This is a genomic window from Novosphingobium sp. PASSN1 (assembly GCF_002278815.1).
The window spans coordinates 228,151-273,705 of sequence record NZ_NKIS01000008.1 but is presented as its reverse complement, the minus strand read 5'-3'; the positions used below and the strand labels follow the sequence as shown (position 1 = coordinate 273,705).

38 protein-coding genes and 1 tRNA gene (1 of these 39 only partly in view) are annotated in these 45,555 nt (G+C 60.8%); 16 read left to right on the top strand and 23 right to left on the bottom strand.

All coding sequences use genetic code 11. The features are described 5' to 3' along the window. The first annotated feature begins 593 nt into the window (after positions 1-593). From CFE35_RS15125 to CFE35_RS15100, 6 genes are all read left to right on the top strand, one after another. Positions 594-1,868: an integrase arm-type DNA-binding domain-containing protein gene (locus CFE35_RS15125; protein WP_366557155.1), complete on the top strand. Its 1,275-nt coding sequence runs from the start codon at positions 594-596 to the stop codon at positions 1,866-1,868. Positions 1,869-2,437: 569 nt separating this feature from the next. Then, positions 2,438-2,683 carry an AlpA family phage regulatory protein gene (locus tag CFE35_RS15120; RefSeq protein ID WP_292931708.1) on the top strand — a complete coding sequence of 82 codons (246 nt, stop codon included), beginning with the start codon at positions 2,438-2,440 and terminating at the stop codon, positions 2,681-2,683. 192 nt (positions 2,684-2,875) lie between these two features. Further along, complete coding sequence (locus CFE35_RS15115) at positions 2,876-4,978, top strand: AAA family ATPase (protein ID WP_292931706.1); 2,103 nt, start codon at positions 2,876-2,878, stop codon at positions 4,976-4,978. Between the two features lie 777 nt (positions 4,979-5,755). Next, positions 5,756-5,926: a hypothetical protein gene (locus CFE35_RS15110; protein WP_292931704.1), complete on the top strand. Its 171-nt coding sequence runs from the start codon at positions 5,756-5,758 to the stop codon at positions 5,924-5,926. Between the two features lie 226 nt (positions 5,927-6,152). Next, on the top strand, positions 6,153-7,451 hold the full coding sequence (locus tag CFE35_RS15105; protein ID WP_292931702.1) for a trypsin-like peptidase domain-containing protein: 1,299 nt from the start codon (positions 6,153-6,155) through the stop codon (positions 7,449-7,451). Between the two features lie 207 nt (positions 7,452-7,658). Further along, the gene (locus CFE35_RS15100; protein ID WP_292931700.1) at positions 7,659-7,949 is read left to right on the top strand and encodes a hypothetical protein; all 291 of its coding nucleotides are present in this window, start codon (positions 7,659-7,661) and stop codon (positions 7,947-7,949) included. A 411-nt stretch (positions 7,950-8,360) separates the two neighbouring features. Here CFE35_RS15100 and CFE35_RS15095 read toward each other — a convergent pair whose 3' ends face one another. The 9 genes from CFE35_RS15095 to CFE35_RS15055 form a co-directional block, all read right to left on the bottom strand. Then, on the bottom strand, positions 8,361-11,693 hold the full coding sequence (locus CFE35_RS15095) for a DEAD/DEAH box helicase family protein (RefSeq protein WP_292931698.1): 3,333 nt from the start codon (positions 11,691-11,693) through the stop codon (positions 8,361-8,363). Next, a complete protein-coding gene (locus tag CFE35_RS15090; protein WP_292931696.1) occupies positions 11,693-14,986 on the bottom strand; it encodes a site-specific DNA-methyltransferase in 3,294 nt (1,097 codons plus the stop codon). Before CFE35_RS15090 ends, CFE35_RS15095 begins: the two co-directional genes overlap by 1 nt. A 31-nt stretch (positions 14,987-15,017) precedes the next feature. Then, complete coding sequence (locus tag CFE35_RS15085) at positions 15,018-17,894, bottom strand: SNF2-related protein (protein ID WP_292931694.1); 2,877 nt, start codon at positions 17,892-17,894, stop codon at positions 15,018-15,020. 117 nt (positions 17,895-18,011) lie between these two features. After that, positions 18,012-18,587 carry a recombinase family protein gene (locus tag CFE35_RS15080; RefSeq protein WP_292931692.1) on the bottom strand — a complete coding sequence of 192 codons (576 nt, stop codon included), beginning with the start codon at positions 18,585-18,587 and terminating at the stop codon, positions 18,012-18,014. A gap of 166 nt (positions 18,588-18,753) precedes the next feature. Further along, positions 18,754-19,500, bottom strand: a complete 747-nt coding sequence (locus tag CFE35_RS15075; protein ID WP_292931690.1) for a hypothetical protein — start codon at positions 19,498-19,500, stop codon at positions 18,754-18,756. Next, positions 19,487-20,335: a hypothetical protein gene (locus tag CFE35_RS15070; RefSeq protein ID WP_292931688.1), complete on the bottom strand. Its 849-nt coding sequence runs from the start codon at positions 20,333-20,335 to the stop codon at positions 19,487-19,489. The genes CFE35_RS15075 and CFE35_RS15070 overlap by 14 nt, the downstream gene beginning before the upstream one ends. A 44-nt stretch (positions 20,336-20,379) precedes the next feature. Continuing rightward, positions 20,380-21,942, bottom strand: a complete 1,563-nt coding sequence (locus CFE35_RS15065) for a DUF927 domain-containing protein (RefSeq protein ID WP_292931686.1) — start codon at positions 21,940-21,942, stop codon at positions 20,380-20,382. A gap of 287 nt (positions 21,943-22,229) precedes the next feature. Further along, positions 22,230-23,129 carry a hypothetical protein gene (locus tag CFE35_RS15060; RefSeq protein WP_292931684.1) on the bottom strand — a complete coding sequence of 300 codons (900 nt, stop codon included), beginning with the start codon at positions 23,127-23,129 and terminating at the stop codon, positions 22,230-22,232. Then, positions 23,107-23,370, bottom strand: a complete 264-nt coding sequence (locus tag CFE35_RS15055) for a helix-turn-helix domain-containing protein (RefSeq protein WP_292931682.1) — start codon at positions 23,368-23,370, stop codon at positions 23,107-23,109. The genes CFE35_RS15060 and CFE35_RS15055 overlap by 23 nt, the downstream gene beginning before the upstream one ends. Positions 23,371-23,547: 177 nt before the next feature. On the opposite strand from CFE35_RS15055, the gene CFE35_RS15050 reads away from it, so the two are divergent. Then, positions 23,548-24,228, top strand: coding sequence for a hypothetical protein (locus tag CFE35_RS15050; protein WP_292931680.1), 681 nt, complete (start codon positions 23,548-23,550; stop codon positions 24,226-24,228). 39 nt (positions 24,229-24,267) lie between these two features. On the opposite strand, the gene CFE35_RS15045 is transcribed toward CFE35_RS15050, so the two are convergent. From CFE35_RS15045 to CFE35_RS15035, 3 genes are all read right to left on the bottom strand, one after another. Next, positions 24,268-26,493: a hypothetical protein gene (locus tag CFE35_RS15045; RefSeq protein ID WP_292931678.1), complete on the bottom strand. Its 2,226-nt coding sequence runs from the start codon at positions 26,491-26,493 to the stop codon at positions 24,268-24,270. Positions 26,494-26,673: 180 nt separating this feature from the next. Continuing rightward, complete coding sequence (locus tag CFE35_RS15040) at positions 26,674-27,027, bottom strand: DUF3768 domain-containing protein (RefSeq protein ID WP_292931676.1); 354 nt, start codon at positions 27,025-27,027, stop codon at positions 26,674-26,676. 100 nt (positions 27,028-27,127) lie between these two features. Then, positions 27,128-27,766, bottom strand: coding sequence for a hypothetical protein (locus CFE35_RS15035; RefSeq protein ID WP_292931674.1), 639 nt, complete (start codon positions 27,764-27,766; stop codon positions 27,128-27,130). Positions 27,767-28,334: 568 nt separating this feature from the next. Between CFE35_RS15035 and CFE35_RS15030 the strand changes: the two genes are divergently transcribed. Next, on the top strand, positions 28,335-28,793 hold the full coding sequence (locus CFE35_RS15030) for a hypothetical protein (protein ID WP_292931672.1): 459 nt from the start codon (positions 28,335-28,337) through the stop codon (positions 28,791-28,793). Further along, positions 28,790-30,115 carry a hypothetical protein gene (locus CFE35_RS15025; protein WP_292931670.1) on the top strand — a complete coding sequence of 442 codons (1,326 nt, stop codon included), beginning with the start codon at positions 28,790-28,792 and terminating at the stop codon, positions 30,113-30,115. Before CFE35_RS15030 ends, CFE35_RS15025 begins: the two co-directional genes overlap by 4 nt. A gap of 201 nt (positions 30,116-30,316) precedes the next feature. On the opposite strand, the gene CFE35_RS15020 is transcribed toward CFE35_RS15025, so the two are convergent. Both CFE35_RS15020 and CFE35_RS15015 read right to left on the bottom strand, forming a co-directional pair. After that, positions 30,317-31,498, bottom strand: a complete 1,182-nt coding sequence (locus tag CFE35_RS15020) for a site-specific integrase (RefSeq protein ID WP_292931668.1) — start codon at positions 31,496-31,498, stop codon at positions 30,317-30,319. A gap of 184 nt (positions 31,499-31,682) precedes the next feature. Next, positions 31,683-31,775 (bottom strand) — tRNA-Ser (locus CFE35_RS15015). A gap of 226 nt (positions 31,776-32,001) precedes the next feature. Between CFE35_RS15015 and CFE35_RS15010 the strand changes: the two genes are divergently transcribed. Then, entirely contained in the window at positions 32,002-32,778 is a 777-nt protein-coding gene (locus CFE35_RS15010; RefSeq protein WP_292931666.1) for an EipA family protein, read from the top strand. A gap of 59 nt (positions 32,779-32,837) precedes the next feature. Beyond that, on the top strand, positions 32,838-34,010 hold the full coding sequence (locus CFE35_RS15005; protein ID WP_292931719.1) for an aromatic amino acid transaminase: 1,173 nt from the start codon (positions 32,838-32,840) through the stop codon (positions 34,008-34,010). A gap of 13 nt (positions 34,011-34,023) precedes the next feature. On the opposite strand, the gene CFE35_RS15000 is transcribed toward CFE35_RS15005, so the two are convergent. From CFE35_RS15000 to CFE35_RS14970, 7 genes are all read right to left on the bottom strand, one after another. Beyond that, the gene (locus tag CFE35_RS15000) at positions 34,024-34,812 is read right to left on the bottom strand and encodes a hypothetical protein (protein ID WP_292931717.1); all 789 of its coding nucleotides are present in this window, start codon (positions 34,810-34,812) and stop codon (positions 34,024-34,026) included. Between the two features lie 12 nt (positions 34,813-34,824). After that, positions 34,825-35,448 (bottom strand): riboflavin synthase, encoded by a 624-nt coding sequence (locus CFE35_RS14995; RefSeq protein ID WP_292931664.1) that lies wholly within the window; start codon positions 35,446-35,448, stop codon positions 34,825-34,827. 16 nt (positions 35,449-35,464) lie between these two features. Next, a complete protein-coding gene (gene ribD, locus CFE35_RS14990) occupies positions 35,465-36,427 on the bottom strand; it encodes a bifunctional diaminohydroxyphosphoribosylaminopyrimidine deaminase/5-amino-6-(5-phosphoribosylamino)uracil reductase RibD (protein WP_292931662.1) in 963 nt (320 codons plus the stop codon). A gap of 8 nt (positions 36,428-36,435) precedes the next feature. Beyond that, on the bottom strand, positions 36,436-36,897 hold the full coding sequence (locus tag CFE35_RS14985) for a hypothetical protein (RefSeq protein WP_292931661.1): 462 nt from the start codon (positions 36,895-36,897) through the stop codon (positions 36,436-36,438). A gap of 61 nt (positions 36,898-36,958) precedes the next feature. Continuing rightward, entirely contained in the window at positions 36,959-37,711 is a 753-nt protein-coding gene (locus tag CFE35_RS14980) for a SprT family zinc-dependent metalloprotease (protein ID WP_292931659.1), read from the bottom strand. Then, a complete protein-coding gene (locus tag CFE35_RS14975) occupies positions 37,708-38,175 on the bottom strand; it encodes a YcgN family cysteine cluster protein (protein WP_292931658.1) in 468 nt (155 codons plus the stop codon). The genes CFE35_RS14980 and CFE35_RS14975 overlap by 4 nt, the downstream gene beginning before the upstream one ends. Positions 38,176-38,182: 7 nt before the next feature. Further along, complete coding sequence (locus CFE35_RS14970) at positions 38,183-38,803, bottom strand: SCO family protein (protein ID WP_292931656.1); 621 nt, start codon at positions 38,801-38,803, stop codon at positions 38,183-38,185. Between the two features lie 87 nt (positions 38,804-38,890). Here CFE35_RS14970 and CFE35_RS14965 point away from each other — a divergent pair, with 87 nt between their 5' ends. The 5 genes from CFE35_RS14965 to ssb all read left to right on the top strand — a co-directional run bounded on the left by CFE35_RS14965 (position 38,891) and on the right by ssb (position 43,191). Then, complete coding sequence (locus tag CFE35_RS14965; protein ID WP_292931654.1) at positions 38,891-39,535, top strand: ankyrin repeat domain-containing protein; 645 nt, start codon at positions 38,891-38,893, stop codon at positions 39,533-39,535. Positions 39,536-39,546: 11 nt separating this feature from the next. Further along, positions 39,547-40,227: a COQ9 family protein gene (locus tag CFE35_RS14960; protein ID WP_292931652.1), complete on the top strand. Its 681-nt coding sequence runs from the start codon at positions 39,547-39,549 to the stop codon at positions 40,225-40,227. 204 nt (positions 40,228-40,431) lie between these two features. Further along, positions 40,432-40,686: a FeoA family protein gene (locus CFE35_RS14955; RefSeq protein WP_292931650.1), complete on the top strand. Its 255-nt coding sequence runs from the start codon at positions 40,432-40,434 to the stop codon at positions 40,684-40,686. Next, positions 40,683-42,539: a ferrous iron transporter B gene (locus CFE35_RS14950; RefSeq protein WP_292931648.1), complete on the top strand. Its 1,857-nt coding sequence runs from the start codon at positions 40,683-40,685 to the stop codon at positions 42,537-42,539. Before CFE35_RS14955 ends, CFE35_RS14950 begins: the two co-directional genes overlap by 4 nt. Before the next feature lie 97 nt (positions 42,540-42,636). Then, entirely contained in the window at positions 42,637-43,191 is a 555-nt protein-coding gene (gene ssb, locus CFE35_RS14945; protein WP_292931646.1) for a single-stranded DNA-binding protein, read from the top strand. 28 nt (positions 43,192-43,219) lie between these two features. On the opposite strand, the gene CFE35_RS14940 is transcribed toward ssb, so the two are convergent. Then, positions 43,220-43,966 carry a 7-carboxy-7-deazaguanine synthase QueE gene (locus tag CFE35_RS14940; protein ID WP_292931644.1) on the bottom strand — a complete coding sequence of 249 codons (747 nt, stop codon included), beginning with the start codon at positions 43,964-43,966 and terminating at the stop codon, positions 43,220-43,222. Further along, positions 43,963-45,555 carry the 3' portion of a valine--tRNA ligase gene (locus CFE35_RS14935; RefSeq protein ID WP_292931642.1) on the bottom strand. The gene runs 1,128 nt beyond the window's last position, so 1,593 of the gene's 2,721 nt are visible here — the last part of the coding sequence; its start codon lies off the right edge, out of view — the gene reads right to left on this strand; it ends in the stop codon at positions 43,963-43,965. The genes CFE35_RS14940 and CFE35_RS14935 overlap by 4 nt, the downstream gene beginning before the upstream one ends.

The following is a 45,555-nucleotide window of genomic DNA, read 5'->3' as shown; positions in this document are numbered from 1 at the left end:
ACGGCGCCGCTCGGGCCCCGAAAATACCGTCACCTGACCCACCGACCGCTCCAAAGCACACTCTTAAGAGCACGCTTAAGAGCGCTCGCTACCTACCCGCGCAAGGCGGCCCCCGCCGGATGGATACGTGCTTCATCACCGTCGGCTATTTTTCGATCAGAACTGCGTCAATGGCGTAGACGATCCCATTCAGCCCGATTGCTGTGCAGACCGAACCTCGCCAGAAAAGGTTCGGTCAAAGAAAATGGCAGATTTCTGGGATTTTTGGCTTCCAGATACAGCTCCGAGTTTGTGATCCTCTCGGTAGGCGGTCGATCTTTCCAACTCTTGAGCGGTGAGCGGGCAAAGGGCGGTGAAGAGCTATTCTGCCTGAAAATGGCAGAAATCCGAGGTTTTTATGGACGTCACCTTGTCGACGCAGAGCATGGGAGACAGTTCGTTTCGCAACTCGGTGCGTTGGCGGAGCGGGAGTCCTACTCAGTGAGCTCTAAAGAGCTCCAGTGAGGCATTATTTATTAATGTGCCACAATAAGTTAGATCGTAATTGACTCTTGTAAGCTCCAGTAAGCTCTAGTACCATCTAGCCCTGAAAGGTGGGTAAGAAGGTGGGTAGAAGCGCTGCGGCTGCGTTGACAGCAAGGCAGGTCGAGACCTCGACCAAGGTCGGGTATACAGCTGACGGGAAACAGCCGGGCTTGAACTTGCAGGTCACGCCCGGTGCCAGCGGCTACGCCCGGTCATGGGTATTTCGCTACACCAGCCCGACGTCTGGTAAGCGCCGTGAGATTGGTCTGGGACCGGTATCAGTTCGGGGCCTCGCGGCTGCTCGCGACTTGGCTGGGCAGCTCCGCGCGCAAATCCTCAGCGGGCTAGACCCGAAGGAAGAGCGGGATCAGGTCAAGGCAACGCGCGCCAGTGCAGTGCGGGATCGACTGACGTTTGAGCAGGCTGCCGCGCAGTGCATTGCCACCAAGCAGCACGAGTGGAAGAACGAGAAACACCGGCACCAGTGGGCCGCTACCCTCAAGACATACGCCTACCCGTCCCTAGGGGCGCTACCTGTCGACCAAATCACTATGGAGCAGGTGCTGGCGGTCCTCGAACCGATCTGGACCACCAAGACGGAAACGGCCACTCGTCTGCGGCAGCGCATTGAAACCGTCATGGACTGGGCGAAGGCGCGCAAGCTGTTCACCGGCGACAATCCGGCCTCATTGAAGGGAGGGCTAGGGCAGTTGCTCCCGAAGGCGAGCAAGATTGCCAAGGTCCAGCACCAGCCTGCTCTGCCCTACCAAGAGGTTCACGCGTTCGCGCAGGCTCTGCGACGCAAGCGCGGCATTAGCCCCAAGGCCTTCGAGTTTCTGATCCTTACGGCGGCGCGCTCCGGCGAGGTGCTAGGGGCAAAGTGGGACGAGATCGATCTTGCGGCCAAGGTCTGGACGATCCCAGCCGAACGCATGAAAGCAGGGCGAGAGCATCGGGTCCCCTTGAGCGCCAGGGCGATCACTATCATCATGGAAATGCAGGCTGGGCGGCAGTGCGACTACGTGTTCCCCGATCCTAGCGGTAAGAAGGGCATGTCCAACGGCGCGCTGCTAGCGGTCATCAAAGGGATGGCCGGTTACACGGCTTATGTCCCGCACGGGTTCCGCTCCACATTCCGGGACTGGGCGGCGGAGACGACGAATTTCGCGAACGAGACGCTCGAACTGGCGCTGGCGCATACGATCCGAGACAAGGCAGAGGCGGCATATCGCCGCCAAGACCAGTTGGAGAAGCGCGTCGCCTTGATGGAACAATGGGCAGGCTACATCAATCGCCCTCAGGTGGGCATCGCGGCCGTCCAACTCGGGCTAGCAATCGCTTGACGCAGGGTAAGAAGCGAGGCCGGCCAAGTAAGGGAGCGGTTTTCATGGACGGATCACCGCTAAAGGGTCGTGGTCTCAGCCCTGTCGGTGTAGCAGTAGGGATTGGCCAGCGAGAGTTCTTTGCCAATCTGCGGAAGGAGTATCGGGCTGGGCCTTGTGTAAACGTCGGCCTTATTGCGAACGTGATTAAGTACGCGGACGGTGATCCGCTCGATGATGGAGCTCGAACTCTGGCTGAGCGCGCGATGGCTGAGGCAAAAGCGAAAGCCAATGTGCAATCATCCAGCGGAGGCAAGGAGCGGTCCGCTTGCAACCATGAGGTGAAAAAGGCTGTCATTCGCGACCATCATGATCTGTTCGATAAGGTCAGGAGTGGTGGGCTTTCCGTCAGTCGGGCTGCGCAGTTGCTTAGATCTCGCCTCGTCAGAAGCAGAAGGGATGGCTGGAAGCCCTCTGTTCGCACTTTGAATGATTGGTTCGCGGAATACCGAACCAGATAACTTTGCAGGTGCCATCGATAGAAAATTCGCAGCCTGCTTCTGCACACCTTGCCAAGAAGGAGTGTTAAGATGCAGCAAGAGATTAATGACATTGCACGGGGGATGTCCGTTAGCATTTCTCGTATCGTGAGGGCTGCCGAGGTTCGCGAGAGGCTCGGTGTCGGTGCCTCGACGCTGTCAGCGATGTTGGCAGCAGGCAAGTTTCCTAAACCGTTTCCGATTTTCCCTGGTGGGCGGGCTGTTGGCTGGCGTGAGTGCGAAATCGAAACGTGGCTCCAGCAGCGTCGCAGCGAGGCGGAGGCCGGTCATGAATAAGGTGGGAGCGCAGACTGGTGTGCAGTCGCCTACGCATCACTGTGCCACCTGCACCTTCGCTGAGATCGGCGGTGCAGAGGGGGAATGCCGCAAGCTCCCGCCGCGCCTTATCAGCGATTACTCTCGCCAAGGCAGGTGGCCGACGGTGCATTCAACCGACTGGTGCGGCGAGCACTCTCCGAGGGCCAAGGCGTGAGCGCCTACCCCACAGCCAACGAGGTGGTGCCCCGTGAGCCCATAGCCAACTCGGAGTTCTTTCTGGACCATGTGCGGCGGGGTGCGGGGGTTCTCTGCACGTCGGATGAGGCTGGCAAGTGGCGTCAGTATCCGTTCGCCGAGCCCAGCGAGGCTCTTACATTGGTTGAGCGGTTCAAGGACGAGCGTGACATCTACGTCACCATGGGCACTCTCCGCGAGGGTGCGACGAAGCGTATCGCAGAAAACATCGTTAGCCTCTGCGGCTTCTTCGTCGACCTCGATTGCCATGGGAAGGATGGCGAGTACGCGAACATCAACGTGGCCTCCGATGCCCTGCGGAGCTTCTGTAAGTCCGCCGCTCTCCCTAAACCCGACTATATCGTATCGTCGGGGCATGGACTGCATGCTCATTGGACGTTTCATGACGCGATCCCGCGTGACATCTGGCAGGAGATAGCGAACGAGCTCAAGACGCTGATGCTGGCTCACGGTCTCAAGGCCGATCATCAAGTGACGGCTGATCCGGCTAGGGTGCTGCGTGTGCCGTGCACATACAATTTCCGGGACAGAGCAGAGCCGACTGAGGTCGAGTTGCTGCCCATTCCCAGTCTCGCAGAGCCCACCACGCTCAGTGAATTCCGTTGTTCGCTTCGTCAGGCACTTGGCAAATCGGCTATTGCCTGCCGGGGTTCATCGAACCGTCCGCAGTCGCCTTTGATGGCACTCATCAAGAATGAGCAGAGAGCGCTGGCAGACACGCCGGGAAATATTGAAGTGGTGCGGCGCATGCTCGACTGCCTGAGCCCTGACAGCGACTATCCTGTATGGCGGGATGCTCTCTGGGGAGTCGCTGCGACAGGCTTTGCTTCAGCGCGCTCCATAGCACTTGATTGGAGCCAGCGCGGGGACAAATGGGAACTGCAAAGGTTTGAAACGGTGTGGAACAGCTTCACCCCCGACCGCAATGGCTCGATCGGCTTTGGCACCCTCGCAAAACTGGCTCGCGATGCCGGATATGTCGGGAGTTTCCCGACAACGACCAGTGCAGCCGCGCTCCCTGCCCAGTCTCGGGCACCTTCGCAGTTTCGCCTGCTCGACCGTTCGGCCATCATGGCTCAGCCGCCGCTTCGCTGGCGCGTGAAATGGTTGTTCCCGGAGACCGGTATCGGTGCGGTCTACGGCCCTAGCGGTTCCGGTAAGTCCTTTCTTGGTTTCGATCTTGGCATGTCCATCGCGGCTGGTTCCAAGTGGTTCGGCTACCGCACGACTGCTTGTGCCGTGACATACGTCATTCTTGAAGCGGAGTCTGGGCTCCGGAACCGAGTGCAGGCATGGGAGGCTCACAACGGCACGGTGGTGCCCTCTGGCTTCAAGGCCATCGCGCAGCCGTTCCAACTGGCTGAAGCGGAGCAAGTGGAAGAACTGGGGGCGATCCTCCCCCAGGGCGGTGTTGTTATCATCGACACGCTCAACCGCGCCGCGCCGGGGCTGGATGAGAACTCCAGCCAAGACATGGGGCGCATCCTCGCAGGCATGAAGCGCTTGCAGGAGATTACTGGCGGCTTGGTGCTTGTCGTGCACCACACGGGCAAGGATGCCTCAAAAGGCCTGCGGGGGCATAGCTCGCTGTTTGCAGCCCTCGACGGAGCGATTGAGGTCGAGCGCAGCGCGAACGGACGCCGCTGGTCCGCTGCGAAGGTCAAGGACGGCGAGGACGGGACGGCCATCACGTTCGCGCTGCATGTCGTTGACCTTGGCAACGACGCGGATGGCGACCCCATCACCAGTTGCGCTGCTGGTCCTGATACGGGGGCTATCTTTCGCCCGAACCCGCCGGGCGGGAAGCATCAGAAGGAAGCTCTAGCGGCAATCCGGCATGCACTTAGTACCTCCGTCGCCTTTGGTCAGGGCGGAGCGGACCCGCAAACTGCCTGCCTGCGGATCGATGACGCTGTGACGCAGGCTAGCACCGCTATGGTGGGCGTAGAAAAGAAGAGGCGGTCGAGCCGCGCTCGCGAAGCAGTGCAGGGTCTGATCAGTGGGGGGCACCTCCAGCGTGGGCTCGATGCATCGCAGGATGAGTGGGTGTGGCTGTAAAGACCAAAAAAGGGTGGACCGAAGACCGTCCCCTTAAGGGGGACCGGTCTTTTCGGTCTCGGTCCGCTGGACCGATCGGACCGTTTTTGAAGATTCGGTCTTTTCGGTCTGCGACTTCAAAGAGGTCAGCGCGCAATTCTGCCAGTGCCCTTCCAGCCCGCGCCTCGGCTGCTGCAATGTAAGCAAGCTGCTCATGCCCCTGCCCAACATCACCTCGGGTAAGACCCGGCGCTGCAAGGCCAAGTGCAAGGCGCGCGGTGAAGCCCAGTGCTTGAACCCAGCCGCGTACGGGATGGGTGCCTGCCGATATCATGGTGCAAGAAAACCTGAGACGGTCAGGCGAGGCGCGGACCACCCGCAGCATAGGCACGGAGGCGAGACGCTGGAGGCCAAGGCCGAGCGCAGCATAAAGCTTGCGGAGCTCCGCGACCTTGAGGCACTATCATTCGCATTGGGGCTAGCCATCGGACCGAGATGGCGGGGTAGGAAGCCTAAGCGGGCGGATTAAATTTAGGGCGGCAGCGCGAATGTTAGTCTGCGAGGGGGGCTTCTGTGTGACGATCCAAGCGCCCTAAAATCATAAACGCGAGTTCGATCAATAGGGAGTTTAAAATGTTGAGCGGGCCATTGTTAGCAGTATTTATGACCATAATACCATTCGCAGTAGCGGGTTTTGCCTTCCAAAAAGTCGCTGGACCTGCCGAGGGGCGGACTCGGAGAAGACGTTATACTGCTTGGGGCTTGGCGCTATGCTTGGCTTGGGGTGGGGCATCATTAATGAAGGATTATGTCTCACTCTTTTATGCGCTTGACCGGATCAGCGCCAACAAGGCTTTAGGCCTTTTTCTGGGCTTGACACTCGCTATCGCCATTATGTCCGCAATTGGCGCCGGAATCGGATATCTGCTCGCGCTTGTTACGGATAAAGTGAAGGGGCCTTCTGACTAAGCTTTGGCCTTCCGTTGCCGGATGGTGATCAAAATCATGTTCATGCAGGAAGCGGGGGTATCTCAGCAAAGCGGGGGTGGCACCCCGGTAGAATCTGGCTTTTCGGGATTTTCGATGGGGGTACTGACATCCACGCAGCGCTGATGGCAGCATCAATCCACAGGTGATCAAGTGCTGGTGGTAGGAGCTCAGTTTACCGACGCCTTGAGCAGGCTATGCACCAACTATGAGACACGTCATTCGCGCACTGGCGCTGGGCCTTGCGCTTCCCGCATTTTCTCCCGCAGTGGCGCAGAAAGCCCCATCACCCGAGCAGGTTCTCGCCGATGCCGCGCGCTACACCGTCAAAATTCAGGTTCAGAACGAGATCGCGTTCAATCAGGACCAAGGAGGTGCTGGCGCAGGGACTGGCTTTCTCATCGATCGCAAGCGCGGATGGATCCTGACTAACGCCCACGTTGCAACCCGCTCACCCAGTGTGGTCAAGGTATCCTTCAAGGGTGGGCAGCAGATTGAGGCCAAGCGAATTCACGTGGACCCTCTCGTCGACCTCGCAGTCCTATCCATACCAGCCCAATCCATTCCTACCGCCGCGACTGAAGCAGGCCTCGACTGCGATAATCTGCCTCCATCTGGGGCATCTGTGCTGGCTTATGGCCACCCCTGGGGGCTATCGTTCACGGCATCGCGCGGCATTGTCTCGGGTATGTCGTGGTTTTTTCCTAGCCATATGGTCCAAACCGATGCCGTCGTGAATAGTGGCAACTCGGGTGGTCCGTTGATCAGCCTCTCTAGTGGCAAGGTTATCGGGGTTAACACCTCAACCTATAAGCAGGACGACAAACAAGAAAACGCTACGGCAGTCGGATTGGCGGAACCCATGCCCGCGATCTGTCGCATACTTGGCTTGCTGAAAGCTGGTGCTGATGCGCGGCTGCGGATGCCCCCGTTCGCCATCGCCACTTCCGGCGATGACCTTCGTCCACTCGTGGCGGAGCTTTTCTCGGGTGGAAGCGGTTTTCAGATAGGTGACATTGTCACCCGCGTGAATGGCGGACCGGCTATCACCACCTATCCTGATCTGCTTAGCCAATTGCGCGGCCTGAATGATGCCGCGACCTTCTCGGTCGACCGAGCAGGCAAGTCCGTTGATGTTCTAGCGCCGCTACGCGTGGTCGCTGATCCATTGAAGGTGCGGAACCTCAATCTGTCAGGCCTAGTTATCTCAGAACCGTGGCGGCTGGATAACATCGAGGTCAACCCGAGCCATCACCTCGTCGTCGACTGGTACGAATCGGGCGAAGAAGCCGCATCGACCGATGCGCTGATCTCTGACTTCATAGTAAGCGTCGACGGGCGCGAATTCAGTTCTGTAGATACGCTCTATGGCTATCTTGATGGCCTGCCTTCCGACGCGAACGTAAGCTTGATTCTCAAGCGAGCTTCCTCGGCCTCCGAATTTCACCGTGAGTTTCGGCATATTACGCTGAGCCGACGCAAGCTGGAATGGGTTGCAGCTCAATAGGCAACCCGAAGGAGGTTGGCGTGGGGCTGAGATGCTGGAGGCCAAGGCAGAGCGCAGAAAAAGGCTTGCGGAACTGCGCGAGCTTGAGGCACCACCATTCGCATGGGGACTAGCTACCGGACAAAGGTGGTGAGGCAAGAAGTCTACTTCGGTAAGCAAAAAGGGCCTATTCGGATGGATGCTTTCTAATTTATGGGGGAGGATTTTATGAAACGATTCGTGGTGGCTTCAGTAATAATGGCATTAATGGGCTGTGATAATGCACCCCAAGAAACAGGCTCGACCTGCACTTCTGAAATGAATTTAATACATAAAAGATATGTGTGCGATGCGTATGAAGGTTTGGCGGAAAATCCGGAGATTTCTATAAATTTGGATTTATTGACGCAAACTGCAAATAAATACGCCAATTCAGAATATAGATTTACAGGCGGTTCATGTGCGCGATACGTCCCGATGACCACTGGCGAGGCGGAAAATTTTTTAAAACAATGTTGATGAATCAATCTAACTTGGCGTCACAAGCGCTCGCTTAGTGAGCAAGATTGTATGCAGAAGAGAACTGCGGGTCCCATCTGACCAAAGCGGGGGGTGCCACCCCGGTAGGGTCTGGCTGGTTAGGAATTTCGATGGGGGTGGGGGTGCTGATTCGGAAGTGGATCAAGCTACATCCATAAGGTGGGTTCAAAGGTGGGTAAGGCCCGAAGTTATCCACTAACCCATTGATTCTATTGGATCGGTGGCGGAGACGGAGGGATGTAATCACAGTTGAATATAAATGGAAAAATTGAGGGATGAGAAAATTGCCATAGTTTTAGCCATAGTTCTGCGTGCGGCTGTCTGCGAATTGATACGAACCTGAGTGAACTCAGAGCCGCCTCGTATCGCTCCGCAGATGCATCCCTGCTGTCACGATAGCCTCGCAAACATTTCAGTCAGATAAGCCGCCCCAGACCGTTCCATGAACAAGACGTTCCGAGCTTCAAGGTCGGCGCGGTTCACTCGCTGCGAATTGATCAGGTCGCCAAAATCGGTCTCGGAGAGGATGAACGCATTCAGGCTCAACGCGCCGTCGCCGATTTCAGCCTCAAGTTTCTTCACCTCCTGAAAAAGCCCGAACTTCGGATCGTCGAGGTCGAGGTTCCGAATGCCTTTTGGATCAAGGAAACTAAGGCTCTGATGGCCTGTTTCCTCATCGACCAGCCACAACAGGAAGTCGGGGTAAAAGTTGCCCGCTAGAGCAAAGCCTAGCCCCTTGGCCTTGGTGTCGGCGTTGCGAAGCAGATAAAGACTGCGCTTTCCGATTGCCTCGCGGCCCACGTCCGATTGGTAGAACGCCATGAGGTCCTGCACGAACCTCACCTCGCTCTCCGCACCAAGCCCTAGCGGGCGCATTTTTAGGGGCAGACTGCCGTCCTTCACCGGACAGAGCAGGGGGTAAAACAGGTGACGATCGAAGCTGATCGCAACCATGTTGGCTGCGTGCCACTTGCTCGCCTCACCGATGCTCCCGGCAGTAACGAGAGCCTGCAGCGCATTTAGACGGGTCAAGTAGCTCTCGCCTGCGTCGCTGTTCTCGATCTCGAACTGATAGACCTTCAGCATGGAGCCATGCTCTTCCGTCACTTCGTCCAGATCGAAATGCTTGCCCTCATAGGCTGCCTTCAGGCCCAGATAGAACCGGTCCGTGTAGTCGCACAGGAGCTGGAGCAGCACGTCCTGTAGCTTCAGGATTGTCGAAAATCCCGACAGCGCCAGTTCGCTCGCGGGCATAAACAGCGTGTACCAGTCGTCGCGGGTCTCGCAGAACTGGCGCAGCCGTGCCTTGTCCAGGCGCAAATTGCTCCAGCTCTTCTGCAGCTTGTATTGCTGCACCGACAGGTAAAGGCGATCCCAGTCGAACATCGCCATAATGGCGCGGTCGATCTTTCCCGCATGACGGACATTGGCGTCGTCTGCCTTGCCCTTCCCATCGGATGCCATGGCTTCAACGCGTGGATACAAATCGAGCGTCACGTGGGGCGGTTTGATCTTGCCTTCAAAGTCGCCCGGCACCTCGTAAAGCCAAGGGAAGTAGGTTCGCTTGAATCCCTTGGCCTGATTATCCTTGTACCCGTCTTGCACCTTGAGGGTCTTCAGCCGACGACCTGTGGGGAGATTGCTCCGCGTCTTGAATTCAAGCTCCAGGATCTCATCGCTCGGCGTGATGCCTTCTTCGATAAGATACTCGCGGAAGGTGGCCATGTAGTCGGCACGCACCCCGAAAATGTTGAGGGTTTCGAGCTTTTCCAGAAAGCTGCCCTTTGGCCGGTCCGTCGCCAACGACCGTTTCAAGGACATATCCCGGCCCTTCAAGCGCACCCCGCGGCCGAACAGCTGGATAATCTGGGAGCCCTCGCCCCGGCCCATGTTGAGCAGGCCCATCGTGGACACGCGCCAACTCGACCAGCCCTCGGTGAACTTGCGCGAGCCCACCAGCATGGACATGCGGCTATCAGGCAGGTTGATCTGGTGGAACAGGCTTCCGGCGAAGTCATGGCTCTCGGTGTCGAAGCCCTTGGTTTCGAGATCGTCGGCGGTCTTGTAGAAGCCGCTGTCGTCGCCGATGTTGATCAGCCCGAACGGCTCAGACGTACCAACACGCAGCGCCAACTCACCCTTGCTGCTCTTGAGGTTGATGAGCTTCAGCCGCTGGCGTGATTCTGCGTTGAATACCCGTCGCAGGATGTCAGTATAGACGGCATCGGCATCCTGTCCGAGAAGCGGCGTGAATCGCCCGGCGAAAATGCTGCGCCCTTTCGTGTCGAGAAGCTGGGCGCGATCCGCGATCAGTTCAGCGATCCAGCCTTTGGCCCGATCGTTGTTGTTCAGGAACCCAGCCAAAAAGCTGAGGACCGCCATGAGGTCGCTCTCTTCACCCGCGACCGTATGGCCGACAAACACCCACAGAGGCCGTTCGATGTTGAAATCGGCCATCACCTGCCGCTTCGTTTCCCACAGGAACAGCTGCTGGTAGAACGCCAGAAGGCAGGCCGTGAAATAGAGCGCGCGGGTCTCCTCATCACGGTCATCCGCGAGGTTGAGGATCAGGTGTTCTTTGCCGTAGCCATCGGCGTAGAAGAACTTGTAGCTGTAATCGAACAGGATGGCCTTGGCGTAGGTTTCCTTCACGGCATCGCTGCGAGCGCGCTTCTGCTCGGCAAGACTGAGGGTAAGCTGGCTCTTCTCGCCCGCCGTCAGAGTGCGCCACTGGCGATCCGGGAATACGCGCTTGGCCTTCTTTTTCAGCAACTCCTCTTCCGCCTTATCGACGGTCGCGCCGTTGCCGACTGCTTGGGAGAAGGTGGCGCTGTACTCGAAGGCAAAGCCCTTGCTGACCAGTTTCTCGCGGCGCGCCAACCAAGCGCCGGCTCCGCTGCTGGTGCCGCGATGGCCTTCATCCACAAGTACTAGGTTATCGCCCTCGAACGAATCCACCGCCACTGTCTTGTCGCCGTGTTCGTCGCCCAGCTTGTTGACGTCGATCACCTCGATCGTGCCGGGGAAGTCAGGCGCGCGGTTCTTGTCGAACATGCGGTGGAACGAGAAGCCGGAAAGCGTCAGCTCTTCGAGATGCTGGCGAGAGAGACCCTCGTTGGGGGTGAGGATGATGATCTTGTCCGGGTAGGCTCCTGAGGCTGTGCCCGCGTTGCCGCCACGGTAGTAGTGCAGATACTGACGGATGTTGACGTGCAGCAGCAGCGTCTTGCCGCTGCCGGTTGCGCTCCAGTAGGCGATCTTGTTGAGATCATCCGCCGTATAGGGGCGGAACGGTTCAGCCCCTTCCTCGGCGCGATAGGCTTCTAACTCTGCGTTCAGGCCGTTGAGCAGATCCTGCCGATGGTTGAAATACCAGTCGAGGTAGATCTCGCTGAACAGCAGGCTGAGGTACTGGAAGTACTTCATCGTCAGCACAGCGCCTTCGGCAAGGTTGCGCTTTTCGGTGATGGCCTTCCAGTGGCCAACGATGTTCAGGTCATAGCGCCGCAGCTGGGCATTGGTGATCCGGTCATATTCGAACAGGTCGCGCACCAGCTCGTGGAAAAACCGCGTCTGCCCGTCATCGTCCAGCCCCTCGTGCCGGTCAGCGCCCAAGCGTTCCTTGAGCACTGAAAGGCTCTTCCCCCTGAAGTGGGAGAGCATCCAACGGTTGAGTACCAATTCCTGATGGAAGCTGCGTTTCTTGGCAGGCGCGCGTGCCATCAGGCATCTGCCACATCGAACATGCGGGACAAGAACTCCGGTTCGATCTGCCTGATGTTGAGTGCCTTTTCCTCACCGCCATCGGCTTCGCTGGCCTGCAGGCGCGTTGGCAAGTTGTGGTCGCCGTTGACGTAGACCACGTCATATTCGGTATCGCCGGGATTGATAGCCAGACGGTCACATAGCCTCGTCAAGGCATCGTAGTCGAGCTTTGCACAATCCCGCCACAGGATGAGGGCGCGCTTGCCATCGGGCAGGGTGCCTTCCACTGTGGCGAAGCCTTGGCGCAGTTGGATGTCGATTGCCTTGACCGTGAGACCGATCAGGTAATTGAACGTCTCCAACAGATCGACCTTGGTGCGTTGAGTGGCCCCGGCACTGTCGATCGCGATGTCGAGCTCGAGATCGAACGGCGTAGCAAAATCCTCCACCGAAAGCAGCGACCCGCGCGCTTCGACGTCGAGCATGTATCGCATCAGATATTCATCGCGGACACTTTCGCCCATGCGATCGAGTAGGCCTTGCTGGGCAGCCTCGCGCTTGAGCGTCAGATTGTTGAGGGTGTCTTCGTAGCTTTCGATCTTGAGCACCTTGAAGGCGTGGCTGATGCCGGTTTCCTTGCCTGTGGGTTTGCCTGCTTTCCAATCGGCAGAATAAACTACCTTCTGCATGCGCGGTTTGATGACGGTGTTGAAATAGTCTCCCTGCTCAACGAGGACATATTTCCGTTTGCCGCCATCGATCCTGTTTGTGGTCAAGACCGCATGGCCAGTGCTTCCCGAACCGCCGAAGCAGTCCAGAACCGTGCTGTCAGGCTTCGTTGCATGGAGCACAAACCGCGCGACAAAGTTTGCGTGCTTCGGAGCCAAAAAGACACCTGACCGGTTGAACAAGGCGTGGGTCTGCTTTTCGCCGTCCGAGTAGTCGTTGAAGACGCTCTTTCCGACGTTGGTCTCGACCTCGTGCAACATGCGTTTGATACGGGGAACCTTGGTTTCATTAGGCCCCCAGGCAATGCGGCCATCTGCATCGAGGGCTCTGAAGCTTCGCTTCCCGAGGTTCTCCGGATCACGCTCATGCGCGAGTTTCCATCCACTTTTTGGGTGGGGGGTCTCACGGTTGGTCACCGGGTGGAGCGGCTTGTACCACCGATAGTTTGGATGGTCTGGGTCGTGCACAGTTGGGGATTGCTTCGTTGCTGGCATTGAGAGGTCACCCTCTTGCCAGATCCAAATCTTAGCCTTCAGTTCTTCAGCCTGCCTCTCGTTGACAATCCTGCCCGAAGAGTCCCGATACTCGGCATTGCTGTAGTTATAGAGGCCCTTCCAAGGGTCGTTCTTCTTCTCGTCATCCCAATCGAGGCCATCTGCCTCAACCTCTTCGCGATAAGCAATCAAATGGTCGTGATAGAGTTTCTTCAACTCCGACTCGATTTCCTTGATCAGCGGGTAGGTCGGATTGAGTTTGGCGACCAACTCCATGACTTCCGCAAAGCCGGGCTTCGGCTCCCGAAACATGCTCTTGTCCTGCTCGGCCAGCACGCGGTCCTTGGCATATACCAGCACGTATTCGTGGTTCGTCGAATAGTTCGGAGCCTGGCTGTTATTCGTGTTCATTGACCAGATGAGCTCTTCAACGTGGTTATCGTCACCGAGGTTGAGATCGAGCACGTGTTCAAGGCCAGTGCGTTCGTGCTTGTCGATGCTCACGAAAATCGCGCCATCCTGTGGCATCAAGGGCGCAAGCTTCGATATCCGGTTGTTCATCATGGTTGCCCAAGCGGAATGCTTGAACGTGTTTTTATAAGGAATAGAGCTGCTTGACGTGTTGTAGGGCGGATCAATGTAAACGCATGTAACCTTCTCCCGATACCGCTCGGTCAGAAGCGTCAACGCTTGGAAATTGTCGCCATGAGCCAGCAAGCCATCCATGCTGGCATCCAGATCGGGAATGGCCTTGAGCAGATCGGCGCGGAACACAGCGTCGAACAGCGCCGAGTCCACCATCAGATAGGGCTTAGCTTTCAGGTCTGCGGCGGTGCCGGGCGCGGCGCTGTCACGCATGCCCAGATCGTGCCACTGCGTCCATTGTGCGGGGTTGGCTGCGATCCGATCATAGAGCGCCTCGGGCACACGATCGAGCGTGACGCAATAATGCGCCGCCACGACGAACTTCTTCTTGAGCCAAAGCTTCTTCTGGAAATCCTCGATGCTTGCGAGGAAGGTTATCAGGTCTTGCGCAATCTGGCGCAGGCACTGGATCATCCGCAGGTTGGCTTCGATGGCAGCAAAGCTCTTGGCATTCTGCACATCGTCGAGGTTCATCACCTCGTTCTTGACGTAGAAATCGAGCTCGCGGCGCAGGAACGTGCCAAGGTCCTTGTGGATGAAGTAATCAGCCGTGTTCTTCTGGGTGTAGGTCGTCAGGTGCTTTTCCAGCACGGTGCGCTGCGGGTTCTTGTCCGTCGGCGCACGGGTGGTCAGGTCCAGCCAGCGCGCCTTGACCGCCTCGTCGGCCAGTACGGACTGAACCGCGGCATTGACGAGGCTTTCCTGCGTGGTCTTGGCCGGGAAGGCCCGGTACTCGAAGCGGATAGCCAGATCGCCATCTTCCTCGGCGATGGGGACGACCTCTACGTCATAGGCCTCACCCTCGTCATCGATGCGGGTCACGGTCCGCGCCTCGGCCAGTGCGAACCGGCGGTCCTTGTCGTTATCCTTGCGGTTATCCTTGGCGGTATCAGCAGCAATCAGCTGGAAGCGGACGGCACGCCCGTCGTCCAGCTTGAAAGCGTAGTTGCTGAAGGCCTCGCCAGACTTCGTATAATACTGATCCTTGTTGGCCCAGTGCAGCACCACTTCTTCCCCGGCATAGGGGATGGCGTAGGTATCACCTTTGTACCGGCGTTGGCTGAGGAAATCCCCCTTGTCGTAGTAGCGCGAGAAGAAGGTGAGGAGGTGGGAGAATACCGCGTTTTCGTGATCCGAAGCGCCCGATGATCCCGCCGCAATGGCAGCACGCAGGTCTTTCACCTTGGGCAGTGTTTCCGGGTCTGCGCCGAGGGCTGTGGCAGCCTTGATGGCCTCGTCTAATTCTCTCTGCTGCGCGTGGGCATTGGCTGCAGAACCGCTGGCGAGCGCCGCCTCCACCTGCTCGCGCAGCCGTTTGGTGAGGTAGTCGTTGATCTCGTCCGCGCGGGCATTGAGGATGCGGTAGACGCCGAAATCCAGCTCTGGCCGGTCGATCTGGAAAATCTCGCGCAGCTTGGTGACGAGTTCGTCGAACTTGCTCATGTAAGAATCGGCCTCCCTTGGGACGCCAGCCTTACACGACGGACCAGCGGATCGTGAACAGCGTCTCGGTGGTTGTCCGCTGCCTCATGCGCTTCTGCAACGCCTCGATCATGGAGTCCCGACGGTCGGCGATTTCGTCTTCGACATCAAAGATTTCCTGACGCTGCTTGCGCTGCTTGCGTTCCAGCTCCTGAAGCTTCTTTTGGGCCTCGTGCTCTTCCTCGACCGTGCCTGCGTTGCGGGCTTGTCGGCGCATCGCCTTGATCTGTTCCTTGGTGTCCTTCAGTGCCCGCTCGGCTGCGAAGATCTTGTCCTCGGCCCACTGCTCCAGCTTTTCGCGAGCCTGCGCGAAATGCTTGCCGCTGGTCTCTGCGGCCTTGTTTAGGGTTGCCTTGTCCAATCTCTCAGCACCGGCCTGAAGCCGCGCAGCAATGCCATCTGGAATCACGATCTGGCGCAACACTGTAGCACCGATCGAGAACATTCTCTCGCAGACCTCGGTGTCAATAGAGCGCCCTTCGTCATCCATGCCGGACAGCAGCAGGTGTTCCTCGTCCTCGAACGCGGAGATCGTCAGGCGGCGCAGTGTCAGCCATCCATTCTGGCCACGCATTTCCTCCATGACGGCATTGCGCACGGGATGGTGGGTAACATCGAAGTGCAGCTCGGCGGTCGGCACCGGGAGCGCCTTGGCCGCATCCAGCACATGCTCGCCAAGTGGATGGGACAGCCGATAGAGGAAGCTACCATGTGCGTTTGCCTCAAGCCCGTCTTCGCGCAGCTTTGAGATAAGATGATATCGTCCGCGAGGAATTTCGGGGGCGGGTGGCTGGTGAAGGTCGAAGGTCAGGCTTGCCGGATCAAATGCCGCAGCCGTATCCAGCATGTGGCGCGTCACGTCCCAGAACTTGCTGCTGATCCGGTCGAGCTGCGCCTTGGTCTCATCGAGGCGCAGCTTCAGCCGGGCGTGAACATCCTCGTCGAAATGCTCCAAAAGCGTCGCGCGGGTCTCGTTCATGCGCGAGGCGATCTGGTCCTCAAGCTCCGCTTGAAGAGCATCAAAGGCAGATTTGATCTCATCCTCGGTCCTGCACTTCTCGTAGATGGCCAGAATGCGGCGTTCGAAATCGACACCCGACTCGATAGCGCCGAGAACCTCGTCAGATGCGCCGAAGACACCGTCGAAAAGCTTGAACTTGTCTCGCAGAAGCTCATGCACTCGCATGTCGACCGCGTTGCGCTCGTTAAGAAAATTGATGACGATCACGTCGTGGGTTTGTCCGTAGCGATGGCACCGCCCGATCCGCTGCTCGATCCGCTGCGGGTTCCAGGGCAGGTCATAGTTGATGACCATGGAGCAGAACTGAAGGTTGACGCCCTCGGCCGCTGCCTCGGTCGCGATCATGATATCCGCATGGTCGCGGAAGTGATCGATCAAGGCGCTGCGCATGTCGATGGCGCGCGATCCGGTGGACCGGCCACTATCCCCATTCTCCAAGATCCAGCGCTCGTAGATGGCCTGATTGTCATCGCCAGCATTGGTTCCGCTGAAACTGACGATCTTGCCGCGATGGCCATTCTCTTCGAGGAACCGCTTGAGATAGTCCTGCGTGCGGCGGGACTCTGTGAAGATGAGCGCCTTCCGCTTTGCGCCCATTTCAGCTTGCTTGGCGAAGCCGATATCCAGCGCCGTTTGGAGAGCAAAGGTCTTGCTATCGGTCTGGATCGCCTTGGCCCGCTCGATGAGCGCTACGATTTCCTCCGTTTCCTTGCGAAGTTTGACCGGCTGGATCGCGGGTGCGTCATCTGAGCCGGTGCTTTCCGCCTCCCACTCTTCCAGCAGCTCGGGTTCGAATTCCTCGTCTTCGAGAAGCGCTTCGAGGAGGTCGTTCCCGACCTCGCCTTCGTTCTTTCGAAGGCTCTCGAGCCGCGATCTCATTGTTGACAGGGTGCCCGCGATTGCGACCGATGATGACGCCAGCAGCTTGCGCATCACGAGGACCGTGAGGTGCCGCTGGCGATCAGGGACCGAATACGTGCCTTCCTCCTCGAGGAATTTGGTCACCAGATCGTAGAGTTCTTGTTCAGCATCCGTTGGATAGAATGGCTGAGTCAGGGCGTGCCGGGCCGTGTAGCGGACATACTCCATCACCTGCCTGCGCAGCGTCCGCTTGCAAAACTCGGTAAGCCGCCCGCGTAGCTCAGCGATGCTTCCGCCCGCGTTCATATACTTTGCGCGGAAAGCATATTGATCGCCGAAGAGGTCTTCGTCGATCAACGTGGATAGGCCGTAAAGTTCGAGAAGCGTGTTCTGGAGCGGCGTGGCGGTCAGGAGGAGTTTTTTCCGACCTTCCGTCGCCCATTTGATGGACTGCCCCAAACGATTGCTGGGCCGGTACGCGTTGCGAAGTTTATGGGCCTCGTCGATTACCACAAGGTCCCAATCGATCGCGCGGACTTCATCCTGCAGACGCGCAGCATAGTGGTACGAGGTGATCAGAACTGCCTTTTGCTCAAGCGGCCATGCGTGCCCGTCGCGGCGCAATTCCCGGTATGTCTTGGCATCGAGAACGAAAGCAGGAAGGTTGAACTTGTCGTGCAACTCATTTGCCCATTGTTGGCGAATTGCTGCCGGGCAGATGATGATAAGTCGGCGCTTCCGCTCGGCCCACTTTTGGCAGAGGACAATCCCAGCCTCGATGGTTTTTCCGAGACCCACCTCGTCGGCCAATATGACGCCCTGAGAAAGCGGGGATTGGAGCGCAAACGTGGCAGCTTCGATTTGGTGAGGGTTGAGGTCGACCGATGCATCAAACAGCGACATCGAGAGGTTTTCGTCGGAACCGGACGGAGATTGACGCGTGACTTGGTACGCGAAGAGCTGAGCGTGGTAGTCCGTTAGCTGCATGACCAACGGATAGCACGGTTAATCGAAAGCGTAAGGCCCGCATGAAAATGTGAAGCCCAGCGAATTATTGATCTAAGGTGCGAGGAATGTCGCCCTGGCTGATTTGCCGCGAGGGCCTTACGCCGCGCGCTCTGCACGTTGAATTGCCGAGGCGCTAACCCCGAACTCCCGCGCCAGCGTTCGGACTGACGCGCCCTCACTACGCCGTAGGCGGACAGTTTCCAGTTGGCTCGCGGTGAGGCTACGAGGCCGCCCCAACTTCTTGCCTTGCGCCTTTGCGCGAACCAAGCCCGCCTGCGTTCGCTCGACCAGCAAGTCTCTTTCGAACTCGGCCACGGCTGAAATTACCGCCATGGTCATTTTGCCTGCTGGGCTGGTCAGGTCCACCCCACCAAGCGCGAGGCAGTGAACGCGGACATTCATTTCGGCGAGTTGCTCAACGGTGGCTCGGACATCCATCGCATTGCGACCCAGCCGGTCCAGCTTGGTGACGATCAGGACGTCATCCCATTCGAGCCGATCGATCAGCTTGCGAAAGCCCGTCCGTTCCATGGCTGGCGTCGAGCCGGAAACGGTCTCGGCGATAACTCGTCGTGGTTCGAGCTGGAAACCGGCAGCCTGAATTTCGAGGATCTGGTTGTCTGGGGTCTGGTCAGCAGTGCTGACACGGCAATATGCAAATACTCGTGACATGGCACACCTGTATCGAAAACGTGTGCCGAATAATGCGCTGTATCGAAAATAAGATCAAGCTAAGTTTCGTTACAGTGGATTTCGCTGTATCGGAAACGGTCGTTTTAAATACATTTGTTTGAATCTAATGGCCGCTGATTGATTGGCAGTGCTTTAGGATGGCCGGTTATAGGTCAAATCGTGCTGTCAGAGCGCTCGCATGTCTTTTAGTTTTGGGATCGTGCCATTGCGATAGCCAAGCCCGATAGCTGGAGCTGGCAAATTCCACCTCGTCGCCCGCGACGGCGCAGGCAAAGGTCGTGATCTCTTCACGATGAAGCGAAATCTGACTTTGGGGGATGGGTTTGCCGGCCCGGCTGCGCGGCTCGTCGTAGATATAGAAGAGCAGAGGGCGCTTCCCCCGACGTCGCGCGTCGGTGACAAGACCGTAGGCGTGTTTGACGAGCTGCGCGGCGTCAAGGTGCTGGAAAGCCAGTTCCCCGGACTGGAGTGCGATCCGCATCTTGTCGAAGCGCGCCATGTTATCGCCCCAGACTGACCGCTCATAGGCCGCTGCGAACGAGGCCGTCTTAGCGTCCCGAAAGGGCTCGTGACGCTTTGATTCGATGCCGATCAGATGGGTAGCCGTAATCACGGCGGCATCTAGCCACGGATGGCGGCCACCGGACCATGGGAAGCGAGCGCAGTACTCGACCTCAACCTGCTCGGCTGCGCCAGCGTCCTCGGTGCCGGGCAGAGGAGGAAAGAGCGCAGGCGACGGGATGAACCAGCCAAACGCGTTGACCGCGAGCGCCGCCGAGCTTTCGGGATGGGCCAGTTTTCCCGATGCAACCTCGTTGCCACCCGCAGCTTCTAGCCGCCGTAGGATGTGGTCGGCTGGAACACCGGGGAGGAACAAGTCAGACGGTGCCATGCAGCGGGCCGCGGTTTGCTAGTTCGGCCAGCACTTCAGCACCCGAAGGGAGGCAAGCAGGGTTTAAGGTTTCGGGCAGCACGTCGAATCCGAAGGACAGGATCACACCTTCCTGCCTGCCGAGGGTCTGAGCACTCGCGTCCAGTGCCTGTTCGAGCGCGGCAAGATCGAAGCGTTGGTAAAACGCCGCCGGGGCTAAAACACGCAATTCGATGCGGTCCGCCAATAGCAATTCGGGCGCGGGGTTTGGCGGGTCTTTGCGAGCGAGCAGCCAGATGCTGGCATAGCCGAGCAGCTCGACAGCTGCATAAAGCGGTGTGTCGCTGGCAATCTTCAGTTCGATGAGCTGATAGGCCCCCTGGCCAACGCGCTGTGCCAGATCGATCGCGCGGCGTCCGTCTGAAGCCCCTGCGATCAGGCCCGAAGCGACCGGTATCTGGTTGGCCCAATCGCTGCGGTTGGCATCGGCACAAGCTCGGGCGATCGCGCGCTCCAGCATGACTTCTGGGCTGCGATTGGCGCTCCCAATCTGGGGCTGGAGCGTCCATCGCCAATTCTGCCGGGACCGGTCCCGGTTTGCCGCTGCGCCGCCTTGGTCCCAATTGGCTGCGACAGCCTTTTGGACTGCCCCGGCAAGATCGAGGCCATCAGGAACTTTTAGCCCAAGCAATGCCGACTTGTGGCGGAGATTGGCGATGCCAAGGGCTTCGCAAGCCGCCCCCGAAACACCGTGCATCAGTGATGGACGAGTCTGGTTCGGGATGAGGGCGTCTGGCATAGTATTTTGGAATAGGGTGCGTCGTCTGAACTTCAAAGGGTTTCGCTTCACGATCAAAGCAAAACTGGCCCCACCGATCGAGGGCGGGGCCAGTTACGCAGTCAGCTACGGGAGTCTTCGGGACCACCAACCTCAGTGCCGGTGAACAAGGTCGGCTCGACCTCGGGCGGCAATTCGAACTGGAACAAGCGGATGCGCTCGGTGCCGGGGGCCAGCTTGCCCCAGACCGCAAGGTTCTTTCCGTCCACCTTCAGCAGCGCGCGAACCTCGGGCGAGTACTTGAGGCGGTTCCAGTTGGGAAAGACCACTGCGATCTTGTCGGGGGCGATCTTTATGATCCGGACGGTCGGTTTGAGGGTGAGGGTGCCCGAGGCCTCTTTAGCAGCGTGGGCCTGCGCAGACGGGTCTGTCTCGTCTGTCACCACCAAAAGCTGACCGCTGGCAATAAGGTGCTCCAAACGGGCGAGGAACGGCACCTGCGCTGCCTGCGCGCTCCGGTAACGGTCGAAGGCATCCAGAGCCAACTGTTTGCAGGGAAACTTGGGCGGTAAAACCCGATAACGCCTAGCCAGACAGCCAGCCGCGTAGATGGCGGCGAAAGTGGTCGCAGCGCGGAAGTGCGTGCTGGTCGCCGATACATTCGCATAGCCCAAAAACTTTGTCTGAGCGCGAGTCAGAGAGGCGCTAAGCTTCCCGGGCTTTTCCGATCGCGCTGCCTGCAACTTGACCAAAAACTCTCGATAGGCATGGCCGTGATGCGCTTTCGCCGCCGAAGCAAGGCTGGCGGCAAAGGCTGCGCTGTTCGGGAAGGGTTCGGGCAAGGTGTCAAAGACCCCAAGGCCGTCGTTCGAAACCCGCAGCGTCAGAATGCTATCTTCGGGGGTCATATCGCACGCTTCAGCCAAGGGCTCGCGCCCCGAGAGCAAGATCACTCGCCCGCCCGGAGCCCTGACGAGGTCAAAAGCAACAGTCGCGAACAGATCGATCTTTTTGGTCTTGGTCGAGGTGAGGATTGCCGGAACCGTATGGTCGATGATCGTCAGATGGTCGCGCCCATTCCGGCGGGCAGCTTCTGGATCAAGTTGCACGTTGCGCATAGACTGGATGTAGGCGGCTGGTCCCATGACAGACGCTGCCAGTAGCTGAACAACAGACTTGCCGGTATTGCTGGGGCCGACGATCTCGACCGCAACGTTGCCAGCCTGCGGCATAATCGGAAGCAAAGGCGGAAGGAACGCAGCCATCACGGCGATGGCTGGCAAGGGCTGATCGACCAAAGGAGCGACAACCCGTTCCTGCCAACTGGCCAATGTCCCGCGAGCCCGAACGATACCAGGTATGGGGCGAAAGACCAGCAAAGGTGGGGCTTCTGACCCAATGACATTGCCATTGTGCTGGACGAACTGCTTGCCGTTCCAGCCCGGATGCTCGGCGATGCGGTTTTCCTCGAAGTGGTCGACAAAGCGGACTTCGCTAATGAGGTCTTCGTGCTGCTTCTTGGTGAATAACGGCAGCCCTGCCGCAGCAAGATCGGCGGCCAAGCGGGGATTGGCGAGACTGAATTGCTCCCGACGGAGCGTGGCGACGGCATTTTCGCCCTCAACGCGGACGTAGCGTTGACCGCTGGCAGCAACGAAGCCGGTAGCGCTGAATAGATTGGTCATGCTGAATTCCTTTGAATAAGATGGGGTGTGAACCGCAGAAATGGGGCAGCCAATGACATAGAGGTGATGGGACCAGTCGGGCTGGTAGGATCAGTCCCTACTTTCCCGACCTACCCGACCGATTTCGACCATATCGACGAGGGCAAGTAGGCGGGAAGAAGGTTATGGGATCAGTTGTTTCTAAAAGGACCCTGTTCTACACCACTAGTACTGGTGAGCATGGTTATCTAATAGACTGATGGTAGATCCCAATGCTTATTACCCGCCCATATTTATCTGATTATCACTCACCTTACAGGGCTGATTGCGAACCCATTACGGGTGATCTTGAGGCTGTTACGCAGCACCAGGTCATCGAGCTTCCACTGGTCCATCCACAGCAGCCAGCGGATCAGGTAGGGCGTAGGGACACGGCCCTTGCGCTTGGACCTTTCCAGCAGCCCTTCCTCATTGGGAAAGGTAGGGCGGTGGCACGCCCAGCCCTTCAGGCAATAGCAGATGGGATGGGGCAGATTGACCAGGCCCTTCACGATGTGGACACGAGGTTGGATGGTCATGCCCTGTTCCAGCGGATGGACACGGGCATTCTTGTAGGCCCGCCGTTCCCGCAGAGCCTCAAGGGCCTCGATCTTGTCGCCTCCCACAATCCCATGCCAGTGACCGTCCCAGACACCGGACCGACCGCGGTTGGCGTCAAACTCTAGATCCAGCCCCATGAACAGGAAGCCGGATGCAGCCGTGACGCCAGCACGGTCGAGGTGGTTGCGCAGGCGGGCCTTCAACCGGCGGGGATCGACGTCCAGCAGGTCATCGCCTTCCCACAACATACCCTGCGGGCGAAGGGTGACGAGAGACACATTCTCGGGGCCATACTCGTCGACCCCCTTCCACAGGTGCCCGACCGTAGGCAAAGCCCCCTCGCGCCAGCACTCGGCTGACGCGAGGGTATCCGGGACTTCGCCAGCGGCGATGGCGCGGGCCATGCGATCATGAAGGTCCATCGCCTGAGCCGTCAACTCTGGACAATGGATGTGCGCATCACGCAGGGCCTTAAGGCGGTTGCCATCTTCCCGCTGGGCCTTTGCAGCCGTGCGACCGACAATCAGGCCATCGGCTACGCCCGTGTCACGATCTGGACGGAACGGCTTCTTAGGGCGTTTCATATCAGAGAGTTGAAGACGAGCCATGACCACCTCCCTGACGGAGCATGAGGGCAAAGGCGTAGTTTTCAACGCTTTCGCGGAGCACAAGAGTCCGCGCTCCGTGGCGAATTCTGGTCAGCTTGTTGTCGCGCAGAAGCCCGTAAATCGTTGTTTTTCCGAGAGATAGGGCGCGGCAGGTGTCCTTGACTGAGTAGAAGAAGGGTGGGTCACACGGAACATCGTCGGAAGGATACAGATCGATAATCAGGTTGTTACGGTAATTCATGGCGGTTTCCTTCGTTGTGGAAACCCCCATTTATACCTTTTTCAAGAGCGCCCCGGCGGGCACCAAGGGCCTCGCGGGTTAGATACGTCCAGCACCCCCTTCGTTGATCACAGCGATACTTACGGCTGCATCGATCGCAGATTTAAGTTGCACGATCGGTGCCTCATCACTCGATTTATGATGATAAAAGGTAGTGACAACCAAGGGGGGGTGATTCGCATGGCGGGGACAAAAGGGAGCGGAGTGATTCGCGGGAATGGCAGCCGTCCGAAGTCGCCCATGGCTAGCAGGTTTAGAAATGCGTATCGGTTGAACCATGGCCGGACAGGATTCGAAGGCGACTGGGATGACTTTGTCCTCACGCTGAATCGCAGGCTGCAAGAAGCAGTAAGTCTGAACGAGGAGCATAAAGGGGCACCCTTCTATGCCCCTGCCAACGTCCTGAAACGGGCCGTCTATGAGTTGGTCCTCGGGCTTGAAGGCTCCGGGATGGCCAGCAAGATTGATAATCTTATCGACGCAATTCGCGTGGGACACGAAAATGGAAAACGGTTCGGGGATCAGCGCGTGCTGCGTCGGCTACAAAAGGAAGCCCAATCCGATACCTTTTATTTCATCCTACTAGGCCTTGAAGGTGTTGGTATTGATACCTTTTCATTGAGCAAGAGCAACGTTACCCGGTTCGCTCAGCAGCTCAACTATGCTCGGCGACATAAGGTGCCGCCGGAGTTCCTAATTGGTTTTTTGATGCAAACCGGAAAAATCGGTGAGGTTTGCCGTCGTGCTCGCAATCCAAAGCGCTTCGAAAAGTGGTATTTGGAATTCCCTAAGCCCGGACTGGCAGATGAACGACCTTAATGTGGCCGTGCCGGACCAGCCAATGATGCAGACGGTCAATCACGCAATGATCTGCAGATCGCTGTAAACCAGAGCCGAATGGGTTGTTGAACCCAATTGCGCGAATGCGATCGCAGCGCTGCCACCGGCACCATCGGCATCGTAGTACAGGATGCCAGTGGTCGTGTTGTAGATGACCCGGTCCGAAGCGTCATGGGCCTTGGTCGCGCCAGCAGCGGCCCAGAAATCGTCAACGTGCAGTGCGCCGGTGTATCCAAAGGCTGCAAATTTCGCGTTGCTCAATTGCAGCCTGTCACCCTCGGAATGTGAAAAGTCGGTGATCTGGTCGCGACTGGTGGGTGCGGTATCAAAGATGAATGCATCTCGGCCGAGACCGCCGGTCAAGGTATCTCGCCCGTCACCGCCATAGAGCTTGTCGTTGCCTGCGCCGCCTTTGAGGGTGTCATTGCCAGCAAGGCCTCGCAACGCGTTGCTGGCCCCATTTCCAACAACGATGTTGCCCAGCGTATTCCCGGTCCCCGAAATGTTGCTGCTGCCGGTCAGAGTGAGGTTCTCCATGAACCTTCCTAGCGAGAAGCTCACGGAGCTGATGACCGTATCGACGCCGCCAAGGTCCGCTGCATCGGTTGCTGAAGCCGTTGCTGTCTCGTAGACGCGATCAGCACTTGCATCGACAAAGTAGGTGTCATTCCCCGAGCCACCAAACATCCTATCGGCGCCCATTCCGCCGAACAGCTTGTCGTCGCCCGCGCCTCCCTTCAGCGTGTCGTCGCCAGCTAAGCCCTTGAGGACATTGCCTGCCTCGTTCCCGAGAATAGTGTTGGAAAGTGCGTTGCCGACGCCATCAATGGCCGTGGTCCCTGTCAGGGTTAGACGCTCGACGTTTGCAGCAAGCGTGTAAGAAACAGATGCTTTCACAGTGTCCGTACCGCCATTGGGCGCTTCGATTACCCGATCCCCGGCAATATTGACGATATAACTGTCATTGCCAGCACCGCCCTTTAGAGTGTCGATGCCTGCGCCGCCGATGAGATTGTCGGAACCAGACCCCCCAATCTGTTCACCTCCGATCTGTGTGAATCTGTAGGGATACCCTGAAGCAGTCTTGGTTAGTAACTCGCCCGTTGCAGAAAGCTCGACAACGTAGCTGGCGGTGCCATCACGATAACCGATCAGAACATGGTCGTTTTCAACCGCGAGTATGCGGGCGAAATCCGCTGTGAGCAAAAGCTTCGTCCCGGATGCAGTCCCGTCGGTCACATAAATCGAGCTTGAATAGGTTCCGCTCTTGGCACTCTCCAGAAAGCCGAGAGCGCTGTGGTCGTCCTTCATGAAACCAGTAGAGGACGCCTTGGACAAAACCTTATGCGGCAGATCAGATCCGGGATTCAGACACCAAAGGGTATCGGAGCCGTCAAGGTAGAGGACGGATTCGCCGGTTTGGCCGGGATTCTTGAAGGCAGTCAGCAACCTCGCATCGTTCCTGACGAGCTGGGTGCCCTCGATCGTACCGTCCGTCACATAGATTTGCGAATGGCCGGAAATCGTGCCGACGGTGAAATACGCGAAGTCGTCGGTGGCCTGGATGTAGGATATGTCGGCAATCTTGAACGGATTGCCCTCGCCGAACAGCATCCTTGTGCCGCTTTGCGTACCGTCGGAAATCCACAACTGGCTCGACGTTGTCCCGCCTTCAGAGAAGATAATCAGACCCTTGGTAGTGGCGAGATTGCGGACTATGCCGCCCCACAATTCCACAGCTTGCTGGTCGTTCGCAAACCACAGCCCTCGGGGCGCATCCGGCTGGAAAATCACACCCGACTTGAATGCGCTGAGACCGAATGGATTTGACCCCGCCTTTCCAGAAACAAGGTCCGCGACCATATGTGTCCCAGCGGCAGTGCCATCCGTGACCCAAAGCTCGGTTCCGTTCTCATAGGTCTGCGCTGCAAAAAATGCATGGTCCCCTGAGCCCACGATATAGGACGGGTTCGATGACCTTGGCCCCGGCGCGATATCGGAAACGAGATAGGTACCCTCGCGAGTGCCATTGGTGAACCAGAGCTCGTTGCCTTCGTCTGCTGTGCTCGCAGCAAAGACCGCCCCGACACCCAGCCGCGCGAAGACAGCGGGTGACGTTTCGAGCCCTCCCTCGATCCCCGGCCTGACATCCTTGATCAGCGCGCTTGCGCCAACATCAGAAGTGAACACCCATGGCTCATTGCCGGTTGCGGCCTCGCCGAAGTCAAAAAGATATGCAGGCATGATCAATCTCTAAAATCGGCGCTATACCGTCGTGGGCACTGTCTCGGTCTATTGCGACAGTATCTAAGTCAGACGCTGTCCGCCAGCGTGTGCATAGATCATTGCCAAGGCTGGGCCGATCGCCGACACGGCTGATATTGGCTTTTGCCGCGAGCATATTGGGACACACGTGGACCATGGTTACAGGTCCTCCCCTGTCATGACCGTCAGCACTCTGCGGGTTACTGCCGCATCAGAGGCGTCAGGCGACGCCCATTCGCGAGCAAGATCGTAAGCATCAATCTTCCAATAGTATCGGATTCCGTTCAGCACCACTTCGCCGAAATCGTGCTCGCCCCACGGGTCGTTGTTGCGGTTGAAATCGGCAAACTCCCGAACGAGGCGGAGCAGTTCCGTTATGTCCTCGGCGTCGAGGCTGGCGACCGCGCGGGTCAGCATTACGGTTCCGCCGAGGCCGGTTCGGCGCAGCCGATCGTTCAACTCTCGAATTTTGCGCACGCGCTGGAGGCGTGTTGCTTCATCGTGGCGGGTCATACCAACGTTCCTTGTTTGTGATGGGAATGGATAGAAAAGGTGGCCCGCCGCGCAGCCGGATCGTGACTTGGCTGATACAGCCGCGCGGCGAGCCTAGCGTCTACTTGGTCTTGGCTGCGGCCCGGACCTGTTCGAGCAGGGCGTCGAGAGCCGGTTTAGCCGCGAGGGCCTGAGCCATGGCCTTGCCGAACGGCGCGACTGCTGGCGTCAGATCATTCTTCTCAAACCCCTGCGCCAGCTTTTCGGCGGGGATATGAATCGGGATAAACAGCGTCGAGTTATCCTCGTCCCGCGCGAAGCCCTTTTCCCACAGTGGGGCAACCACCTTGTCATCGCGGATCAGGGCTTGGACATAGTCTTGCAGGCCTCGGCGAAACACCAACTCGACGCAGAGCAGCGACGGGACGGTTTTGGTGACAGCGGCGATCCAGGTGTGCTCATAGCCGTCTTCGTCCGCCGAGATTTCGTTGATTTGAAGGAACATATCTCCGGTGCCAACGCCGCGCATCATCTTCCACTCGGGGCACACCACCTGCGTGGACCACTCGTTTTCGACGATCTGCCAAGGGGCCTTCACGACTTTTTCGATCGCCAAGAAGGCCTCGGTCATCATTCGGTCGCCCAGATAATCGTAGGCGTGATACCAATCCAATTCGATTTGAGCCAGATTGCGGACGACCCGGGCAGCCCATTCCGGGTCTTGCTGCTGGGCGGCTTTGGTGCGGGTTTCGTGATCCATTTTCGCGTTCCTTGTGCAGAGGGAGGCCCATGAAGGGCACTCCTCCGGCACCACGCCGGTCTTGCAGCAGGCTGTCTGCATCATCCGATCACCCGATCGACACGCAAGCGATTACCCCGGTCAAGCTCGCCCTGACCGTCCCTTCATGGACCTCGATTTTCGAGAGTGCGCCGGAGTAGGAATCTGCCTGCCAAGAAACTCGGCATTGTGGTAAAGTACCTTGTTCGGCGCAACGCAAGTATATCAAAAATTTTCTGAAAATGCAAAAATGGCTGATTTCAACCGGCCGCACGGTAGAATTCCCAATGTCGTAGTTTACGAAAGTTCGGTGTCCTCGTGCCCGCCGATTCGCGCTTTGTCATCAAGTGTTGTGAGCTGGTAGAGGATCGACGACAAATGGGACTTTGCGGCCATTTACCGATGTCATTGTGAATAGCTCGGTTCGCCGAAACCCGCCATTACCGAGCGGGTGAGCGGCTAGGCGCCTGTCTCGGGCCGCTCGCTGCGGTTCGTTTTGACGCTTGCATCTTCTTCCCCTAGAAGTGCGTCAGAATAGATGGCGGTTTAAATGGGCTTCAAGAAACCTCGGCCTCGGCCAGAAAAAGCACAGCCAGGGTGGGTAACCCTCACATTAGAGCAGCGTAAGGCGCTGGCGGATAAGGCTACCTACGTTGGGAGTCCGCATCACACCGACGTTCCAAAGTTTGGTATGAGCGCGGCGCCGCGCAAGGGCTTTACCGACATCGAGCGCGCTGAGGCAGCCAGCCTAACAAATCCTGATTGTCTAGTTTGTCCGCGAAAGTGGGTTCGCCGACAAGACGATGTCACAGCGTTGCTTCAAAAAGCCATCAAAGCGGGGACATACGTGTCGGAAGGTGTCGACACCATGCCCTCTCGCATCTGGGTACGCGACCCGGACGAAGACATCGTGTATGAAGCTAAACTAAGTCACCCACCCAATGGTTACAAAGCTTATCCTCTGACTTCTTATCAGGTAGTCCATAATTTGCCGTTTGACCTGCCATGAACAACGATCTCTCCTCCATCCGCGACGGTTGGCTAGACGCTTCCACCGATGACGCAGAAGCGCGTGCAATAACGCGCCTTCGCATCTCAGTTCGTGGTGAACAGATTGCGCGGAATAAGACCAATCGAGCCGGCATCGAAAGTGAGGCGATCAATACCTCTTTGTTGCCGCTTGCAGAATTCTTGGCGAACAACTGGTGGCCGTTGCTCTATGAGCCGATCCGACCGTCATTAGATGACGGATTTCGAATCCGTCATCGGCTAGACTCCGGAATGCGAGGATATGCGTTTCCTCCGATCGCGTTGTGGTCTGCCGGTGAGCAGGCCATCGCGGCTGATTGGGCAGCCTTTAGCAATCCGTTCTCGACCGTCTCGTTCTTGGCTCCTCAGCCAAACGAACCCGTTCAGCTCAAAAGAGCAGGGGTCGAGGACGACCTCGCCGATCTAATCGAAACGGTTCTCGAGCGCACGTCCGGGGCGAGCAAGAATCTAGCGGACGCGTGGGAGCGCGTTACTATGTCAATCTCGGAGGCGGATGAGCGGGCATATTGCATCGCGGCAGGTCGGCTAGGGCTTGACCCCTATGACCCCGACGCACCTGATCTTGGTCAATGGGCTGCTGGCATCCCCGATGAGCTCTTTGGCGACGTCTCGGAAATCGTGGAGGTTCGCGAGCTCGAAGAAGCGGCTGAATGGGTCCGGGAATATGAAACAAGACTCAGGCTCTTTCCCGAGACAGAGCTAAGCTATTTCGGCGAGCCCGTTCCCGATCTCCTAGACGGTTCAGCCGGAAGCATTGGGCATCATTCCGCTATCCGCCTTCGTGCTTACGCCGTTTTGCCGACCGAGGACCCCAGATCGGCAGTTGATCACCTCTTAGGTGGAGTGATTGCAGAGGGGAGCCAACTCGCGGCAGAGGGACCAAGCGGGATTACCGCTCTCGTTCAGAAAAATGGTACCTCGGCGCGGATAGGAACCGTCGCTCGGAGCGCACGCCAGCGGCGCTTTCGTGCTTGTGCCGCTGCCTACATGGCTTGGACATCTAGGAATGATGAAGACAGGGCCGCAACGGAGGCAACTACACGTCGTCAGCAGGCCAGCCGGGCTTTTGCGGCTGAGATGCTCGCGCCGCAACAGGCGCTTCTTGCGCGAGCCACGCGCTTTGGTTTCGATGGCGATGATCTTGAGGACCTCGCGAGCGAGTATATCTGTCCTTTCGAAACGGTGATGTGGCAAGCGGTCCGCGCGGGTATACCGCTTCGAGGCATTGAGATCCCACAAGGACATAGACCGGAAGTCATAACGGCGCAGCACGTTGCCTGAACCGGTGGGAATGTAATCGGGGCATCGCAGGCGGAGAACGTCTCGGCATAAGGCCGGGAAGTCTAACTGTAGATTGCGTTTTGCCGGTTGCCTCTATTTAGAAAGGCATATTGGCTTTGCTGCCTGCCAATGGCGGTTTCTGTCAGATCGAGACGTTTGCGCAATCGTAGGCTAACGTCACGTTCTGGTCGGGTGCCGCCGTCATTTGCCGCAGAACGTGGCCCAAGCCGACATCAACTCCCGCCGCTTCTCAAGAGCGCGACCACGCCGATAGGCTCTCTCCACCGAGGATGCGACGGTATGCGCCAGCGCCATTTCGACTTCCTCACGCCCGAACTGGGTCTTTTCACCCGCCCAGTCGCGGAACGTGGAGCGAAAGCCGTGGACGGTGATGTCGGCGCGGCCCATCCGCTTGAGCAACTGGGATAGCGCCATATCGGATAGCGAACCACCGCGCGGGGCTGGAAACACAAAATCGTCTGGCTTTGGGCCATCTTGCTGCAAGGCCTGCAAGATCGATACGGCGGCGTCGCTCAGCGGCACCTCATGCTGGGTCTCAGCCTTCATACGGCTGGCGGGAATGGTCCAAAGCTTGGCGTCTAGGTTGATTTCGGCCCACGTCGTTCCCCGCGCTTCGCCGGACCGCGCCGCCGTGAGGATAAGAAAATCCAGCGCACGCGCTGCAACGGCAGGACGCTTGCCGAGGCTTTCCATGAACTTCGCGATCTGGACGAATGGCAGGGCGGGGTGGTGCTTGACCGAAGCCTTGCTTCGCTTCGGTAGCAACAGGTCAAGGTGACCACGTCCTTGCGCCGGGTTTTCGCCGGATCGCAGGCCCTTGACCTTGGCCGCGTCGAGGACCCGCTCGATCCGGCCGCGCACGCGTGAGGCGGTTTCAGCCTTGCTCAGCCAGATGGGCTGGAGGACCGCCAGTATCTGCTCAGTCGTCACCTGGTCGATCGGCACTTCGAACAAGGGCTTTGCATAGGTCTTGAGGGTGTTGCGCCATTGCTGACGGTGCTTGGGGTTCTTGAACCCTTCCTCGATGTCGTCGACCAGATCCATGGCGAAGGCACCGAAGGTGGTAACCGGCTTTTCCTCGATCTTGATCTTGGACTTGGCGCGTTCAACTCGGGGATCGACGCCGTCGAGCAGCAACTCTCGGATTGTTCCGGCTTTCTCGCGTGCCTTGGCCAGCGGGACATCGACCGCCGAGCCGAGGCCCAGTTCGATTCGTTTGCCGTCCAGAGTGCCGATGTAGAACCATGACCGCCCGGACGCCCGAACCCGGAGATAGAGGCCGCCCCCGTCAGAGTAGACGTTGGGGTCGGTGAGTGTGGCGACTTGCCTAGCCGAAAGCTTGTTACGCGCGCGCGAGGGCATGATTTTCGCTGATTAGCAGCTTGGGTCAGCTTGGGCTAGCCATAGTTTCAGCCATAGTTTTAGAGCTGGCTCGGGGCGATCCTGAGCGAACCGCTGCGTACCGAAAACCTGCTGAAAAGCCCGGCTAATCTGGGCTTCTAGATGGTTCGCATCGGTTCGGGGGAGTTCGCAGAAAAGCGTGATCTGGCGGAGACGGAGGGATTCGAACCCTCGGTAAGGTTAAACACCCTACGACGGTTTAGCAAACCGTTGGTTTCAGCCACTCACCCACGTCTCCGGATCGCAGCGGCGAAGGCGGCCTATAGCGAGGGAGTGGGGGGGCGGCAAGAGGCTTCATTGTGGGTCTTTGCAGGGACCTGAGTGGCGGTCCGGGATTCGCCTCGGCGTGAAATCGACTCGGCTCATCGCCGGTTCATTGTGCAGGGCGAAGAGATGGCTGTCAGATAGGCTGACGAAAGCCCTGACTCGAAACCATGGGCGGGGGCGCAGATAGGAATTGTGCGATGAAGCTGAGCCAGGGCATCTTGATCGGGCTTGCCGCGTGGGGGCTTGCGATCGGCGGCGGCGCTTCGGCGCAAGTCCAGCAGATTGACCCGAACAGTGCGATCGACGGTGATCTGCCGGCTAACCCCGGCTCGGCGCCCGTTCCGTCCGCTCCGCAGCCGGCGCCCCAGATGAACCCGCCTGCGTCGGCAAGCACGGCAGATCCGGTGTTCGCCTCGCCTGCGGGAGAGCCGGAGGTTGCCGCGCCCGGTATGGCTTCCGTGCCGGAGGCCGCCCGGAGTGCGGCGGATAGCACGACCTACCGCGAAGACGATCTGATCGGCGCGGCCGAAGGCGTGTTCGGCAAGGGGGCCAAGGGCCTCGCGATGATGATCCAGGATATCCTCAAGAAGCAGGGCCAGCCCAATGCTTATATCACCGGGCGCGAGGCGGGCGGTGCGGTGGTCGTGGGGCTGCGCTATGGTTCGGGCATGCTGCACCACAAGGTCGAGGGCGAGCGGCCGGTCTACTGGACCGGGCCTTCGATCGGTTTCGATCTGGGCGCGGCTGCGTCCAACACCTTCGTGCTGGTCTACAACCTCCATGACAGCCAGGACTTGTTCCGCCGCTATGGCGCGGGAGAGGGCCAGGCCTATTTCGTCGGCGGGTTCAACGTGAGCTATCTGCGCCGGGGCGATGTGGTGGTCATTCCGGTGCGCTTTGGTGCCGGGCTGCGGCTGGGCATCAATGGCGGCTACATGAAGTTCAGCGACAAGCAGAAATGGATGCCGTTCTGAGCGCTGCCAGCGCCCGCTACCCCTTGTATCTGGCGCGCTTTGGGGGCAAAGGCGCGGCCATGCTCGAAACTCTGAAGCCCCAGCCCGCCGATGCGCTGCTTGCGCTGATCAAGCTCCACAATGCCGATCCGCGGCCGACCAAGATCGACCTCGGCGTTGGCGTCTATCGCACGGGCGAGGGCGATACGCCCGTGTTCGGCGCGATCAAGGCGGCGGAGCGCATTCTGCTCGAAACGCAGGATTCCAAGGCCTATCTCGGGCCTGAGGGCGATATGGGCTTTGTCCATGCGCTGATCCCGCATGTGTTTGGCGCTGGTTTTGACCGTGCCCGCGTGGAAGGGATGCAGGCCCCGGGCGGCACTGGCGCAGTGCGGCTCGCGGTCGAAGTCGCGGCGCGTTCGGGCGCGAAGCGGATCATCATGGGCACGCCTTCGTGGCCCAACCATGCGCAGATCATTGCCGCCGTCGGCCTTGAACTCAAGACGTTCAAGCACATGACCGCCGAAGGCACGGCAGACCTCGATGCGCTGCGCGCCGCGCTGGCCGAAGCCGCGCCGGGTGATGTCGTGCTGCTCCATGGCTGCTGCCACAACCCCACCGGCGTGGATTACACCCCTGCGCAGTGGGACGAGATCGCGCCGATGGTCGCGGCCTCGGGCGTGCTGCCGCTGATCGATCTGGCCTATCAGGGGCTGGGCGACGGGATGGAAGCCGATGCTTACGGCCTGCGCAAGGTGCTCGCCGCCGTGCCGGAAGCGCTGGTCGCCTATAGCTGCGACAAGAACTTCGGGCTCTACCGCGACCGCGTTGGCGCGTTTTATGCGGTGACGGGCAATGCCGATGCGCTCGCGCTGGCGATGGCCAATGGCGCGACCATTGCGCGGGCCAGTTGGTCGATGCCGCCTGATCATGGCGCAGCGGCGGTGCGGCTGATCCTGGGCGATGCGGCGCTGACGGCGCAGTGGAGCCAGGAACTGTTCGCGATGCGCGCGCGCATGGCCGAAGTTCGCGCGCGGCTGGCCGCAGCACAGCAGATCGGGCCGATCAACATGGCACCGCTGGGCGCGCAGAAGGGCCTGTTCTCGATGCTGCCGATCTCGGCCGATCAGATCATGGCGCTGCGCGAACGCCACGGCGTCTACATGGCAGGGTCTGGCCGCGTGAACATCGCGGGGCTCACCACCGGCAATATCGAGGCGTTTATCGCCGCGCTGGCCGACGTCGCGGGCTAAGCGGAACGATTGATCACTGCGCCGCGGCGCGGGGATGCCCGCCCGCGCGCTGCGGCAGGATCAGGATCAGCAGCGCGATAAACGCTGCGAGCAGGGCGCTCGCCAGCAGGCGGCTCACCTCAAGGCCGCCCGCGCCAAACGGCTTGTCGAGATAATCACCGACCGTCGCGCCGAGCGGCCGGGTGAGGATGAAGGCGGCCCAGAACAGCACGACGCGGCTGGTGATGGTGAGGAAGGCAAGCAGCGCGACTACGCCCAACGCTGCGCCGAACACCAGCGCGCCGCCGGCATAGCCTGCACCAGCATCGGCCACCCAATCACCCAGCGCGGTGCCGAGCGTCTGCGAAAAGGTGATGGTGATCCAGTAGTAAAGCTCAGCCGCCGGGGTTGCCACGCTATCGGCCGCGATGGTGCCAAGGCTGCGGTGCCACGCAAACAGCGAGGCGAGAACGAGGCCAAGCAGCAGCAGCGAGCCGCCGGGGTAGCCGATCCCGAGCGAGCGGGTGGCAAAGTCCGCCAGTGTCGTGCCTGCCGTGGTGGAAGCGATGATCGTGGTCCAGTAGAGCCACGGCGCGAAGCGGCGCGCGCGGATCTGCAGCCAGACGAGCAGCGCGAGCGCTGTACCGAAAATCAGTGTGCCGACAAGGTAGCCGTTTATGCCGCTAGCCCCCGCATCGGGCGTGGTTTCGCCAAGCCAGCTCATCGAGACGGCATCGCCGCCGGTTTCGCCAAGCGTGGTCGCGAGGATCTTGATCAGCCAGAAGCCGAGCGTGATCGCCGGGACTTTGGCGTCGCCGCCGATCTTCGCCACGGCTCAGCCTGCAGCCGCCAGGCTCTGCATCCGCTTGAGATAGCGGGCGAGCACGTCGATCTCCAGGTTCACTTCACGCCCGGGCGCGAGGCTGCCCAGCGTGGTCACTTCCGCCGTGTGCGGGATGATGTTGAGCATGAAGTGGCACGCGCCGTCCGGCTGGTCGGCCAGATCGTTGACCGTGAGCGAGACGCCATCGACCGTGATCGAGCCCTTGGCCGCGATATAGGGCGCCAGCTCTGCCGGGGCCGAGACGACGACGTGCCACGAGCCGCCGGTGCGGTCCACCGAGACGACATGGCCCACCGCATCGACATGGCCTGTCACGATATGGCCGCCCAGTTCGTCGCCCAGCTTCAGCGCGGGTTCGAGATTGAGCGGGGCATGTTCGTGCCACTGCGCGGGCGCGGTGCGGCGGATGGTTTCGCCCGAAACGTCGACCGCGAACCAGCTGTCTCCAGCCGTGCCGCCGCGGTCCACCACTGTTAGGCACACGCCCGAACAGGCAATCGAGGCACCGATGGCGATCTTGGCCGGGTCCATCGCGCAGGCAATCGTCACGCGCGTATCGCCCTTGCTGGCGATGGCGCGGATGCGGCCCACTTCGGTGACAATGCCTGTAAACATGGGAATGTGGTCTCCTTCAGCGGATGCGGTCGTAGACGTCCAGCGTATCGCTGCCAAGCTGCCGCTGGTCTGCCAGACGCCAGCGGCCGTGGGCATCGCCCAATGAGGCAAGGCCGATATCGCCAAGCCCGCGCCGCCCCGCGCCGATCAGGATGGGCGCGCGGTAGAGCATCAAGCGGTCGACCCGGTCAGCGGCGAGAAATGCAGCCGCCGCGCCTGCGCCGCCTTCGATCAGGAGGTACTGCGCATCGCCGAATGTGCCGGATGCCGGATCGGCCAGCGCCTGCCAGCCTTCCGGAACGCCGCCGCGCGTGAGCACCCAGCGCGCCGGGCTGCGCGCGGCGAGGCCGGGCAGGCGCACATCCAGCCGGGGCGAATCGGCGCGCAGCGTTTCCCCGCCGACGAGGATCGCATCCATCCGTGCGCGCAAGGCGTGGCCGTGCGCGCGCGCTTCGGCTCCGGTGATCCATTGGCTCGTGCCATCGGCCATTGCGATGCAGCCATCGAGCGAAGTGGCAAGCTTGAGCGTGGTGTGCGGGCGGCCATCGCGCGCGCGGGTGAAATAGCCTTCGAGCGAGCGCGCAGCGGCGGGGGAGGGCAGCAGCACTGCCTCGATTCCGGCGGCGCGCAGCAGCGCAATGCCCGCGCCTGCGGTGCGCGGATCGGGATCTTCGCAGCCGATCACCACGCGGGCGAGGCCGGCTTCGCGCAGACTTGCCGCGCAAGCGGGGCCGCGCGTGCTGTCATGCGCGCAGGGCTCCAGCGTGACATAGGCAGTGGCCCCCCGCGCTGCGGTTCCGGCCTCAGTCAGCGCCATCGCTTCGGCATGGGGGCGGCCGCCGGCCTGCGTCCACCCGCGCCCGATGACGCGGCCCTGCTTCACGATGATCGCGCCGACAGCAGGGTTCGGGCGGCTGAGCGGCAGCCCCCGCGCAGCGAGCGCGGCGGCCGCATCCAGCCAGTCGGCATCGGGGGGCACTGTAAGGGTCAGGGCGCTTTTGCCGCTGGCTGCACCGCCAGCTTTTCCAGCAGCGCCTTGTCGCGTGCGGCGGCGGCGCGGGCCTCTGCCTCGCGTTCGGCCTTGGCCTTCCGGTCCATCGCTTCGGTATCGAGCCCAGTGGCTGCGCCCACCGCCTTGTACATGGCGCGCACATCTTCGGCGCGCGCTTCCTCGGCGGCGGCTTCGGCGCGGGCTTTCTTGGTCGCCTCCACATTGCCCGCGATGATTTCCGCGTCGCTGCGGTCTGCGCGCCAGCTTTCGAAGAAGATCACTTCGGGCGGGCGGGGGAGGGCACGGCCGCCTTGCTGCCACATGACCGAGAAGATGAAGCTTGTGAACAGCACCGCCAGCGCCAGACCGCGCCAGCGAAATTCGGTCGGCGCGCCAAGGACCTGCCACAGATCCTTGATCGCGCGCACCGGGGAAACGTTACGGAAGAACTCTTTCATGGCCGCCTAGATAGTGTGGCGGCTGCGCCTGCGCCAGCCCTTGCCAAGGGCGGCCAAACGATCAGCCGAAGGGGTGGTAAAGCAGGCGGCCTTCGCGCTTCAGCCAGCGGTTGGCGTCCTCGATCTCGGCTTCATAGAGATCATCGAGGTGGGCGTGGAACGCGGGGCTGTGATCGAAATGGGTCATATGCGCCACTTCATGCGCCACGACCGAGCGGCGGACGTGATCGGGTGCCATGATCAGCCGCCAGTTGATGCGGATCACCCCCCGGCTGCTGCAACTGCCCCAGCGCCGCAGCGCCCGCGAAAGCGCGAGCCGGGGCACGGCCTGCCCGGCGCGCTCGCAATAGTGCGCGAGGTCTGCGGCGCAAAGCCGCAGCGCTTCGGCTTCGAGCCAGCGGCGCAGGCGTGCTTCCATTCCGTCCTGCGGTCCACCCAGCACGAGCGTTTCACCTTGCAGCGCAGGGCGGCGCGGCGCGGTATTGCGCCATTCGACGCGCAGCGTGGTGCCGCGATAGGCCAGGGTGCAGCCCGGTTCGATCCGCACTGGCGGCGGAATGCGCGCCAGCTGCGCGGCCAGCCAATCGCGGCGCTGCTCGGCAAAGCGCAGCGCATCGGCGGTGCGGCCCCATTCGGGCATCGAGATGCGTGCTTCGCTGCCATCGGGCGCAAGGCGCAAGGTGATGCGGCGCGCGGTGCGCAGGCGGCGCACGATCACCGGCAGATCGCGATCACCCACCGCGAGCGTGCGGGGCGCAGCTGGCTCGCGCCGTTCCTTCAGGCCGCGCGTCAGCATGCGCGGCAGGGGGATCACGGCCAATCTCCCATAACCTGGTCATCCGGCACGATGTGATCCTCCAGCGGGCCTGCCAGCACTTCGCTTACCGCCTTGCCGATCACCGAATGCCCGGCGCGGCGCACGGCCTCGCGGTCGCCGCATTCCAGGTGATGCCATTCCGGCAGCGGCTGGCCATCCGCGCGCAGCCGATAGGCGCACGTGGCCGGGAGCCACGGCACTTCGCGCACCAGCCGGGGGGTGAGGCGCAGGCAATCGGGTACCAGCGCCTTGCGGTGGCGATAATCGGCGCAGGCCCCGGTCTTCAGATCCAGCAACCGGCAGGCGACATTGGTGTGCAGCACCGCGCCGGTATCCTCATCTTCCAGCTTGTGCAGGCAGCACTTGCCGCAGCCATCGCACAGCGCTTCCCACTCGTCGCGGGTCAGCGCCTCGATCGGCTTGTCCCAGAACCGGCCGGAAGAGGCGGATGTGCCGGGCATCAGACCCTCAGCGCACCCACTTGGCGAATTCGGCAGCCACTGCTTCCGCGTTCGCATCGACCGGGAGCAGCGCGATGGGCTGGCCTTCGGGGCCCATCAGATAGGCCGCGCGGCTGTGGTCCATGAGATAGGCGTTGGGGCCGGAGCCAGCGCCCTTCTTGTAATAGACCCCATAAGACTTGGCGATCTGGGCGATCTGCGCGTCGCTGCCTGTCAGCCCGATCAGGTCCTTGCCGAAATGCGCAGCGAACTGGCCGACCACTTCGGGCTTGTCGCGTGCCGGATCGATGGTGACGAACAGCGGCGTGACCTTTGCGGCAAGATCGGGGTGCGCCTTGGCGAAGCTGCGATAGCCCTGCATCAGCACTTGCACATCGAGCGGGCAGACATCCGGGCAGAACGTGTAGCCGAAATAGAGCGCGGTATAGCGGCCCTTGAAATCGGCGGCGCGCACGGTCTTGCCCGTCTTGTCGACCAGCGTGAAATCACCGCCGATGGCCGCGCCCTGAAGCGGCGGCTCGCTGGCAGCGCCGCCCCCGCAGGCGGAGAGGGTGAGCAGGGCAGCAGCGCCAAGTAGCGCGAGGCAGAAGCGAATTGGTCTTTTGGGGTCCATGGCGCGCCGGTTCATGCTCTGCTAACCAGCGGCTTGCAAGGGGCGACTCTGCAACAAGACGAGCGGGGCGCACGCTGGATCATGAAGGATGGGGCAAACGGAATGAAGCACAGCACCGGGATCGCAGGCCGCCTCAGGGCAGGTCTTGCCGCAGCCGTGCTGATCGGCGCGCTGGGCGGTGCGCTCGGCATGGCGGTTCCTGCCCATGCGCAGTTTTCGGAAAGCTACAAGTTCCTCGAAGCCGTGCGCAAGAAGGACGGCCAGAAAGTCACCGATGCGCTGAATGAACCGGGCACGCAGATCGTCAACACGCGCGATGTCAGCACCGGCGAAAGCGGCCTGCATATCGTTACCGCGCGGCGCGATCTCACGTGGATGCAGTTCCTGATCGGGCACGGGGCCAACGTGAACGTGCGCGATGCCAAAGGCACCACCCCGCTCGTGCTCGCGGCGAACCTCAGCTTCCTCGAAGGCGTCGATTTCCTGATCACATCGGGCGCCAAGGTGGACGAGCCCAACAACACCGGCGAAACGCCGCTGATCGCCGCCGTGCATCGCCGCGATCTCGGCATGGTGCGCGTGCTGCTCAAGGCTGGTGCCAACCCCGATCGGCCGGACAATTCGGGCCGCTCGGCGCGCGATTATGCCATGCTTGAAGGCAAGGACAGCCCGGTCGCCACCGAACTGGCCAATGCGGCCAAGGGCGGCGCTGCCGGTCAGAAGAAGACCTACGGCCCCTCGTTCTGATCGGACGCGCCATGATCGAGACCGCTACCGCCGACCTGTCGCTTGAGGATTTGCGCCTCCTGTTGGCCCCGCACATCGCCGAGGCTGCCGCGTTCGATGGCTGGACCGAGGCGGCGGTTGACGAAGCTGCGGCGATCACCGGGATCGATCCGGGCGCGGCGCGCTTCGCGTTTCAGGGCGATACGGGGCAATCCGCCGCGATGGCGATGATTACCGCATGGACCGCCAGCATCGACCGCGCGATGGCCGAGGCCTTGCCGGCGGAACACCTCGCGAAGATGAAAGTGCGCGAGCGGATCACCGCGCTCGTCACCTTCCGGCTCGATCAGATCGCGGGCCACGAAGAAGCGTTGCGCGGCGCGCTGATCGAACTGGCAAAGCCTTGGAACGTTCCGGCCGCCACGAAACTGGCATGGCGCAGCGCCGATGCGATGTGGCGGCTCGCCGGGGATACTGCCACGGACTACAACCACTACACCAAGCGCGCGATCCTCGGTTCGATCTATGCCGCAACGCTGGCCGTTTTGGCCGAAGACAAGAGCGAGGACCGCGAGGAAACCCGCGCCTTTCTCGCTCGCCGGATCGACGGCATCATGCGCTTTGAAAAAGCCAAGGCCCGCTTCGTGAAGCCTGCGGAAGAAACCTTCAGCGTCACGCGCCTGCTCGGCCGCCTGCGCTATCCGCCGCGTTGATTCGCTCCGCTCACGCGGAGGCGGCACCGGCCCGCTCCCCCGCCCGGCCACCCACGAGAGTACTCTGAATGGGTGGCCCAAGTTTTAGCAGGGGCGCGGGGGAGTGGGCCGGTGCCGCTCTGTTTCGGCCAGGCCGAAACAGACAACCACCAAGTTATTGCGAATGACTTGCAATGACCGAGGCGCTGTGGCAGCGCTCTTGTGGTGACTCTCGATGAACTGCCTCTTCGCACCAGCGCGCGGATCGTCTCCGCCGATTGGGATGCGCTCGTGCCCGAAGAAGCGCAGCGTTTGCGCGCGCTGGGGATCGAGGAAGGCGCTGAAGTGCGGCTGGCTTATCGCGGCGTGTTCATGGCGCGCGATCCGATTGCCATCGAGATCGGCCGTATGACCGTTGCGCTGCGCCGCGTTCATGCCCGCGCGATGCAAGTCGAACCGCTCGCGGTTGCTGCGGCATGAGCCGCCAGACGCTGGTCGCCGCGCTGGTCGGCAATCCCAATGCGGGCAAGAGCGCGCTGTTCAATGCGTTGACAGGCGCGCGCCAGAAGATCGCCAACTATCCCGGCGTCACGGTCGAGCGCAAATCGGGCCGCCTGCTTCTGCCGAGCGGCGAGCCGGTCGAACTGGTCGATCTCCCCGGTTCCTACAGCCTCAATCCGTCGAGCCCGGACGAGGAAGTGACGCGGGATGTGATCCTCGGACGCATGGCGGGGCAAGCGCAGCCCGATGTGCTGGTGATCGTGCTCGATGCCTCGAACCTCGAACAGCACCTCGTTTTCGCGCAGGAAATCATCGAACTGGGCCGGCCGGTCATAGTCGCGCTCAACATGGTCGATCTTGCTGAGCGCGACGGGCTGGTGATCGACGCCAATGCCCTCTCCTCAGCGCTGGGCGTGCCGGTCTACCCGACGGTTGCGGTGCGGCGGCGGGGCCTTGCCGAATTGACCGCCGCGGTCGCCGCGCTGCGCGATGCTCCGGCTGAGGCCGCGCCCGCGCCGCGCCCGCATGTCACCGCGCCCGAACGGCGGATGCTGGCGCGCGAGATGGCCCGCAGCGCGATCCTTTCGGAAACCGCGCAGCACCGCATCCATGCGCAGCTTGATCGCGTCCTGCTTCACCCCTGGCTCGGCCCGCCGGTGCTGCTGGCGCTGCTGTTCGTGGTGTTCCAGGCGGTGTTCAGCTGGGCCGCGCCCTTGCAGGATGGGCTAGACGCCGCGTTCGCCGGGCTGGGCGATCTGGTCCGCAGCGAACTCCCCGCATCGCTGGTGCGCGATTTCCTCACCGATGGGGTGATCGCGGGCGTCGGTTCGGTCGTGGTGTTCCTGCCGCAGATCCTGATCCTGTTCTTCTTCATCCTGACGATGGAGGCGACCGGCTACATGGCGCGCGCCGCCTTCCTGATGGACCGCGCGATGGCGGGTGTGGGCCTTTCGGGCCGCAGCTTCATCCCGCTGCTCTCCAGCTTCGCCTGCGCGGTGCCGGGGATCATGGCCACACGCAGCATCACCGATCCCAAGGACCGGCTGACCACGATCCTGATCGCCCCGCTGATGACCTGTTCGGCGCGGCTGCCGGTCTATACCGTGATTATCGCAGCCTTCGTGCCCAACACGCAGGTGCTGCCGGGTGTGGGCCAGCAAGGGCTGGTGCTGTTCGGGCTCTATGTCTTCGGCGTGCTCGGCGCGATGGGCGCGGCGCTGCTGCTGCGGCGCACGATCACCAAGGGCGCGGCTTCGGGCTTCATCATGGAGATGCCCAAGTATCAGCTGCCCACGGTGAAGGACTTGGCGCTCGGCCTGTGGAGCCGCGCCTACGTGTTCCTGCGCCGCGCGGGCACGATGATCCTGAGCGTGACGATCGTGCTGTGGCTGCTGCTCAATCTGCCGCGCGCGGAAAATCCGGCGGATCAGGTCAACCAATCGGTCGCGGGCCATATCGCCAATGGCCTCGCCGTGGTGATCGAACCGATCGGCTTCAACCGCGATATTGCCCTCGCGCTGATCCCCGCGATGGCCGCACGCGAAGTGGCCGTCAGCGCGCTGGCGACGACGTATGCCGTGGGCGCGAGCGATGATGCCGCGCAAGGGCAGGCACTCGGCGCGCAATTGAAGACCCACTGGAGCCTCGCCACCGCGCTCGCGTTCCTCGCGTGGTTCGTCTTTGCGCCGCAGTGCATGTCGACCATCGCCGTCACCCGGCGCGAAACCAACGGCTGGAAATGGCCCGCCTTCATGCTCGCCTACCTGTTCGGCCTTGCCTATGTTGCGGCGGGCATCACCTACTGGATCGCGGTGGCCTGCGGGCTGGGCTGAATTTGGGGGGTGATGCTGTGGGAAAGGCCTCAGCCAGACTCGCCCTCTCCGCGCTCATTGGCTAGGCCGACAACCGGTTTTAGAGGGATGCGATTCGATGGCAGGCAGCGTCAACAAGGTCATCATTGTCGGGAATCTGGGTGCTGATCCCGAAGTGAAGAGCTTCCAGAACGGCGGGCGCATTGCCAATTTGCGCATCGCCACGTCGGAAACGTGGAAGGACAAGGCGACCGGGGAGCGCAAGGAGCGCACCGAGTGGCACTCCGTCGTGCTCCAGTCCGATGGCCTTGTCGGCGTGGCCGAGCGGTTTCTGAAGAAGGGCAGCAAGGTCTATATCGAAGGCCAGCTGCGCACCCGCAAGTGGCAGGACCAGTCCGGCAACGATCGCTACACGACCGAGGTTTCGGTCGGCGGCGTCGGCGGCGTGCTCACCATGCTTGATGGCGCCCAGGGTGGCGGCGGCGGCATGGGCGGCGGTGGCGGCGGCCAGCGCTCGGGCGGCGGCTGGAATGAAGGCGGCTCGTCCGGCGGTGGCCGTTCGGGCGGTGCTTCGTCTGGCGGCGGCGGCTGGAATCAGGGCGGCGGCGGCTCTTCGGGCGGCAGCAGCGGCGGCGGCTTCGGCGACGATCTGGACGACGATATCCCGTTCTGAGCGGGCCGTTCTGATCGGGCTGGGGCGCTCAGGTGCCCCGCGTATCGCCGTAAAGGTGGATGTGCAGCCGGTCGGTAAAGCGCCAGCCATGCGTCAGCGCCGCTCCCGCCAGCCACTTTGAGCGTTCGCGCAAGTCTTCGCTGCGTGTGCCTTCGGGCATGACGAACAGCCGCTCCGCCGGAATGCGGTAGAGCGCCTGCAATTCGGCCACTTCGTTGCAATCGTCCTCGCTGGCGATCACGAACTTGAACCAGGCCTTGGGGTTGGCCGCCCAATCGCGCAGCAATTCCGGTACGAGCGCGAGGTTTTCGGGGTTGCCCGAATGCGAAAGCTTGGGGCTGACGTTGAACTGATCGACGAGCTGGGTGATCGCATGGGGCGGCGGCACGCTGCCGTTGGTCTCTATCTCCACTTCAAGGCCGGGCACCGCTTCCTTGAGCATCGGGATCAGACGGCCAAGCGCCGGGGCCTGCAGCAGCGGCTCGCCGCCGGTGATGACCAGCCGGGTGGGCCGCAGCGCCAGAATGCGCATGGCCACTTCGCGCACATCGAGCGTGATCTGGTTTTCCACTCGCTCGAACGTCAGGTCATCGCGGTGCGGGCGGATGTCGCCGGTAAAGCGCCAAGTATAGGCCGTGTCGCACCACTCGCAGGCCAGATTGCAGCGCGAAAGCCGCACGAACACGCACGGCCGCCCCGCCGAAGGGCCTTCGCCTTGCAGCGAGGGAAAGATTTCCGGCTCGCCGGGCGTGGTGGTGGCGAGCGTAAGGCTCATCCGAGGCGCGCCAAGGCAGCGGCGAGGCGCGTGGCCTCAGCGCTATGGTGCGCGTGATCGGCGCGGGCTTTCTCGACCGCTTCGGGCTTGGCCTTCTCGGCAAACGCCGGGTTCGAAAGACGGCCTTCGAGCGACTTCGCTTCCTTCTGCGAAGCGGCGAGCGCCTTTTCGAGGCGGGCCTTTTCGGCAGCGATGTCGATCACGCCTTCCAGCGGCACGATGAGGTTCGCATCCCCTGCGCCGATCTGCATCGCCGCGCCTGCCGGGGCCGGGGCGAAGTGGATCGCGCTCAGCCGCGCTAGCCGCTCGATCACCGCCGGATTGCCCGCGATCACCGCGCGCGTCGCCGCGCTGGGTTCGGGCAGATAGGCTTCGAGCCGCGCGCCGGGCGCAATGCCCAGTTCGTTCTTGGCCGCGCGCAAGTTGGAAACCAGCGCGATCAGCCATTCGACTTCCGCTTTTGCCCCCGCATCGACGCTGGCCTGCGGGGCAGGCCATTCTGCCACGATCAGTTCGGCCGAACGTTCGCCCAGCGCGTGCCACAGTTCTTCGGTCACGAACGGCATGAACGGGTGAAGCATGACGAGGATCTGATCGAGCACCCAGCCCGCAACAGCGCGAGTCTCGTCGTCGAACGCGCCCTTGATCAGTTCGATGTACCAATCGCAGAACTGGTCCCACACAAAGTGGTAGACCGTGTTCGCGGCGGCATCGAAGCGCAGATCGGCCATTGCCTGATCCAGCGCGGCGACGGTTTCGACCACTTCGCCGATGATCCAGCGGTTGACCGCGCTGGTCGCGGCAGGCGCGGCCACTGAAGTGCTGCCGGTGATCCCGTTCGCCATGCAGAACCGCGCGGCGTTCCACAGCTTGGTCGCGAAGTTGCGATAGCCCTCGACCCGGCGCTCATCCATCTTCACATCGCGGCCCTGGCTTTCCATGGCGCACATGAAGAAGCGCAGCGCATCCGCGCCGTACTTGTCGATGAGGCCGAGCGGATCGACCACGTTGCCCTTGGACTTGGACATCTTCTGCCCATCCGCCGCGCGCACCAGACCATGCAGATAGAGCCGCTTCCACGGCACTTCCTTCATGAAGTGGATGCCCTGCATCGCCATGCGCGCATCCCAGAAGAACAGGATGTCGAACCCGGAAATGAGCAGATCGTTCGGGTAGTGCTTGGCGAGAAGCGGCGCGTCGGTTTCCGGCCAGCCGAGCGTGGCGAAAGGCCAGAGCGCGGAGGAGAACCAAGTGTCGAGGACGTCGCTATCACGGGTGAGGGTGACGCCCGCGCCAGCCTTGGACTGCGCCTCTTCCTCGGTCTCCGCCACGTAGCACTGGCCGTCGGAGCCATACCAAGCCGGAATCCGATGCCCCCACCAAAGCTGGCGGCTCACGCACCACGGCTGGATATTCTCCATCCAGTTGAAGAACGTCTTCTCCCACGTCTTCGGCACGATCTCGATCGCGCCTGAACGCACGGCTTCCATCGGCGCGACAGCGAGCTTTTCGGCATCGACATACCACTGGTCGGTCAGCCAAGGCTCGATCACCACGCCGCCGCGGTCGCCGTAGGGCGTCTGGATCGT

What these genes read in the sequence shown, in the direction of transcription:
- CFE35_RS15120 (WP_292931708.1), top strand. Translation starts at nt 2,438, where the DNA reads ATGCAGCAAGAGATTAATGACATTGCACGGGGGATGTCCGTTAGCATT.
- CFE35_RS15110 (WP_292931704.1), top strand. Translation starts at nt 5,756, where the DNA reads ATGAAGGATTATGTCTCACTCTTTTATGCGCTTGACCGGATCAGCGCC.
- CFE35_RS15105 (WP_292931702.1), top strand. Translation starts at nt 6,153, where the DNA reads ATGAGACACGTCATTCGCGCACTGGCGCTGGGCCTTGCGCTTCCCGCA.
- CFE35_RS15100 (WP_292931700.1), top strand. Translation starts at nt 7,659, where the DNA reads ATGAAACGATTCGTGGTGGCTTCAGTAATAATGGCATTAATGGGCTGT.
- CFE35_RS15095 (WP_292931698.1), bottom strand. Translation starts at nt 11,693, where the DNA reads ATGGCACGCGCGCCTGCCAAGAAACGCAGCTTCCATCAGGAATTGGTA.
- CFE35_RS15090 (WP_292931696.1), bottom strand. Translation starts at nt 14,986, where the DNA reads ATGAGCAAGTTCGACGAACTCGTCACCAAGCTGCGCGAGATTTTCCAG.
- CFE35_RS15085 (WP_292931694.1), bottom strand. Translation starts at nt 17,894, where the DNA reads ATGCAGCTAACGGACTACCACGCTCAGCTCTTCGCGTACCAAGTCACG.
- CFE35_RS15080 (WP_292931692.1), bottom strand. Translation starts at nt 18,587, where the DNA reads ATGTCACGAGTATTTGCATATTGCCGTGTCAGCACTGCTGACCAGACC.
- CFE35_RS15075 (WP_292931690.1), bottom strand. Translation starts at nt 19,500, where the DNA reads ATGGCACCGTCTGACTTGTTCCTCCCCGGTGTTCCAGCCGACCACATC.
- CFE35_RS15065 (WP_292931686.1), bottom strand. Translation starts at nt 21,942, where the DNA reads ATGACCAATCTATTCAGCGCTACCGGCTTCGTTGCTGCCAGCGGTCAA.
- CFE35_RS15060 (WP_292931684.1), bottom strand. Translation starts at nt 23,129, where the DNA reads ATGGCTCGTCTTCAACTCTCTGATATGAAACGCCCTAAGAAGCCGTTC.
- CFE35_RS15055 (WP_292931682.1), bottom strand. Translation starts at nt 23,370, where the DNA reads ATGAATTACCGTAACAACCTGATTATCGATCTGTATCCTTCCGACGAT.
- CFE35_RS15050 (WP_292931680.1), top strand. Translation starts at nt 23,548, where the DNA reads ATGATGATAAAAGGTAGTGACAACCAAGGGGGGGTGATTCGCATGGCG.
- CFE35_RS15045 (WP_292931678.1), bottom strand. Translation starts at nt 26,493, where the DNA reads ATGCCTGCATATCTTTTTGACTTCGGCGAGGCCGCAACCGGCAATGAG.
- CFE35_RS15040 (WP_292931676.1), bottom strand. Translation starts at nt 27,027, where the DNA reads ATGACCCGCCACGATGAAGCAACACGCCTCCAGCGCGTGCGCAAAATT.
- CFE35_RS15035 (WP_292931674.1), bottom strand. Translation starts at nt 27,766, where the DNA reads ATGGATCACGAAACCCGCACCAAAGCCGCCCAGCAGCAAGACCCGGAA.
- CFE35_RS15030 (WP_292931672.1), top strand. Translation starts at nt 28,335, where the DNA reads ATGGGCTTCAAGAAACCTCGGCCTCGGCCAGAAAAAGCACAGCCAGGG.
- CFE35_RS15025 (WP_292931670.1), top strand. Translation starts at nt 28,790, where the DNA reads ATGAACAACGATCTCTCCTCCATCCGCGACGGTTGGCTAGACGCTTCC.
- CFE35_RS15020 (WP_292931668.1), bottom strand. Translation starts at nt 31,498, where the DNA reads ATGCCCTCGCGCGCGCGTAACAAGCTTTCGGCTAGGCAAGTCGCCACA.
- CFE35_RS15010 (WP_292931666.1), top strand. Translation starts at nt 32,002, where the DNA reads ATGAAGCTGAGCCAGGGCATCTTGATCGGGCTTGCCGCGTGGGGGCTT.
- CFE35_RS15005 (WP_292931719.1), top strand. Translation starts at nt 32,838, where the DNA reads ATGCTCGAAACTCTGAAGCCCCAGCCCGCCGATGCGCTGCTTGCGCTG.
- CFE35_RS14995 (WP_292931664.1), bottom strand. Translation starts at nt 35,448, where the DNA reads ATGTTTACAGGCATTGTCACCGAAGTGGGCCGCATCCGCGCCATCGCC.
- CFE35_RS14985 (WP_292931661.1), bottom strand. Translation starts at nt 36,897, where the DNA reads ATGAAAGAGTTCTTCCGTAACGTTTCCCCGGTGCGCGCGATCAAGGAT.
- CFE35_RS14975 (WP_292931658.1), bottom strand. Translation starts at nt 38,175, where the DNA reads ATGCCCGGCACATCCGCCTCTTCCGGCCGGTTCTGGGACAAGCCGATC.
- CFE35_RS14970 (WP_292931656.1), bottom strand. Translation starts at nt 38,803, where the DNA reads ATGAACCGGCGCGCCATGGACCCCAAAAGACCAATTCGCTTCTGCCTC.
- CFE35_RS14965 (WP_292931654.1), top strand. Translation starts at nt 38,891, where the DNA reads ATGAAGCACAGCACCGGGATCGCAGGCCGCCTCAGGGCAGGTCTTGCC.
- CFE35_RS14960 (WP_292931652.1), top strand. Translation starts at nt 39,547, where the DNA reads ATGATCGAGACCGCTACCGCCGACCTGTCGCTTGAGGATTTGCGCCTC.
- CFE35_RS14950 (WP_292931648.1), top strand. Translation starts at nt 40,683, where the DNA reads ATGAGCCGCCAGACGCTGGTCGCCGCGCTGGTCGGCAATCCCAATGCG.
- ssb (WP_292931646.1), top strand. Translation starts at nt 42,637, where the DNA reads ATGGCAGGCAGCGTCAACAAGGTCATCATTGTCGGGAATCTGGGTGCT.
- CFE35_RS14940 (WP_292931644.1), bottom strand. Translation starts at nt 43,966, where the DNA reads ATGAGCCTTACGCTCGCCACCACCACGCCCGGCGAGCCGGAAATCTTT.